At 37.7% G+C, this 57671-nt stretch carries 58 protein-coding genes (1 of these 58 only partly in view); 37 read left to right on the top strand and 21 right to left on the bottom strand.

Features of this window, described 5'->3' with window-relative positions:
* Positions 1 to 11 precede the first annotated feature (11 nt).
* Positions 12 to 767: a 3-oxoacyl-ACP reductase gene (locus H9655_RS10505; protein ID WP_191813693.1), complete on the top strand. Its 756-nt coding sequence runs from the start codon at positions 12 to 14 to the stop codon at positions 765 to 767.
* Between the two features lie 212 nt (positions 768 to 979).
* Here H9655_RS10505 and H9655_RS10500 read toward each other — a convergent pair whose 3' ends face one another.
* The 3 genes from H9655_RS10500 to H9655_RS10490 all read right to left on the bottom strand — a co-directional run bounded on the left by H9655_RS10500 (position 980) and on the right by H9655_RS10490 (position 3566).
* Complete coding sequence (locus H9655_RS10500; protein ID WP_191813691.1) at positions 980 to 1732, bottom strand: IclR family transcriptional regulator; 753 nt, start codon at positions 1730 to 1732, stop codon at positions 980 to 982.
* 198 nt (positions 1733 to 1930) lie between these two features.
* Positions 1931 to 2926, bottom strand: a complete 996-nt coding sequence (locus H9655_RS10495) for a polysaccharide biosynthesis protein (protein ID WP_191813689.1) — start codon at positions 2924 to 2926, stop codon at positions 1931 to 1933.
* 40 nt (positions 2927 to 2966) lie between these two features.
* Positions 2967 to 3566 carry a glycosyltransferase family 2 protein gene (locus H9655_RS10490; RefSeq protein ID WP_191813687.1) on the bottom strand — a complete coding sequence of 200 codons (600 nt, stop codon included), beginning with the start codon at positions 3564 to 3566 and terminating at the stop codon, positions 2967 to 2969.
* A gap of 218 nt (positions 3567 to 3784) precedes the next feature.
* On the opposite strand from H9655_RS10490, the gene H9655_RS10485 reads away from it, so the two are divergent.
* Complete coding sequence (locus H9655_RS10485) at positions 3785 to 4036, top strand: hypothetical protein (RefSeq protein WP_225230559.1); 252 nt, start codon at positions 3785 to 3787, stop codon at positions 4034 to 4036.
* 336 nt (positions 4037 to 4372) lie between these two features.
* On the opposite strand, the gene H9655_RS10480 is transcribed toward H9655_RS10485, so the two are convergent.
* Entirely contained in the window at positions 4373 to 4717 is a 345-nt protein-coding gene (locus tag H9655_RS10480; RefSeq protein WP_191813683.1) for a DUF6176 family protein, read from the bottom strand.
* 92 nt (positions 4718 to 4809) lie between these two features.
* Between H9655_RS10480 and phaZ the strand changes: the two genes are divergently transcribed.
* The gene (gene phaZ, locus H9655_RS10475; protein ID WP_191813681.1) at positions 4810 to 5682 is read left to right on the top strand and encodes an intracellular short-chain-length polyhydroxyalkanoate depolymerase; all 873 of its coding nucleotides are present in this window, start codon (positions 4810 to 4812) and stop codon (positions 5680 to 5682) included.
* A gap of 51 nt (positions 5683 to 5733) precedes the next feature.
* Here phaZ and H9655_RS10470 read toward each other — a convergent pair whose 3' ends face one another.
* The 5 genes from H9655_RS10470 to H9655_RS10450 all read right to left on the bottom strand — a co-directional run bounded on the left by H9655_RS10470 (position 5734) and on the right by H9655_RS10450 (position 11110).
* The gene (locus H9655_RS10470; protein WP_191813679.1) at positions 5734 to 7086 is read right to left on the bottom strand and encodes an MFS transporter; all 1353 of its coding nucleotides are present in this window, start codon (positions 7084 to 7086) and stop codon (positions 5734 to 5736) included.
* A gap of 119 nt (positions 7087 to 7205) precedes the next feature.
* Positions 7206 to 8417, bottom strand: coding sequence for an FAD-dependent monooxygenase (locus H9655_RS10465; RefSeq protein WP_191813677.1), 1212 nt, complete (start codon positions 8415 to 8417; stop codon positions 7206 to 7208).
* Between the two features lie 121 nt (positions 8418 to 8538).
* Positions 8539 to 9648 carry a cupin domain-containing protein gene (locus tag H9655_RS10460; RefSeq protein WP_191813675.1) on the bottom strand — a complete coding sequence of 370 codons (1110 nt, stop codon included), beginning with the start codon at positions 9646 to 9648 and terminating at the stop codon, positions 8539 to 8541.
* A 20-nt stretch (positions 9649 to 9668) separates the two neighbouring features.
* The gene (locus H9655_RS10455; protein WP_191813673.1) at positions 9669 to 10166 is read right to left on the bottom strand and encodes a DinB family protein; all 498 of its coding nucleotides are present in this window, start codon (positions 10164 to 10166) and stop codon (positions 9669 to 9671) included.
* 2 nt (positions 10167 to 10168) lie between these two features.
* The gene (locus H9655_RS10450; RefSeq protein ID WP_191813671.1) at positions 10169 to 11110 is read right to left on the bottom strand and encodes a fumarylacetoacetate hydrolase family protein; all 942 of its coding nucleotides are present in this window, start codon (positions 11108 to 11110) and stop codon (positions 10169 to 10171) included.
* 325 nt (positions 11111 to 11435) lie between these two features.
* On the opposite strand from H9655_RS10450, the gene H9655_RS10445 reads away from it, so the two are divergent.
* The 10 genes from H9655_RS10445 to H9655_RS10400 all read left to right on the top strand — a co-directional run bounded on the left by H9655_RS10445 (position 11436) and on the right by H9655_RS10400 (position 19739).
* Positions 11436 to 12185 carry an IclR family transcriptional regulator gene (locus tag H9655_RS10445; RefSeq protein ID WP_191813668.1) on the top strand — a complete coding sequence of 250 codons (750 nt, stop codon included), beginning with the start codon at positions 11436 to 11438 and terminating at the stop codon, positions 12183 to 12185.
* Between the two features lie 311 nt (positions 12186 to 12496).
* On the top strand, positions 12497 to 12922 hold the full coding sequence (locus H9655_RS10440) for a hypothetical protein (RefSeq protein WP_191813666.1): 426 nt from the start codon (positions 12497 to 12499) through the stop codon (positions 12920 to 12922).
* Between the two features lie 149 nt (positions 12923 to 13071).
* Complete coding sequence (locus H9655_RS10435) at positions 13072 to 13473, top strand: hypothetical protein (RefSeq protein ID WP_191813663.1); 402 nt, start codon at positions 13072 to 13074, stop codon at positions 13471 to 13473.
* Positions 13474 to 13976: 503 nt separating this feature from the next.
* Entirely contained in the window at positions 13977 to 14471 is a 495-nt protein-coding gene (locus H9655_RS10430; protein WP_191813661.1) for a DUF1648 domain-containing protein, read from the top strand.
* A 153-nt stretch (positions 14472 to 14624) separates the two neighbouring features.
* Positions 14625 to 14891 (top strand): Parvovirus coat protein VP1-like protein, encoded by a 267-nt coding sequence (locus H9655_RS10425; protein WP_318245471.1) that lies wholly within the window; start codon positions 14625 to 14627, stop codon positions 14889 to 14891.
* Between the two features lie 99 nt (positions 14892 to 14990).
* Positions 14991 to 16019, top strand: a complete 1029-nt coding sequence (locus H9655_RS10420; RefSeq protein ID WP_191813659.1) for a DUF3231 family protein — start codon at positions 14991 to 14993, stop codon at positions 16017 to 16019.
* A gap of 132 nt (positions 16020 to 16151) precedes the next feature.
* Entirely contained in the window at positions 16152 to 17375 is a 1224-nt protein-coding gene (locus H9655_RS10415; protein ID WP_191813657.1) for an MFS transporter, read from the top strand.
* Between the two features lie 23 nt (positions 17376 to 17398).
* Positions 17399 to 18337, top strand: coding sequence for a glucosaminidase domain-containing protein (locus H9655_RS10410; RefSeq protein ID WP_191813655.1), 939 nt, complete (start codon positions 17399 to 17401; stop codon positions 18335 to 18337).
* A 19-nt stretch (positions 18338 to 18356) separates the two neighbouring features.
* Positions 18357 to 19040 carry an HAD family hydrolase gene (locus H9655_RS10405; RefSeq protein ID WP_191813653.1) on the top strand — a complete coding sequence of 228 codons (684 nt, stop codon included), beginning with the start codon at positions 18357 to 18359 and terminating at the stop codon, positions 19038 to 19040.
* A 138-nt stretch (positions 19041 to 19178) separates the two neighbouring features.
* The gene (locus H9655_RS10400; RefSeq protein WP_191813651.1) at positions 19179 to 19739 is read left to right on the top strand and encodes a GNAT family N-acetyltransferase; all 561 of its coding nucleotides are present in this window, start codon (positions 19179 to 19181) and stop codon (positions 19737 to 19739) included.
* A 204-nt stretch (positions 19740 to 19943) separates the two neighbouring features.
* On the opposite strand, the gene ade is transcribed toward H9655_RS10400, so the two are convergent.
* On the bottom strand, positions 19944 to 21713 hold the full coding sequence (ade, locus tag H9655_RS10395; RefSeq protein ID WP_225230581.1) for an adenine deaminase: 1770 nt from the start codon (positions 21711 to 21713) through the stop codon (positions 19944 to 19946).
* A gap of 257 nt (positions 21714 to 21970) precedes the next feature.
* Between ade and H9655_RS10390 the strand changes: the two genes are divergently transcribed.
* Positions 21971 to 22540 (top strand): nucleotidyltransferase family protein, encoded by a 570-nt coding sequence (locus tag H9655_RS10390; protein WP_191813647.1) that lies wholly within the window; start codon positions 21971 to 21973, stop codon positions 22538 to 22540.
* Between the two features lie 37 nt (positions 22541 to 22577).
* Here H9655_RS10390 and H9655_RS10385 read toward each other — a convergent pair whose 3' ends face one another.
* From H9655_RS10385 to H9655_RS10370, 4 genes are all read right to left on the bottom strand, one after another.
* Positions 22578 to 23174, bottom strand: a complete 597-nt coding sequence (locus H9655_RS10385) for an ABC transporter permease (protein WP_404826087.1) — start codon at positions 23172 to 23174, stop codon at positions 22578 to 22580.
* Between the two features lie 102 nt (positions 23175 to 23276).
* The gene (locus H9655_RS10380) at positions 23277 to 24125 is read right to left on the bottom strand and encodes an ABC transporter ATP-binding protein (protein WP_191813645.1); all 849 of its coding nucleotides are present in this window, start codon (positions 24123 to 24125) and stop codon (positions 23277 to 23279) included.
* 95 nt (positions 24126 to 24220) lie between these two features.
* On the bottom strand, positions 24221 to 25408 hold the full coding sequence (locus H9655_RS10375; protein WP_191813642.1) for a LytTR family transcriptional regulator DNA-binding domain-containing protein: 1188 nt from the start codon (positions 25406 to 25408) through the stop codon (positions 24221 to 24223).
* Positions 25409 to 25927: 519 nt separating this feature from the next.
* On the bottom strand, positions 25928 to 27490 hold the full coding sequence (locus H9655_RS10370; RefSeq protein ID WP_191813640.1) for a Vga family ABC-F type ribosomal protection protein: 1563 nt from the start codon (positions 27488 to 27490) through the stop codon (positions 25928 to 25930).
* A 496-nt stretch (positions 27491 to 27986) separates the two neighbouring features.
* Here H9655_RS10370 and H9655_RS10365 point away from each other — a divergent pair, with 496 nt between their 5' ends.
* Positions 27987 to 28445: a chemotaxis protein CheX gene (locus H9655_RS10365; protein ID WP_191813638.1), complete on the top strand. Its 459-nt coding sequence runs from the start codon at positions 27987 to 27989 to the stop codon at positions 28443 to 28445.
* Here H9655_RS10365 and H9655_RS10360 read toward each other — a convergent pair whose 3' ends face one another.
* Together H9655_RS10360 and H9655_RS10355 are read right to left on the bottom strand one after the other, a co-directional pair.
* Positions 28446 to 28793, bottom strand: coding sequence for a hypothetical protein (locus H9655_RS10360; RefSeq protein WP_191813636.1), 348 nt, complete (start codon positions 28791 to 28793; stop codon positions 28446 to 28448).
* A 142-nt stretch (positions 28794 to 28935) separates the two neighbouring features.
* Positions 28936 to 29985: a lactonase family protein gene (locus tag H9655_RS10355; protein WP_191813634.1), complete on the bottom strand. Its 1050-nt coding sequence runs from the start codon at positions 29983 to 29985 to the stop codon at positions 28936 to 28938.
* A gap of 272 nt (positions 29986 to 30257) precedes the next feature.
* On the opposite strand from H9655_RS10355, the gene H9655_RS10350 reads away from it, so the two are divergent.
* The 6 genes from H9655_RS10350 to H9655_RS10325 all read left to right on the top strand — a co-directional run bounded on the left by H9655_RS10350 (position 30258) and on the right by H9655_RS10325 (position 35437).
* Entirely contained in the window at positions 30258 to 30770 is a 513-nt protein-coding gene (locus H9655_RS10350) for a YbaK/EbsC family protein (RefSeq protein WP_191813632.1), read from the top strand.
* A gap of 311 nt (positions 30771 to 31081) precedes the next feature.
* On the top strand, positions 31082 to 32245 hold the full coding sequence (locus H9655_RS10345) for a beta-ketoacyl-[acyl-carrier-protein] synthase family protein (protein WP_191813630.1): 1164 nt from the start codon (positions 31082 to 31084) through the stop codon (positions 32243 to 32245).
* A 1-nt stretch (position 32246) separates the two neighbouring features.
* The gene (locus tag H9655_RS10340; RefSeq protein ID WP_191813628.1) at positions 32247 to 33971 is read left to right on the top strand and encodes an ATP-binding protein; all 1725 of its coding nucleotides are present in this window, start codon (positions 32247 to 32249) and stop codon (positions 33969 to 33971) included.
* A 123-nt stretch (positions 33972 to 34094) separates the two neighbouring features.
* The gene (locus H9655_RS10335) at positions 34095 to 34682 is read left to right on the top strand and encodes a TetR family transcriptional regulator (RefSeq protein WP_191814010.1); all 588 of its coding nucleotides are present in this window, start codon (positions 34095 to 34097) and stop codon (positions 34680 to 34682) included.
* Positions 34683 to 34763: 81 nt separating this feature from the next.
* The gene (locus tag H9655_RS10330; RefSeq protein ID WP_191813626.1) at positions 34764 to 35123 is read left to right on the top strand and encodes a DMT family transporter; all 360 of its coding nucleotides are present in this window, start codon (positions 34764 to 34766) and stop codon (positions 35121 to 35123) included.
* Positions 35123 to 35437 carry a DMT family transporter gene (locus tag H9655_RS10325; RefSeq protein WP_191814008.1) on the top strand — a complete coding sequence of 105 codons (315 nt, stop codon included), beginning with the start codon at positions 35123 to 35125 and terminating at the stop codon, positions 35435 to 35437. Before H9655_RS10330 ends, H9655_RS10325 begins: the two co-directional genes overlap by 1 nt.
* 189 nt (positions 35438 to 35626) lie before the next feature.
* Here H9655_RS10325 and cydS read toward each other — a convergent pair whose 3' ends face one another.
* The 3 genes from cydS to H9655_RS10315 are packed head-to-tail and all read right to left on the bottom strand — an operon-like array spanning position 35627 to position 38132.
* Positions 35627 to 35746, bottom strand: a complete 120-nt coding sequence (gene cydS / locus H9655_RS22885) for a cytochrome bd oxidase small subunit CydS (protein WP_404826086.1) — start codon at positions 35744 to 35746, stop codon at positions 35627 to 35629.
* Positions 35747 to 35764: 18 nt separating this feature from the next.
* Positions 35765 to 36790, bottom strand: coding sequence for a cytochrome d ubiquinol oxidase subunit II (locus H9655_RS10320; RefSeq protein ID WP_191813624.1), 1026 nt, complete (start codon positions 36788 to 36790; stop codon positions 35765 to 35767).
* The gene (locus tag H9655_RS10315; protein ID WP_191813622.1) at positions 36780 to 38132 is read right to left on the bottom strand and encodes a cytochrome ubiquinol oxidase subunit I; all 1353 of its coding nucleotides are present in this window, start codon (positions 38130 to 38132) and stop codon (positions 36780 to 36782) included. The genes H9655_RS10320 and H9655_RS10315 overlap by 11 nt, the downstream gene beginning before the upstream one ends.
* A gap of 332 nt (positions 38133 to 38464) precedes the next feature.
* Here H9655_RS10315 and H9655_RS10310 point away from each other — a divergent pair, with 332 nt between their 5' ends.
* From H9655_RS10310 to H9655_RS10300, 3 genes are all read left to right on the top strand, one after another.
* A complete protein-coding gene (locus H9655_RS10310; RefSeq protein WP_191813620.1) occupies positions 38465 to 39343 on the top strand; it encodes a YitT family protein in 879 nt (292 codons plus the stop codon).
* 307 nt (positions 39344 to 39650) lie between these two features.
* Complete coding sequence (fdhF, locus tag H9655_RS10305; protein WP_191813618.1) at positions 39651 to 42605, top strand: formate dehydrogenase subunit alpha; 2955 nt, start codon at positions 39651 to 39653, stop codon at positions 42603 to 42605.
* A complete protein-coding gene (locus H9655_RS10300; protein ID WP_191813616.1) occupies positions 42598 to 43200 on the top strand; it encodes a DUF1641 domain-containing protein in 603 nt (200 codons plus the stop codon). The genes fdhF and H9655_RS10300 overlap by 8 nt, the downstream gene beginning before the upstream one ends.
* Positions 43201 to 43385: 185 nt before the next feature.
* On the opposite strand, the gene H9655_RS10295 is transcribed toward H9655_RS10300, so the two are convergent.
* Positions 43386 to 43700, bottom strand: coding sequence for a winged helix-turn-helix transcriptional regulator (locus H9655_RS10295; RefSeq protein ID WP_191813614.1), 315 nt, complete (start codon positions 43698 to 43700; stop codon positions 43386 to 43388).
* Positions 43701 to 43840: 140 nt separating this feature from the next.
* Between H9655_RS10295 and H9655_RS10290 the strand changes: the two genes are divergently transcribed.
* The 5 genes from H9655_RS10290 to H9655_RS10270 are packed head-to-tail and all read left to right on the top strand — an operon-like array spanning position 43841 to position 48235.
* The gene (locus H9655_RS10290; RefSeq protein ID WP_191813611.1) at positions 43841 to 44695 is read left to right on the top strand and encodes a VOC family protein; all 855 of its coding nucleotides are present in this window, start codon (positions 43841 to 43843) and stop codon (positions 44693 to 44695) included.
* A 13-nt stretch (positions 44696 to 44708) separates the two neighbouring features.
* Positions 44709 to 45800: an FAD-dependent monooxygenase gene (locus H9655_RS10285; RefSeq protein WP_191813609.1), complete on the top strand. Its 1092-nt coding sequence runs from the start codon at positions 44709 to 44711 to the stop codon at positions 45798 to 45800.
* A gap of 19 nt (positions 45801 to 45819) precedes the next feature.
* The gene (locus H9655_RS10280; RefSeq protein WP_191813607.1) at positions 45820 to 46575 is read left to right on the top strand and encodes a GTP cyclohydrolase II; all 756 of its coding nucleotides are present in this window, start codon (positions 45820 to 45822) and stop codon (positions 46573 to 46575) included.
* Positions 46568 to 47656, top strand: coding sequence for a bifunctional diaminohydroxyphosphoribosylaminopyrimidine deaminase/5-amino-6-(5-phosphoribosylamino)uracil reductase RibD (ribD, locus tag H9655_RS10275; protein ID WP_191813605.1), 1089 nt, complete (start codon positions 46568 to 46570; stop codon positions 47654 to 47656). Before H9655_RS10280 ends, ribD begins: the two co-directional genes overlap by 8 nt.
* A 12-nt stretch (positions 47657 to 47668) precedes the next feature.
* Entirely contained in the window at positions 47669 to 48235 is a 567-nt protein-coding gene (locus tag H9655_RS10270) for a 5' nucleotidase, NT5C type (RefSeq protein ID WP_191813603.1), read from the top strand.
* A 399-nt stretch (positions 48236 to 48634) separates the two neighbouring features.
* Here H9655_RS10270 and H9655_RS10265 read toward each other — a convergent pair whose 3' ends face one another.
* Positions 48635 to 49078 carry a hypothetical protein gene (locus tag H9655_RS10265; RefSeq protein ID WP_191813601.1) on the bottom strand — a complete coding sequence of 148 codons (444 nt, stop codon included), beginning with the start codon at positions 49076 to 49078 and terminating at the stop codon, positions 48635 to 48637.
* 101 nt (positions 49079 to 49179) lie between these two features.
* Between H9655_RS10265 and H9655_RS10260 the strand changes: the two genes are divergently transcribed.
* The 8 genes from H9655_RS10260 to H9655_RS10225 all read left to right on the top strand — a co-directional run.
* Positions 49180 to 50484: a D-serine ammonia-lyase gene (locus tag H9655_RS10260; RefSeq protein ID WP_318245470.1), complete on the top strand. Its 1305-nt coding sequence runs from the start codon at positions 49180 to 49182 to the stop codon at positions 50482 to 50484.
* On the top strand, positions 50484 to 51683 hold the full coding sequence (locus H9655_RS10255) for an alanyl-tRNA editing protein (RefSeq protein WP_191813599.1): 1200 nt from the start codon (positions 50484 to 50486) through the stop codon (positions 51681 to 51683). The genes H9655_RS10260 and H9655_RS10255 overlap by 1 nt, the downstream gene beginning before the upstream one ends.
* Positions 51684 to 51858: 175 nt before the next feature.
* Complete coding sequence (locus tag H9655_RS10250) at positions 51859 to 52176, top strand: DUF3870 domain-containing protein (protein WP_191813597.1); 318 nt, start codon at positions 51859 to 51861, stop codon at positions 52174 to 52176.
* Positions 52177 to 52330: 154 nt separating this feature from the next.
* On the top strand, positions 52331 to 53155 hold the full coding sequence (locus tag H9655_RS10245) for a M55 family metallopeptidase (RefSeq protein WP_191813595.1): 825 nt from the start codon (positions 52331 to 52333) through the stop codon (positions 53153 to 53155).
* A 12-nt stretch (positions 53156 to 53167) separates the two neighbouring features.
* The gene (locus tag H9655_RS10240; RefSeq protein ID WP_191813593.1) at positions 53168 to 54100 is read left to right on the top strand and encodes an ABC transporter permease; all 933 of its coding nucleotides are present in this window, start codon (positions 53168 to 53170) and stop codon (positions 54098 to 54100) included.
* Complete coding sequence (locus H9655_RS10235; RefSeq protein ID WP_318245469.1) at positions 54100 to 55053, top strand: ABC transporter permease; 954 nt, start codon at positions 54100 to 54102, stop codon at positions 55051 to 55053. The genes H9655_RS10240 and H9655_RS10235 overlap by 1 nt, the downstream gene beginning before the upstream one ends.
* A 5-nt stretch (positions 55054 to 55058) precedes the next feature.
* Complete coding sequence (locus tag H9655_RS10230; protein ID WP_191813591.1) at positions 55059 to 56057, top strand: ABC transporter ATP-binding protein; 999 nt, start codon at positions 55059 to 55061, stop codon at positions 56055 to 56057.
* Between the two features lie 70 nt (positions 56058 to 56127).
* Positions 56128 to 57671, top strand: partial view of a peptide ABC transporter substrate-binding protein gene (locus H9655_RS10225; RefSeq protein WP_191813589.1) — the 5' portion only. 85 nt of this gene lie beyond the right edge of the window; the window shows 1544 of its 1629 coding nt (coding positions 1-1544); its start codon is at positions 56128 to 56130; its stop codon lies beyond the right edge, outside the window.

The following is a 57671-nucleotide window of genomic DNA, read 5'->3' as shown; positions in this document are numbered from 1 at the left end:
GAGGGAATAGCGTGAGAGAAGAAGTTGTGTTAGTAACAGGCGCAAGTCGTGGATTAGGAGCTGCAATTGCTAAGAAGTTCGGTAAGGAAGGCTATAAAGTAGTCGTTAATTATTATAGTAGTAAAGAAAAAGCTGATGCCGTAGTTGAAGAAATCGGGCATGATCGTGCATTGGCCATCCAAGCAGATGTCAGAAATCAAGAAGCAGTAAAAGCGATGGTGGCAAACGCTATTGCTCATTTTGGTCGCTTGGATATCGTTGTAAATAATGCATTAGTTCAATTTAAATTTGATCCTGTGGCACAGGCAAAAGTAGAAGAATTATCTTGGACTAGCTATCAAACCCAGTTTGAAGGTGCGATAAAAGCAAGCTTACATGTTGTACAAGCTGCTTTCCCAGCTTTAAAGGATTCACAGCAAGCCCGTGTGATTGGTATTGGCACGAATCTTTACCAGAATCCCGTCGTTGCCTATCATGAATATACAACAGCGAAAGCGGCATTAATTGGCTTTACACGCAATATGGCCAAAGAGCTTGGACAATATGACATTAATGTGAATATGGTTTCTGGTGGATTATTAGAAACAACGGATGCAAGTGCTGTTACTACCCCTGAAGTATTTGCGATTGTTGCTGATAACGCTGCTATCCGCCGTGTGACAAAACCAGAAGATGTAGCAGAAGCCGTTGTTTTCTTAGCCTCTCCAGGTGCTAGAGCGATTACGGGACAAAATCTAGTAGTCGATCATGGATTGACGATGAACTAAGATAAAAAAGGTCGTCATCTTTGTATGGCGGCCTTTTTCAATCATTAGATTCAGTTTGCGGGTCTATAATTGAGTAAGGCGTTTATATAGATGGGCGTATAAAAGCAAATGTGTGAGCTAAAATCCAATTTATTCGCAGAAGATGATAAAATGATTATTACTTCTAATTATCTCAACTACATCTAATTGATTGAACGCTCAATCAGGATTGTTCAAATTTTCCCCTGTTTATATCGATAGCCAAACATAGAAGATGCTTGTAGATGAAACGCCAGCAGTTGCTTGCTCATCGGATCCGTTACTTCATTTGGCATGTTATCGTTAAATCCAACCACTGTCACTGCACCGAGTAATTGATTCTGGTAGTCTAGCAAAGGGACGGAAGCAGACGAAATCGATGGAATTAAAGGTTCGGTTGCGAAGGAGATTTTCGATTGTTGAATCATTTGCCATTCTTCGTTATCGATTGATTGCTCGTTTCCTAGCCATTCTTTTGTCAGTGCAGGGTTTAAGAAACTTAAGAAAATCTTCCCCGCAGCAGATGTTGGTGGCAAGCTTCCGCCAAGTTGTGTACCAATATGAAGTGGTTCATTGGAATGACAAATCTTTGTCGTAATCGGACCGTTGTTTGTCCATAATGAAAACGAAACGGTGCAGGAAGTTAGCGAAGAAAGTTCCTGCATATAAGGAGTAATCGCATCGGCAATATCACGACTACCAAAGGCAGCTGTACCATATTGAATCAATTTGTTGCCAAGATAATACAGGTTTGTTCCTTTTTCACGATAGAGCATATTCAATTGTGTAAGTGTATTTAAATATTTATATAAATTACTTTTTGTAATACCGGTTTCTTCTTGAATGGTCGAGAATTTCATCGGGGTATCTTTTTGATAGATTAATTCGATGATAGAAATGCCAATTTGCAAGGATTGAATCGTCGTACTGCTTTTTTGTATCTCCATGTATGTAACTCCTCATTATGCTAGTCATGTTGAATCCTAATTTATCAGAAACCACATCAAACAACAACCTACCTTTAAAGGGTTGGTAGGATATTCCTATAAATTTAGTATATTTAAGAATAGTTAGTGAGTTGGCGACTATTAACTTAGTCAGAGAAGGTGCACAACTCACGAAAAATAGGAAGCGGTCAAACAAAATTACTTTAACCTTTTCCATTTTTGTAGCTCTTTTTGAACATAGGATAATGATTGTAGTTTTTCTTTTAGTTCAGCTACAGAGAGACGATACGTATTATTGGAGTGATATTCTTCTACAGAGTTTGTATCAGTTTCTATTCTTGTATCTCGAGGAATGCGATAGAAGCCTTCAAGATCAATGGCTTTTGCTGCTTCTTCTTTTGTTAGTAGCACTTCATAGAGCTTTTCTCCTGGGCGTGTGCCAATTAATTCTAAAGGAAGATTAACGTGAAAAAGTTCTTTAATCGCTTGTGCTAAATCTGTAATATAGGCTGCAGGTGATTTTTGTACCATAATATCCCCATTACAAGCCTTCTCAAAAGCGTACAATACAAGTTCGACTGCCTCATCTAAACTCATCATAAAACGGGTCATTAAAGGATGCGTAACAGTTAGCGGCTTTCCGGCCTTTACTTGTTCTATAAGTAGCGGGATGATTGATCCCCGTGATGCCATGACATTTCCGTATCTTGTGCCACATATAATGGTACCACGTGCATTAGCTTGTCTCGATTTAGCGATAAATGTTTTTTCCATTAAAGCTTTAGACATTCCCATTGCATTAATTGGATAGGCTGCTTTGTCTGTTGATAGACAGACAATTTTCTTCACCCCTGCCTGTATGCCTGCACTTAATACATGATCGGTGCCAAGTATATTCGTTTTCACTGCTTCAAGTGGATGTGACTCACATGAGGGTACTTGTTTTAAGGCTGCTGCGTGGAAAATATAATCAACCCCGTCTACAGCTGGTATTAAAGTACTCATATCCCGAACATCGCCGAGGATAAAGGAGATTCTTGCATCGCCGTACTGTTTTTGCATATCGTCTTGTTTTTTTTCATCACGAGAAAAGATGCGTATTTCTTTTATTTCACTATGCAAAAACCGTTCTAACACGACATGGCCAAACGAGCCGGTTCCACCTGTAATTAATAGCGTTTTATTATTAAACATAAGTATGGAACGCACCTTTCTGTTATTTACCAAAATGGCCTTACTTTAATCCAAAATAGTATAAATAATATTCAGAGTTTACTCGTGGGTAGTTATACCAATAAGCGATAATCCCTGTTATGTGCACAGAAGGGTTTTGGACTAAGAGTGCTTGATGAAAATCACAGTCTCCCGCCATATCCGGTCTTTCTGAAAATCTCGCCTCGCCCACACAGCTTCTCCTCATAATTCTAAATTGCCCACACCATTCACGATAATTGTCTTCCGTTGCTTGAAAGAGCTGACCATCCTTTGTCATCATGCTGTAATAATAAATGTCGTACTCACCATCTATTTTCGCGAGTACTTCGCGAATGGTTGGTAAATAAATATCATCGCTATCAATAATGGCAATATAATCTCCAGTTGCGGCTTCGATACAACGATTATATGAATAGCTAGCGCCACGATTTTCCCCATTTTCTAAGATTTTTAGTTGAGGGTATTGTTGTTGATATTCTTTTAACATCGCTAATGTTTGATCGGTTGAGCCGTCGTCACAAACAATGATTTCATCGGCATATTCTTTTGGAATGCTGTCTAGCATCAAACGAACCCATTGTTCACCGTTATAAACTGGGGATAAAAAGCTGAATCTCATGATTTTTCCTCACTTTATTAAGCATGATTTTTGCGGCAGGTGTTATATCGATTAGTGTATGCGCCTAATAAAAAGTGGTGAATTTGAAAAGAAAATATTTACAGTAAATTACTTTTAGTGTAGTATTACACTAAAAAAGGGGCGAGGGGATGTTTATGGTGAGTTTACCGTTATGGTTTTGGTTATTGTATTACCTCTCTTTGTTTATTTCATTTTTGATGGCGTTAAGAATGTTATGGAGGAAACGAAGTAGAAAAACAGCATTGTTTGTCATCTTTTTTGTTCTAACAATCCCTTTTATTTCTATTTTCAATGCTATTGGTCGCGGTGAAGAAATGAATGAAGGGGAGTTTTTCCTTCATGAGCTTGCTGATGGTGCACTATGGGCCTTGTATAGTGTCTTTGGTTATCTTGTTTTGTTGTGGTATTGGTGGAAGGCTATCATATTGTCTGTAAAAAGAAGGGGATGAACGCTGACATGAAGATGTTTTTTCGAGTTTTATTACCCGCAATATGTATGTTTATATTCACATGGATATGTTCATTTTTTCCGTTTAGCAAAATTTTATTATTAGGGATTTATGTCCTGTTTCCGCTAGCCTTTATTATCCAAGGTATCATTTGCGCCCGCTTAAAAAAGCAGATGATCATAGGCTTTATCTTTTCATCTGCTGCGATAATGATGTCGGTTTCATATTGGTTTGAGGTAGGTAGTATGGTGAATGCTGTTATAGTTTATACCATATTAGGGTTCATTTCATTCCTCTTATATGGACGGAAGATGAAAAGTGCTTAGTCTATTTAAGCTACTTCATATTTGCTCTGATTTTCTCTGGGATCATAACGACTTCTGTATTTAAATTAACCGGTTGGTAGGTTTCATCTATACACTCTTGCCAATATTGGAGATGTTTTTTATCTACCCAGTGAGTCGATTCAGTCACTTCAACTCCGCCTCTACCTTGTACAGAATACCAGTAAAGATATTCATCTTCGTTTTGTACTTCACGAAAAATCGTTTCAATATACATTTTTTCTCCTTCAAGTGTGAGGAGTACTTCTTCCATATGATGATTGAGGAATTGTAACCATTCATCTACAGCTTTTGTTTTCCCTTTTTTTACTTTAAAGCGTGTGAGTTCAATGTTCATAGAATCTCTCCTTTTATTAGAATTTTAACATAAAAAGGAATAAAGAGAGCTGAGATCGAATAGTATGAGAGGCTTGAAGGAGAAAAGTGGGGGTGTTTGAAGTGGAATGCATGTTAAGTAATGGTGAAGTGTATGATTATCTGAAAAAGGATGGGGGAGAGAAAGTTCTTCTTCTCGTTCATGGCAATTATGCCTCAGCGAATCATTGGGACGTATTTTTAGAGAAAATACCTTCAAAGTATACGGTCTATGCCCCGGATTTAAGAGGTTATGGCCTATCTACTTACAATCAACCAATAGAGGATTTTAAGACATTCGCTTATGATTTGAAATTATTTTGTGATCATTTTTCTTTAAATAAAATAACAATCATCGGTTGGTCAAATGGGGGTGGTATTGCGATGCAATTTGCAGCCATGTATCCAAATCTTGTTGAAAAAATGGTTTTGCTCGCCTCCATGCCAGCCGGTGGTTATCCAGCCTATGATGAAAACAATCAGCGCTATCAAACAAGAGAGACAATAGAAAAAGATCCAATGTTAAATCGGTTGGTAGAAGCACAGAAGATGAAAGAGTTGCCATTTTTCACCGAAGCGATGGAACAGTTGATGTTTGTTAAAGGCAGGCAGGTATTAGGGGAACGGTTTGAAAGATATATAGAAGCAGCCATACAACAAAGGAATATCATGGATGTTGCTCATGCAGCTAATGTGTTTAATATAACTGATATTGATAATGAAATAGCTGCAGGAACAGGAGAAATAAACAATATTAAAGCAGAGACTTTTCTAATGTGGGGAAATAAGGATGTCTTAACGACAAGGGAAATGACGACTACATTATTACAGGATTTAAAGCAGTCTGGCGTTAATGTCATTTTTAGAGAATTAGATGCAGGCCATGCGTTTGTCATAGAAGAAGTGGATGAAGTGATAAGGGAATTAGAAAGCTTTTTCCATAGATAACTAGGAAAATGAAAAGAGCCAAAATAGATGGCTCTTTTTTTTACATCTCAATTAATTAGCAACTTTCATCGTTTCATCCTCTTTTACCAAAGCAGCTTCAGGCTTATAGGCCCGTTTAATCGGCACGAGAGCTAAGGCAATTGCAGCAATCAACCCTGGAATCGCAAATGCGATAAAGTTCATATGAATAGGGAGAGCAGCTGTTAATAAGAATCCGCCGAGCAGTGGCCCAAGCATGCCGCCGAATCTCCCAATTCCTGAAGCCATTCCTAATGCTGTGGACCGGATATTCGGAGGATAATATTGAGAGACATAAGCTTGTACAAGGTTTTGGGCACCGATTGTACTAGCACCAGCTATAGCAACGAGTATATAAATGAATAATTCACTGCCGCCAAATCCAAGTAATGTTAAGCTTACTGCACCAAGGGCATATAATGGAACGAGCATTTTCTTTGAACCGTATTTATCACAAAGCCAGCCAATAATGAGTGTACCAACAATGGCTCCACCTTGTAGTGTAATAAGGAAGGCAAGGCTGGAATTTAAGGCATAGCCTGCTTCAATCATTAAATTCGGTAACCAAGTATTTAGGCCATAAACCATTAATAAGCACATGAAAAAGGCAATCCAGAACATGACGGTACTTAGACCGCGGTTATTTTTGAAAAGTCCGACAACAGGGACTTTGTTTTCCTCTTGGACTTGTAGGAAGAATTCTGTGCTTTCATCCATTTTTTGTGCAGGGTTCACTTTACGCAACACAGATAATAGCTCTTGTTTCTTATTTTTCTTAATTAAATGGGCTGAAGATTCAGGTAAAAATTTGTATATAAAAGGTAACAGTAATAAAGGTAGGCCAGCAAACCAGAAAATCGATTCCCAACCGAGTTTAGGCATAACGAAGATTCCTAGAATCGGTGCAAGCATCCCACCAAAAGAGTATCCACATAATACAATGGAGACAGCCATACTTTTCATTTTTGTAGGCGCATAGTCTGTCAATAAGGCAATAACGTTAGGCATAATTCCACCTAAACCTAAACCAGCAATGAAACGATAAACAGAGAAGGTTGTAGGTGAAGAGGCAAATCCACAAAGAAACGTAAATAAGCTAAAAAGAATGAGTGAAATGGCAATCACATTTTTTCTTCCCATTTTATCCGCGAGAATACCAAAAAAGATGGCACCAAACATCATCCCTAATAATCCATAACTACTCATGGCTCCAGCTTGGACAGAACTTAATCCCCATTCTTCAATTAAAACTGGTACGGCTGTACCATAAACAACCAAATCATAGCCATCAAAGAGAATAATAAGGAAGCTCCAGGCAAGTAAGCCAAAATGAAACCGATTAAACTTACTATTATTAATCACTTCCGCTGTGTTTATTTTGTTCATTGGTTACCCCCATTAATTAGAAGTTGCAATCGCTTACACATATATGAAAAGAGAGAAGAAAGGATCAAGCCTTTCTTCTCCAGATGAGACCATTAATGATGACTTTATGGAGAACGGTCTTAAGCTTCAATTAGTTTTGCATTTTTATTATAGCCATGGAATTGATCGACAAATTCAAAGTCATTTGATTGTCTTTTTCCTAAAATAATGTTTCTAAGTAAAATACCTTCGTTTGTTGTATTGTGAATAATTTCACCCCATGTCCGTGCAGAACCTTGGACATAGGCTGTTCGCGGTTGTCTTTCTTTTTGGAACGCTGCAAATGCTGCAGGGATATCTTCACCATGTTCACTGAGCATATCTGACATGTATGCAGCATCTTCAAGCGCTTGGCAAGCACCTTGAGCAAGATATTGTAGCATTGGGTGAGCGGCATCCCCAGTTAGCGTAATGTGACCTTGCGTCCAGTTTTCAATTGGTAAGCGATCGAACATTGGCCAACGTTTTTGACGAGAGATAAATGAAATTGCGTTTTGCACTAATTCACATGAACCAGCGAACACAGCGTCCATTTCTTCCGGAGTGCCCCAATCTTCTGTCTTTTCAATTTCAGGACGGTAGTTTTTACTTTTGAATACAACGACTTGGTTATAAAGTTCACCACGACGAACTGGATATTGTACTAAGTGAAGATCTGGTCCAATCCACATATAGACGTCATCCATAGCTCCAATAGAGGTTTTCACTTCTTCAATCGGGATGGCCCCACGATAAGCAACATATCCGGAACATACAGGTTGGTCATCAGAGAACATTTTCCGAACATTAGACCATAGACCATCTGCACCGATTACTGCGATTCCTTTATGAACATCACCGTTTTCTGCTTTAACAGTTATCCCTTGATCGTTTTCTTCTGTTGTCGTAATTCTTTGGTTTGTCGCAAGTTCAATATATGGGTTTTCCTGACAAGCTTCGAGAAGCACACGATGTAGATCAGAGCGGTGTAATACAATATAAGGAGCACCGTATCTTTTCTGATAAACCTCGCCTAAATCAAGTGCAGATAATTCTTTACCTGAGAAAGCATCCATAAGGACAAGACGTTTAGGGAAAACAGCAATTTCATTGATTTTATCCATTACTCCTAAGCGTTGCAAGACATTAGTTGCATTGGCTGCTAGTTGGATACCGGCCCCGACTTCTCCAAATTCAGGAGCTTGTTCTAGTACTTTTACATATTGTTGGTTTTCAGCTACGCCCAGTGCAGTAGCTAATCCGCCAATTCCTCCGCCGATTACGATAAATGGATTCTGTGCTGTGTTTGCCATTATATTATCCTCCTTTTGTTTTACAAAAAATAAATATTCTGTTTTATAAGCGTTTTCATTTACTGTTATATTTCGAATCTTTTAAGAACAACCGGGCCGAAACCCGGTTGTTCTTGTGCAGTTAACGGAAAGCTTTAAATTCACCTGTGATTTTTTGTTCTCCGTTGTTTTCTTCAAGCTTTTGTGACTTTTCTAAGTCAAATCGCTCCATAATTGGAAGGTCGTTGACTGAGAAAAGATAGCTATCTTCAGCAGGTACATGTTCGTGCCATGCCCAGTTTGGAATACAGAAGTAATCTCCTTTTTTCCAATCGAAGCGTTCACCATTTATTACTGTATAACCAGAACCTTGATGTACTTGGTAAATGGTAGAATGTGTGTGTCGATGTGCCTTTGTACGGAAGCCTTTTGGTAATAATTGCATCCAGGCACCCATTGTTGGATTAGCTGTTTGTCCATTTGACGGATTGATATATTCAACAGCGTAGCCATCATATGGATCTGGCTCAAATTTAGTTAATCCTTTAATCGCATCTTCAGTACGTTTCCACTTGTAATTTGCGAGTGGTGCAACGCTAGAATAGCGGTCATTAATTGGCCTTACCATTCCACCACTGTATCTTTGTTCAGAGAAGTTATCTGGACGAGTAGGTGTTTCAATCTTATGAGGGAATGGTTCAAAGAATGTACCCCCGATTGAATAGATGGTTGGGATATCAAGGGCATCCATCCAAATCATCGGTTTATCGCCAACATGACCATGTCCATGCCAGAGGTTCTTCGGTGTAATAAGGAAGTCACCTTCTTGCATGAAGATCCGTTCACCTTCAACAATTGTGTAAGCCCCTTCTCCATCAGTGATAAAGCGCAGAGCACTTTGAGAGTGACGGTGTGAAGGTGCTACTTCACCAGGAAGCAGCAACTGCACAGCAGCATACAATGTTTGAGTGGTTGAAGCCCATCCCCATGGTTGTCTATAAGTTAAACCAGGGTTTTGAAAGTATATCGCGCGTCTTTCTCCACCACGATCAGGTGTGAAGATTTCAGCCGCTTCAGATAATTTCTTCTTTAAAAGCTCATCTGACCATAAATATGGAACAGCATGAGGTTTTGGTGTATGGTTCATCAGTGCAGGGATGGCTTCCCATAATGGACCGAGATGATATTCTTGGATTTCTTTCGTAAAGTCCTTTACGTCTTGATCCTCCATATATGCATGTTTTTCAGCCATAATATTTCGCCACCTTAATATTATTTTGCAAGCTTAGACAAGTTACGTTGAATTTGGTTGTAATGACCAGCGGCATGCTCATCGATAAAGTGATCAACAATAAAGAATACAGGTTTATTGCCGAATTTGGCAAAGTTACGATGAGGTGATTCCTGAGCCAATGTGTCAGCAGATAAAACAGATAATTTAGTTTGAACATCTTGTTTGATTAGAGCTAATTTTTTCAATTCGTCTTCAACTATTTGTTGTTCAGTATTTTCTACTGCTGCGAGGCGAGCAGGGTCCTGTAAGCCACGTCCCCATTGGGAACCAGGGGCCTTTACAACTGTATCTATTTCACCTAGCCAATAAGGAAGAGCCTCATTTAAGTGAGTAATAATTTGCATAATGGACCATTCATCTTCTGTTGGATTCCAACGTATGGATTCTTCAGATAATCCTGAAACGGTTTCAATGATTTGATCTAATGATGTTTGAATAGATTCAATAGATTGTTCAATCGTTTTCGTTTCGCTCATAATTATTTTTCCACCTTTGAAACTTTATTTTCGAGAACGCCGACTTTATCTATTTCAATGCGAACGACATCGCCATCTTTCAAGAAAACTTGAGGATCACGAGCGAATCCTACGCCACCAGGAGTTCCTGTTAATACGATGTCACCAGGTTCTAAAGTCATTAAGTTAGATAAGAATTCTACAAGTGTTGGAACATCAAAGACAAAGTTGGCTGTATTCGTTTTTTGTCTTTCTTCGCCATTAACAGTTAAAAGAACACCTAAACCAGATGGATCTTGTAATTCATCAGAAGTGATTAACCAAGGACCCATTGGTGCACTTCCTTCAACTGTTTTACCTTGCAACCATTGAAGCGTACGACGTTGGATATCGCGGTAAGTGACATCATTAGCGATTGTATATCCTGCTACATAATTGAGTGCGTCTTCTTTTGCTACGTTTCTAGCTTTTTTACCTACAACAAAAGCAAATTCGGCTTCATAATCTAATTGTTCAGAAATTGGATAGAAAGGAATATCATCTTGTGGTCCAATAACTGTGTTGGCAAATTTAGCAAACACTACTGGATGAGGCGGTAATTCTCTTCCCATTTCAGCAATATGTTCACGGTAATTATGACCTACACAAATGATTTTTCCGGGTTTTGTTACAGGTGCTTCGATTTTTACATCTTCAAATGCATGTACAAGTGGATGTTTGAACGATTCACGATTATTTAATGCATAATCAACCATTTCCTTTGCGATGGAAAGGCTTTCATTTCCCCCTTGTAGGAAACCTTCCATTTGTGCTGGAATGTATGCTTCAGCAATCAATTCAGAACGTAGTTTACCTTCTGCTTCAAGAAAAGCTTGGTAAGCAAAGTTTAAGTCTACTACTTCATTTCCCTCAGTAACTGCTCCGATACGCGTGTTGTTATTGTAAGTGAAAGTAACTAATTTCATATTCAAACCCCTTTATGAAAAGTTTTTTTGTCTAGGAATGGCCCTTAAATAACATGGGCAAAAAGTAAAAACGCTCTGTGTGGAAGTGTTAGGCATGCGTTTCTTACATTCTATTTGTTTTAAATTCCATTAATAGTGAACAATGTTATCTATTAATGATAAAGTAATAGTATCCTAATTTTCAGATAAACTCAAGTGAATTTATTGTGGTTTTTTAAACTTTTCGAAAAATAACACCTTTCAAAAAGGCGCAAAACATAGATGAAATCTGAAAACATAGTGTTTTTCTGATATACTAAAAAAAATATAAAATAGGGGTTTTTACATGAAAAATCAAAAACAAGCTACGATCCAATCGATCCAAGTTGGCATGAGAATTATTGACCTTTTAGTTGCTAGTGGAGAACCATTGCGGTTATCTGATATACAGGAAAAAACAGGCATTACAAAAAGTAATCTTTATAAATACTTGAACACTTTTACTGACCTCGACATTCTATACAAGGACAAACATAATGGAAATTATCAGCTTGGAAGTAAATTAATTGAATATGGGATGGCAGCCATAGGGCAGGAAGATGTGATTTCACGCGTTCTACCTTATCTGAAGGATTTAAGTCACCAACTAGACAATACATGCCTCTTAACAACGTGGACATATAATGGTCCGATTATCTCGAAAATATGGAACCCAGGACATGCCTATAATATTGGTGCACAGCTCGGTTCACTTTTACCACCTTTATCATCAACTGGGAAAATTTTTGAGAGCTTCCTTGATTCAGTTACAACTAAAGATTGGATTAAGCTTATGGGGAAAGAAGGAAAAGGAAATGCAGTAGAAGAAATCAACCGCGTCAGGCAGGAAGGGATTGCCTTTGCTAATGAGCCCTTGATTCCTACTGTATCTTCTGTGTCTATACCAGTCTTTAATTATAACCAAGAATTATTAAGTGCGATAACAGTAGTTGGATTCTCAGAGTCGATTCCAAAAGATCCCTCTGCAAATAAAAGTCAATCTATTATAAAAGTAGGAAAGGAAATCTCTGCACAATTTGGTTATCGACCTTTATGAAGCAATTGCAACGAAGGAAAAGTTGTGTATCGTGGCTAACAGCGATGTTTTAGGCTATCAGCCACGAAATAGGTCTGAATGAAGCTAATATAGGGCTGGTATGAAATATGAGCTGTGGAAACATGTGAAATGAAGCTAATGAAGGATTGGATTGGGATATGAGAGATGGAAAATTGCGGAACGAAGCTAATAAAGGATTGGATTGAAATATGAGCGATGGAAAATCGCGGAACGAAGCTAATAAAGGATTGGATTGAAATATGAGCTGTGGAAAATCGTGAAACAAAGCAAATAAAGGATCGGAACGAAATATGAGCCATGAAAAACCCGGAAGCGAAGCAAATAAAGAAACGGAACGAAATATCAGCCACGAAAAGCCCCGAAGCGAAGCAAATAAAGAAACGGAACGAAATATGAGCCACGAGAAATCCCGAAACAAAGCAAATAAAGAAACGGATCGAAATATGAGCCATGGAAAATCCCGAAATAAAGCAAATAAAGAAACGGATCGAAAGATGAGCGACGTAAAATCCCGAAACGATGCTAATAAAGAAACGGAACGAAATATGAGCCACGAAAAACCCGGAAGCGAAGCAAATAAAGAAACTGAACGAAATATGAGCCACGAAAAACCCGGAAGCGAAGCAAATAAAGAAACAGATCAAAATATCAGCCACGAAAAACCCAAAAACAAAGCAAATAAAGAAACAAATCAAAATATCAGCCACAAAAATTAAACTCCATCCAATCCCATTGCGGCCACTGTATCTATTATTTTGAAATGAAGACATAGCTATTAATTAAAAATCGTTTCTTGTGATTTTATTGAATATTTAAAAGAGAAGGTCTATAATTTTATATAAATAGTAAAGGTGGTGCTCTAATAGTGAACAACAATAAAGATATGTCCAATCATGTATTTTTTGATATATTAGCAGAGAAAATTAAAAGAGATAGTCATGAGGAGTACAATCAATTTGTTAATTATGTAAGCGCATTAGCTAAGGATAAAGGGTGGAGAGAATTACAAGAAGAGGTTGTGCATTTACAAGCTTTTCTTCCGTATTTAGATGATAAGTTAGCTATCATCGATGATTATGAAGATATTATGAATATGAAAGCAACTTTGCTTGATATGCTCGTAAACGATTTAGATGATGCGTCTGTTTATCTTTTAGTGGAGGCTCTTATGTATAATAAAGAGCTGAATCATTTGCACGCCTTTGTATCTCCAGTTGAATATTGGGTATCAGTAATAAAGGCAAAAGAAAGGCTTCAGGTTGCATAAAGGATTTACAATCAAAAGCGGTTAACAGAGCGGATTGATAAGGTCGATTTATCCCGAGAGGTAGAGGGATTGGCCCTTTGAAGCCTCAGCAACCGACCAAAAATAGGGTAAGTCCTCTCTTTTTTATCAAGAACGGCTTGATTTATGCCGATCTAAAGGCGGCTTTCAATGAAAGAGTACAATTTCTTTTTTGAAAGTGGTCTTTTTCTGTTCTTGGGAAAAGGGTTAAAAGACAATCCACAAAAGCAACGATTCCGCTGCATAACCATAAGCTCATCACTGATAGATTGGTCTGAGCTAAGTTTGTTCATTTTTTGTTCCTTTGCCAGATACTATGTTGAATAAAGTATTAACAAAGAAAGTGCCATCAACACTGATGTCTACCATTACAATGCCCTTGTTTCCTTTTATGGAAAAGAGGGGTAGTGAATCACTGTGGATGAAACTTTTTCATTTTCCGTTCGTAAGGATTGGAAAACAGAACGGAGAGAGGAGTAATAAATATGAATAGACCCGTACTTAAATTGCCTAGGACAAAATCGGAATGGGGATGGGATATACTTGGTCTGGTTGTATTCATTGGGTCGATTATATTCTTAGTTGTTTCTTGGTCATCTATACCTGAACAAGTACCGGGACATTATAATGCTGCCGGAGAAGTTGATAGGTGGGGTTCTAAATATGAATTATTTATATTACCAATAATCGGCGTGTTTCTATGGTTCATGATGCAGATATTTGAAAGGTTTCCTCATATTCATAATTACCCTGCTCGCATCAATGAATCGAATGCAGCGGCGTTTTATTTAACGAGTAGAAAACTGCTAAATGTCACAAAGAATATATGCCTCGTATTTTTTGGTGTTATACTTATTCAATCCATTAGGGTAGCATTAGGGTGGGCGGATACTTTAGGTATTTGGTTTCTACCAGTGTTTTTAATTGCCACGATTGCTCCATCTATATTTGCCTTGATTAAGTTTAGGCGAATTCAATAGTTCAACTTATCCTTTTCGGATAGGTTGTTTTTTTATTTCTGACCAATAAGAACTAAAGGAAATTGATAAAAAGATCATTTTAATAGGTATGGTCACAGGCGAAATGGATTTACTGTTTGTAATATATATAAAAGGATAAGAAGGTGAAAAATAGTGAGCAAGTTTAATAAAAAAGGTTTTTGTTTGCCTGGAGGTTATCGGTATTGCGGTCCAGGTTGTAGCGGTCCGGGCAAGCCTATTAATTATGTGGATTCATGCTGTCAGCAACATGATGCATGCATTGATCGGTATGGCCATTGCTATCAATGTGACCAAATGTTAATTGATTGTGTAAATCGAAAGAAATATACATCCAGGCATGAAGGGGCGACAGCTAGAGTAATTGATGCAGCGATGCGTTTTCGCATATTTTGGGGATAACTTAGATAGCTAGAGGGAAGGGAACGACTATTCCTTCCTCTAGCTATTTTTTATATTAGGGAATATTTAGTAGGAGAATAGCAAAACTTAGACACAAGAATGGTAATTTTTATAAAAGTAGGTGACGGAATGGTCAATCGAAGTAAAATGACATCTACAGAAATAGGTGCACTGTGGATTACTTATCAAAAGAAAACATTGATATTAAGGGTTTTAGAACATTTTATAGAAGTGTCTGATGATAAAAGAGCGAAAAAGCTTATGAAAGGTTTATGGTCTGAGTTAGATCCGAATGTCGATCGTATTGAAAAGATGTTTAAAGATGAAGGTGCTGTCATACCTCAAGGTTTTACTAAAGCCGATGTAAACCTACAAGCGCCTAAACTTTTCGGGGAGGGGTTTGATATTCTCTTGTGTATGATTTTAAAGGAAATCAGCATGGGACTGTATACCCTTCATATAGCAACGTCCTATCGAAATGATATTATTGATTTATATCGTGAGATGACAAATATCACGCAGAAATATTATCAAAAGTTTTTAAATTATGCGGTGGATGAGGGATATTACCCATTACCTAATTTTATTAATGTCCCTACAACGGTCGACTTTGTCTCAGATAAGAATTATATAAAAGGTTATCGTTTATTTGGTGATAAAAGAGAAATTAATACGATTGAGTTTAGTTATTTATATCAGTCAATCCAAACGAATACTATTGGTATGGAGCTCATGACGGGATTCGCCCAAACGGCGGAACATACAGAAGTGAAAGAGTACCTTATTAAAGGGAAAGAGCTTAGCAAGGATATCTTGGAGGGAACATATGACATTTTAATAAAGGATGATATTAGAGTACCGACAATTAAAGGGTTATCGCTTACTAAGTCTAACATTCCACCGTTTTCGGATAAATTAATGGTGTATTTAACTTTTTTATTAAGTAATTTTGGTCTTGGTAGTCAAGGGTTTGGTGCAGGTTTTAGTATAAGAGATGACATCAATGTCAAATTAGGTTTATATGTAAAAGATATCATGTTATTTATTAGAGAAAATATAAAAATTATGATCGAAAATGGATGGTTAGAAGAGCCACCAAGAATGAGTATGAATAATTTAAAAGAATAAATTTTGGTTGGAAAGTCTGTTTCATCATGAAGCACTTTCCTTTTTTTATTTCTGAAATAACGATTGCGATTATTCGGGAATTAGATTAACATCAAATTAGATTATTATCTAATTAATTAAGGGGGGAAGAGAATGATTTCTATATTAAAAGAAGAGAAAGACTATGCGCGCTTATTTTTTGCGGGTGTTCTCAATGGAATAGGTGATCGGTTTAGTCAAGTTGCGTTATTAGCACTGTTATTGCAAGTAACAGGATCTGGTCTTGCTGTTGGTCTTGCTTTAGCGATAAGGGTCATTCCATTTCTGTTCTTTGGCCCATTAGGGGGAATGATGGCAGACCGTTTTTCACGGAGAACCATATTAGTTTGTACAGATTTAGGACGTATTCTGTTTGCTTTGTCGTTTGTGTTTGTAAATGATGCTTCATCTGTCTGGATTGTTTATCTGTCGAGTTTTTTCTTGGCTGCAGGCGAAGCCATCTATGCACCAACGAGGAAGTCTGCGATACCATTGATGGTTAAAGAAAAAAACATGATTAAAGTTAATAGCCTTGAACAAGTAATGGTTGGAGTGGTTCTGATTGGAGGATCGTTTTCAGGTGGAGTGGTCACTTCTTTATTCGGTGCTAATTTCACCTTTTTGGTAAATGGTGTTTCCTTTTTAATTGCTGCTGTTTTGTTATCTAAATTGCGGGTCTTAGATATAGAAACAGGGAAATCAGTGTCCAGAAATAAGGAGAAAGCTTCATTTTTTATAGTTAAGGATATTATTTTTTCTTCCAGTTTATTATGTATCATTTTTCTATCAGAACTGTTAATTCCTCTATTTAATGGCATTGATAATGTGTTATTAAGCGTGTATGCAGTTCAAGAATTTCATTTAGGAGATGTTGGTGTCGGCATATTCTATGGTTCATTAGGAATCGGTTTAATGCTAAGCTTTCCTGTAGCAGAGAAGCTAAAAAATCATTTAATGAGAATCGCTTTAAGTGCGCTTGTTTGCCAAGGATTTTGTCTCATTTTATTAAGCCAGTCACAACAAGTGTGGATGGCAATTGTTTTTTTAATAATGGCCGCGTTTTTCTCTGGATTAGGCAACACCTGCTTTGATACGATGCTAATGAGAGAGACACCTAAAGAAAAGAGTGGACTTATATTTGGTCTATTTACAACGATTTCTAATACAATGATAGGTATCTCGATGTTTTTAGCTGGGCTTGCCACGGTATGGATGCCTAATCGCTTGCTTGGATTATTAGGTGGGATGGGTTTTATTCTTTCTAGTATTCTCCTATTTTCAATTTATTATTTCATCCAAAACAAGAAGAAGGAAAATAGGCCTGGCAATATAATATAGAGTTTAAGAAAGAGGTGTTTATTTTGAACTTTATTGAGACCATCGTTCCGTTTGCACAGAAAATAGCTAAACAATATCACATATTGCCGTCACTCGTGATCGCACAAGCGATGCATGAATCTAATCATGGGAAAAGTAAATTGGCCATAGAAGGTAAGAATTTGTTCGGTATAAAAGGGGAGTATAACGGACAGTCGGTAAAGATGCTGACGAAGGAATTTATTGATGGACAAATGGTTACGACGGAAGCGGTATTTAGAAAGTATCCTTCATGGGAGGAATCAATTGAGGACTTAGCTAAGCTTTATAAGAATGGTGTATCTTGGGATCGAAATAAATACCTTGCTATTATAGAAGAAAAGGATTATAAAAAAGCTGCAGAGCAGGTACAGTTATCAGGTTACGCAACAGATCCTGATTATAGCAAAAAAATCATTCGTACCATTGAGACCTATCAATTACTACAATATGATACCAACCCTAAATATCATTTATCAACAGATAAAAAAGGTTATGTAACAGTGGAAGAGGCAAAGAAAGAAATTAGGGAAAAGTCCCTGCTAAAGGCAGGAAGTTATTATATTTTTAAAAATGTAGGAGAAATACTCAATCTATCAAAAGTGGAAGGTATGCCAGGGGCTTGGGTGAATCTCAATCAATTAGAGGAAGTGGCGTTTAGCTATACAGTCAAATCTGGCGATACGCTTTCGAAAATAGCAGCTATGCATGATACAAGTATCAGTAGCTTGCAAAAAATCAATCATATTCCTAATCCTCACTTGATTACGATTGGACAAATAATCAAGACAGGGGAAAAACATTACTATTACACCGTTCAGCAAGGTGATACAGTCACAACTATCGTAAAGAGATTTAAACTAACGGCGCAACAGTTACAAGAATGGAACCATTTGAAAGATATCAATGTGATTTCAGTTGGACAAAAGTTACGAGTGAAATAATCGGAGGTGCAATCAAGTAATGGTGAGAGCAGTGATGTTTGATTTAGACGGAACTCTTCATAATCGAGAGGCATCTATTTTATCGTTTATTGAGAATCAGCAAGAGAGACTCTTTCCACATTTAGATAAGACATTATATGCAGAGGGGTTCATTGATTTAGATCAAGGCGGCTATGTTTGGAAAGATAAAGTGTATCAACAGATGATAGAAGAGTTTTCTATATTAAACTTTTCTTGGCAAGAATTACTGCAGGATTATTTAACTCATTTTCCTTTACACGCCGAACTGTATCCTCAGGCAATCACAGGGCTTAAAAGGTTGAAAAAAAAGGGCATGAAAATGGCAATCATTTCGAATGGGTACAGTAAGTTTCAGCGAGAAGTAATTAAGTCATTGCAGATAGAAACATTTTTTGATGAAATCGTTATTTCAGAAGAGGTTGGTGTAAAGAAACCACATCCTTATATCTTTGAACATACTCTTTCAAGACTTGGCGTATCAGCAGATGAGACAATATATGTAGGAGACCATTTCAAAAATGATATCGTTGCTGCTGTTGGAGTGGGGATATATACGATATGGAAACAGCCCCGCCCTGCCTTTACGACAATAGGGGAAGAGCATGTTTCCGATTTATCAGCAGCATTTGCAGCTATTATGAAAAAGGTAAATACTGAATGGTGTCAGGACCAAATCTTGTAGATGGATGCGGTCTTTTTATTTTAGCCAGATTGGTTTCGGCAAAGGGATATTTTTAAACGTTTTGCGAGAGAGAAGGAGAAAAGCCAAAAAAATTGAATGTGAGTAGTATCAAGATTCATTTAAAAAAGGGGGTACCTAATGTTATATCATCAAAACGAAAATAAAATCGAGACGAACCAATTAATGCTTCGTCTGTTGAATGAGGCCGATATACCAGAGGTTGTTAAACTATGTAACAATTATAATCTTTATAAAAGTACTTTAAATCTCCCCTATCCCTATTCAACTGAACATGCTCTGATTTGGATGAAAAATCATCTTAGTCATTTCAATCAAGATAAGCGGTTTGAGTTGGCAATAACGGATAAAATGACTGGCAAGTTATACGGCGCAATTGCACTCTCGCATCATCAACAGTTCAATCATGGAGAACTTGCTTATTGGATTGGAGAAGAATATTGGGGGAATGGCTATGCTACAGAGGCTGCTAAAGCATTAATTGAGTTTGCCTTTAGCGCAAAAAATTACAATAAAGTGTTTGCACGCTCATTCGAATCAAATCCAGCTTCAATGAGAGTGATTGAAAAGACCGGTATGAAGAAAGAAGGCGTGTTGAAACAACATGTAAGAAAAGACGGAAAATATATAGATCTCGTATGTTATGGCATTCTTAAACAAGAAGCTGAAGTTTTAAGTTGAATGGAATATGTAGATTTGTATGTGGGAAAAGTCCCTTACTATTTATAAAAATCAATGGAGGGTTCAATAAGAACAAAAGAAAAGGCAACCTTAAGAAGTATTGGTAAATGCATAAAATGCGAATAATAATACCAAAGGCGTTCTAAAAAAGGCAAAAAATAAATAACCCGAAACGAGTTTCGGGTTATTCTCATCTATATGAGGTTATTTCTCTACAGATACAGAGATATGGTTAAAGGTGTTGACATCAAAGAGGCCAAGGTCTGTTAGTTTTAGTGATGGAATAACAGGTAGTGCAAGGAAGCTTAATGTTAAGAATGGATTAAATGTATGGTTAGCTCCGATTTTAACCAATGCTTGATTGATTTCCACTAGCATCTTATTCACTTTCTCATATGGTTCATGTGACATGAGACCGGCGATTGGCAAGTTTAATTGAGCAAGCACCTTTCCTTTATCGACAACTACAAGTCCTCCTTGCATGTCACGGATTGCATTGGCAGCGACTGCCATATCCTTATCCGTTGTACCCGCAAGAATTACGTTATGGGAATCATGGGCTACCGTTGTAGCGATGGCGCCCGATTGTAGTCCGAGCCCTTTTAAGACGCCAAGTCCAATGTTGCCAGTATGATGATGACGTTCCATGACAGCAATTTTTAAATGATCTTTCTCAATAGAGGCGATGAAACGATCGTGTTCATTTTTCTGAACGGCTTCAATCACATGATCAGTCACTATGCTGTTCGGAATTACTTCAATAATATGTGCCTGTTCTCCGACAATGTCTAAATGAAACGATTCTTCAGTAATGAAAGGTAGGTGTACGGTATTAGTGAGATGAGAAAATTCTTTTTGTTCTAATTCTTTAGGAAAAGCAGTTAATTCTCCTTCACTAAAAACGCACTGTCCATTTTTATAAACAGATTGAATCTCAATTTGCTCAAGATCGTCTAATAAAACAAAATCAGCTTTATATCCTGGAGCGATGGCACCTTGTTCCTTAAGCCCGAAGCACTCGGCAGTATTAAGAGAGCCCATTTGAATCGCTGTAATTGGATCCAGCCCTTTCTGAATCGCTTTCCGAATCATATAGTCAATACTACCTTCGCTAATAATATCATCAAGGTGGCGGTCATCTGTAACAAACAGAAATCTCCGTGCATTTTTCTCATTCACAATTGGTAGGATCCGACATAATTCTTTTGCTGCTGTACCTTCGCGAATCATGACATACATCCCTTTTTGCAATCGTTCTTTTGCTTCTTTTGCAGTAGTTGCTTCGTGATCGGTTCGGATCCCAGCTGTCATATATACATCTAATTGTTTGCCTTTTAGCCCTGCCGCGTGACCATCAACTTTTTTTCCTCTTTCGTGAGCTTCGAGAATTTTAGTCAATAAGTCGTGATCACCTTTCATCACACCGGGATAATTCATGACTTCCGCTAAACCAATCACTCTCTCATATTCATAAAAAGGAGATAGGTCGTTTGCGGTTAATGTAGCACCTGCATTTTCAAAAGGTGTTGCTGGTACACAAGAGGGTAGCATAAAATAAGCATCAAATGGAATATCATCAGATGCATGAAGCATAAACTCGATCCCTTTTCCACCAACGACATTAGCAATCTCATGTGGATCACAAATGACAGCTGTAATCCCATGCTGCAAGAGGATTTTTGAAAACTCAACAGGGGTTACCATGGAGGATTCTATATGTACATGTCCATCTATAAAAGAAGGGGCTAAAAAACGGTTTTGAGCGTCAACTGTTTCTATTCCTTTATAGTCACCAATTCCAACAATATATCCATCTGTGATGGCCACATCTCCAGAAATAATTTCACTTGAAAACACATCAACGATTTGCGCATTTTTGATGACAAGGTCTGCAGGTGACTTACCTGAAGCTACTTCAATTCGTTTTTTCATCTTTTCCATTAAGGCTCCTCCTCCAAAAGTGGCTCCGTTCAATTTCGATTTTTTAATATTTATTGTACCATTAAGTAGTTGGTTCACTTATGACATTGTTAATTGTTCTTACAACAATAAGTGAGAAAGCTTAAACTATTTAGGTCATTATACTAGTGTTCTTAAACTAAGAAAAATAAAAGAGAATTTCGACTCTTTATAAAGATGATAGTTAAGGTTGGAACCAAATAATGTAAATACACTCTTATATAAGATATGATGTTAGTTGCTTTTTAATCAATAAAGGTGGTAGTCACTCGATGATTATTTATGAAAAACAGTTGAAAGAAATGTTAGAACAAAATGAGGAAATGATTCGTTTATTATATTGTTTATCGGATTTAGATCTACCCTTTGATTATTATGTAGCTGCGGGATGTGTGGCGAATACCGTGTGGAATCGATTATCTGGCAACGCAATCGATTATGGCATATCAGATGTCGATCTTGTTTACTATGACAAGGAAAACCAATTGAGCGAAAAGGAGTTTCAGCGAATATTAAGTGGTCTGCTCAAGTCGTTTCCGTATCAATTAGATATAAAGAATCAAGCGAATGTCCATTTATGGTACGAGGAAAAATTTGGCTTTGCAATTCCTGCTTATACAAGTGTAAAAGAGGCAATTGCGAGCTGGCCAACAACAGCTACTGCGGTGGGGGTGAAAATGGAGAAAAATAAAAAGATGACTGTATATGCCCCTTATCATTTAGATGACCTGTTTAGCATGAAGGTTGTACCGAATAAAGTAATCGTCACGAAGGAGATATATGAGTGTAAGGCAAGGAAATGGAAAGCGAAATGGCCCCATCTTGTCGTATATGATTGGTGAGGTCGGGGATGGGTAAACATGCCCCGGCCCCGTTACCTTAATCAAATCTACGGTTCTTATAAATGACGATGGTGAGTAGGAAGGAAACGGCTACCCACAAAAATAAAATGAACAAATTCATGAGGATATCAGCCGCCCCTTTACCGTCACTTAAACCAAACCAAATCTGGTTTAATTGTTCATTAGGTAACAACTCGATTATATTGATTAATGTAGCATTCTCAACCATTGGTTTGAACATGGAGCTCATGCCGAATATAACTAATACAGGCATACCGATAATGCTTGTTTCCATGACTGTTCGTGAAAGCAGACCAAGAATCGTTCCTGTTGCAAGGTAAAACACTAAGCCTAATAAAATGCTAAGAGAAAAAAGTAGAAGGGATGGGACTGCGTATCCTGAAAAAATAATTGATCCGATAATAACAAGGATGGTCATCAGTCCAGACAATGCGCTTTTTCCAATCAAGATTTCTAATGTACTGGCAGGAGATAATAACAAGCCCCTCAAAGTATTTTTCTCTTTTTCTTCTGCAACCATCGCAGCTTGGATAAAGGCACCAGCAATAATCAGTGCGAGATTAATTGGATAAGTAGAAAGGACGGTTGTTGCTTCATTCATTCGACCTAACATTGCGGCAAAAACTAATGGAATCGCTAAGGTGAAAAGAATATATGAATTCCTTTGTAAATCTTTCCAATCCTTAATAAATATCGCGTTGACACGTTTAAATGATCATAATAATTTCCTCCCCGTTAATTTTACAAATACATCACCAAGTGTTGGCTCATCTGAATGAATGGATACGATTTCTCCGACTTTCATATAGTTATATATTTCTTTTGCACCTGCTTCATCTTTTTGCACAACCACTTTACGGTTGTCTCGCAATAATAGGGAGATGGAAGAAGTGCTTTGTTGTGTTTTAATATTCTCTGGCGTATCCATTAAGCTGACTTCTCCATTATGTAAGAATGCCACTCGATCACAAATGGTCTCTGCTTCTTGCATATCATGGGTGGTTAAAAATATTGTTGTTCCTTCTTGGTTTAGCTTTTTAAGTCCTTGGTGGATATGCATCGTGTTAACAGGATCCAAGGCGGAAGTAGGCTCATCTAAAAAGAGTAATTCCGGTTGATGAAGCATGGCTCTAGCTAATGTCACTCGTTGCTTCATTCCTTTTGACAGTTTTTGCACGATTTTTTGACTTTCTTCTATTAAATTTACCGTCGCCAGCACTTCAGCGATTCTTTTTTTCTCTACTTCATATAAATCACAATATAATGCGAGATTATCATATATACTAAGCCTTTCGTATAAGCCACTATTATCAGTTAATATACCAATTCTCTTCATATAAGTAGGATCTTTTAGTTTAGCAATTGGCTCTCCGAATACTTTGACTTCTCCAGCGGTTGCATGGAGTTGAGCAGTTAGGATTTTGATTGTTGTTGTTTTACCCGAACCACTCGGTCCTAAGAAACCAATTGTTTCTCCTTTTTTTACTTGAAAACTTACTTTCTTTAAGGCTAGTTGATTTTGAAAAGACTTTTCAAGGTCTCTTACTTCGATGACATTTTCCATTTAATAGGCCCCTTTTCGCGTTTTGCATTTCTTGTCTCCATATTAGCTGTGAAAAGGGATAAATACAGTAATATTAAGGTGAAAAGAGCCTATATTTAGATGAATGGAAGCCATTTAGCGGTGAATGGAGCAAGGAAAGTAGGTGAAAATAGGGTGTCATTCGTTGTTAGGCTCAAGGTGGTAAACAACTTATATGCCCTAATCTCTTTCAACTCATTTAATTTTCCTTTTGATAATGGAATCGAACTCTTTTTTGCGTCATCGAGAATGAGGCTATAACTATTTCTCGTCCAAGTAATGACTTCTCTCACTTTCTGCAAATTAACAATATAAGAACGATGACAGCGGAAGAATCCAAAAGGATGCAGTCTTTCAAATAATGTATTGAGCGTAAGGGCACAAGGAAAACTTTCACCATTTACATGTAAATGGGAAATGCCGTCATTACTCTCAACGTAAACAATTTCAGTCGGATCAAAAAGAATGATTTTGTCATCCACTTTTGCAGGGATTTTTTCAAGACGCAATGGATTGTTCATGTTTTGGATCTTTTCTGAAGAAGGTGAACCGGCTTCTTCGATAGGCAATATCTCTTGTTGCGGCTGTAATTCTTCCTTTTCGATATCTTGGTGACCGTTCTCTTCATCCATGACCTCGATTTTTTTTAGGCCGTGCTCATTTAAACGATACACAATATCCGTCATTGATAGTGCACTTTCGTAATTGTTAGTAATGATTAGTGCCACTTTACCCTGTTTTTTATGGTCTTCTAATACTTTCTGTAGTGTGATTTTACTTTCTATATCAATGTTTTGGTCGGGTTCTTCCAAAATAAGCAAATCTGGTTGATGGAGGATTGCCCTTCCTAAATGCAGCCTTTTCTTTTCAGAAAAAGTAAGTTTACTAATCTTCGTATTGCCCTTGTCTATTAAGTTTATCTTTTGTAATAAAGTATCTATTTCTATATTGACGTCATGTAGGTTCTTATAAAAGGTTAGAAATTCTCGGGGAGTTAACCGGTCGTAGAGGGCATCGTCTAGTAGAGAGAGCCCAATTCTATTAGATAAGCTTTTGAAATGCTTATTTAACTCTGTATCTTCCAATAATATTTGTCCATTTGAAATGTGGTTCTTTCCGATCATCATCATGATGAGATGTTTGCCCACATCGTTATGACATTGGAGTGCGACAATTTCATTTCTATGTAAAGTTAAATCGAATTTAGGGAAAATAATTGTATTTCCGATTGTTTTTTCAAGTTGATTCATCTGCAATAGCTTCATGTCGACACCTCATGGTAGATTAGTATTTTACATTGACTCTACGATTTCCGTTAAAACAAGCATAAACGATTTGAAGAGGAGGGTGATGAATGTCGTATTTCTAAATAGTTAAATATACCTTAATTGGATTTTACAGGATTTTATAACTGATTAAAAGTGGGAATAGTAAAATGATGAGGCTTTATATGAAAAAAGAAGGAGGTTGGGACATAAGTATTCTAGCTAATGATTTATCCGAATGATTAGAAGTCTAGCATCTAATCATTCGGTTTTTTTGAGTGATTTGAAACCTTATATGAAAAGAATAGTGAAATGGAGCGGAAGACACTCGACTCCTGCGGGAAATAGAGGGAAAGCTGAGATCCCACAGGCAATGCCTTAGGAGGCTCAGCCCCTCCCCGCGGTATGACTGTAGCGCAATGGAACGGACTTTTTTTCAAATGATGTTTTAAGATCAATTTGTTATTGTTCTTTTTTTGAGGTTAGCTCATTTAGTTATGTCCCGCCTCGTTCTTTGACTTATTGCCATTTCTTTTTCTGTTGTAGAAGTTGCTGGAATTCCTTTTCTAGCTCCTCTGTTGGCTCGATACTTAATCGTGATAGGACTTCTGTTATTTTTGTTTCGATGAGTAAACGTTCTTCCTCATGATTATCCCTCTTCACCTCTGGTACAAATGATTCATAAGCTTCGTGATTGCCTCTGAATACTTCAATTTGTTTATTTTTAATAATCAGTAACCTGTTTGCTACCTTATTCGTCAGACGGCGATCATGAGAGACGAAGAGGATGGTTCCCTTATATTGCAATAATAGTTCTTCTAATGCTTCTACAGCTTCAATATCGAGAAAATTTGTCGGCTCATCTAGCACTAATGTATTCACTTCACTCACAAGGATTTTGGCTAATGCGACTTTCACTCGTTCGCCGCCACTAAGAAGTGCTACTTTTTTATATACATCGTCTCGGAAAAAGCGTAGCCTCGCAAGTATTGTACGAATAATCGTTTCTTCTTGAATAGAGGTTTCTTTAACATTTTCTATAATCGTTTTATCCTTTTGCAGGATATCTAAGTTTTGACTAAAATAGCCAATTTTTAAAGAAGGAGAGACAGTCAATTCTTGCCCTTGCAAAATCTTTTTAATCAAGGTTGTCTTTCCAGAGCCATTAGGGCCAATAATCGCCCATTTTTCTCCTCCGCGAATTTGAAAAGAGGCGGGTTCGAAAAGCAGGTGATCATCTATTTTTCCTTTTAGGTTTTCCGCTCTAATAATAATTCGGTTCTTCGTATTTTTTTCATTAGGTAAGGTCATTTGTAAAGCCGGGAGATCCTTTATTTTTTCTACTTTCTCAAGCTTTTCCAATCTTGTTTCAATTGATTTAGCCGTTTGTTGCAGCTTTTTTTGTTTTTTAGCAAAGTAAGGCTTTGATCCCGTGATCCGTGCTTCAGAAGAACTTAAATTTTTTGGTTTTTTAGTTGCTCTTTCTGCCTTCTTAGCCTTCAAGGTGAGGGCATTTTCTAATTGTGCTTTTTTCTGTTCATATTGTTCGTAAGCTTGCTGTTTCTCTTTTAATGCTAATTCTTTTTGCTGCTTATATTGCGAGTAATTACCAGAATAAATCTTTATTTTCTCCTCATCAATTTCCCAAATTTTTGTACACACACGATCAAGAAAAGTTCGGTCATGCGAGACTAGAATAAGAGCACCTTGCCAATGCTTAAGAATCTTTTCTAACCATTCAATATGTGAAGTATCCAGATGAGTCGTTGGTTCATCTGCAAGTAATATTTCCGGGTTTTTAGCTAGTGCTTCTTTTATATATTGTTGCGTTGTTTCTCCACCACTTTTGTATTGATCATCGTGTTTTAATTGTGGTAATAATTCCATTGTGCCGTTGCGGGTGATTTGACCATCTTCGGCAGCCATTTTTCCTACAAGTGTATCTAAAATTGTCGTCTTTCCCGTTCCGTTCCGACCGATTAAACCAATACGATCGTTTTGGTGTACAGTTAGTCTCTCGGCAGTAGCTAATAGCCGGTCACCTACAGTGATTTTCAAGTCAGTGGCTTCTAATAATAGCATATGGATCTTCTCCTCTCGTTTTAGGGAGACAGATTCTCGAAAAAAAATGCCCCCTATTTCTTCAGAATAGGAGGCATAAAGGTACACAAAAAAAGTGGGAGAAATCCCGCGGGTAACCTTATGAAGTGCAATCCTATTCTGAAAACATTGTTTGAAAGCATAGCAAAATAAAGCGTTCCTTTACTCATTACCTTCAATTGTTTGTTTTCGATAAATAGGATTCTTACTTCATTGACTTAGAGTCACCCTTTCGCATTTAATAATATTATCATACTTAAATGGATAGAAATTGTCAAAGTTCTGTGTTTTAATGTTTGTTGAAAAGGGAATAAAATAAGTTAGATTTTATTGATCCATTCATGTCTTAATTTAAAATAGTTATTTTCACTCATGCACTTTCGGTTTTATCTTGTCTTTTTTAATGGAAAATATAGCAAAAAAACCAGGTGTAATATACTATGATACTATCAACTATTTTGATGTGGGGTGACCGGCAATGGAAAAGGTCTTACAGGATAAAGAAAAAATGAACCTTTTATTAAAAGGTGTCCAGACTTCAATTGGACAGCTAATTCCCATGAATCATGAATTAGTGAGCAGGTCTGAGCTAGAAGGTTCATTCCTTGTTCGATATGGGGTATTCATCGGTTTCTCAGGGGACATATCCGGTAAATTGTTCATTGGTGGTGATCGTTCACTTTTTTCGTTGCTGGGAGAATCTATGTTTGGAGTGGAATTAGAAGGTGAAATGTTAACATCTTTCAGTGGAGAACTAGGGAATATGATTGCTGGTGGTTCAGTATCAGCCATTGAAGGGAAGGGAATAGAAGTAGATATTACCTCCCCGACAATATTGGATGGTCATAGCTTTATATCAGGGTATACGAAAGGATATATTCTTACATATAACTTACCAGATCATGTGGAACTTTTTGTCCATGTTTTAATTGATTAACTATTGTTGATACGATAAGTATTCATATTCATCTAATGGAGTGGCTTTAATGACTTCCTGCTCGTCGTTTCTATAAACCTCGAATTGTTGATATTTTTCAACAATGACATCATCTTTATAAACCGTGTCCACTAATTGCAGTTCTAACGTAGGGACTAACCCATCAAGTTCCGTTTCATCAACGGTTTGACTTACTTCTTCGTTGTCATTATTCTCATTAATAACCGGAAAATAGGGATACTTACTTTCTCTTTCGTTCTCATGGTGGAGGATTGAATTAGGGGATTCGGCTAAGGAAACAAAGCAAATAATGATGGCTACTCCAACTAGATAAACAACTTTATTCATCATTTCTCCTCCTTAAATAGTCTCCTATCTTAGCTTATGCATGTCCTATTAATGATAGAACGTTAATAAAGTCATTGCCTATTTATAGAGGGCATAACAAAAAAAGGGCTATTCATTAGTAGAATGCCCCTTTTTATTGCACTTATAGGTGCTGAGGTAAAAACTTCACACAAACTGGTTCAGGGACAGAAACATTTTGTTGCAATAATTGAAGGTACCCTGATTCAGTGTCTCGTTTAAATAGTGTTAGATTATTTGATCGTTCATTGGCTGCAATTAAGTATTCTTCTGTTGGGTCTAATACAAAGTCACGTGGCCAATCTCCATATGTCGATGCATGAGCAACAAAGGTTAAATGCAAACGGTCTTCTGTAACTGCAAATATCGCAATTGAATTATGGCCTCTGTTACCAGCGTATAAAAATTTGCCGTCTTGAGAAAGGTGGATGGCGCTGCCTTGGTTGTTTGCTGAAAAATCCTCGGGTATCGTCTTATAATAAGAAGCTTCTTTCAATTCTCCTTTCTCGGCGTCATATTGAAGTGTAATGATTTCTGAGCTAAGTTCAGTCATGCAGTAGGCCCATTTCCCATTGGGATGAAAGGTGATATGTCTTGGCCCAGAGCCTGGCTGTGTGGCTAAAGTAAAATGGGTGGTGAGTTGATCCCCATCTCTATGATATAGAATGATTTCATCTGCTCCTAAATCGACGGCGACGACATACTTCTCATCCGGTGTGAGTCCAGCAAAATGAGTATGTGGTTTTTCTTGGCGCTCATGTGGTCCCGAACCATGAATTTCTTTTGTAGTTAGAAGGTTTTTAATTTCCCCGTTTTGTAGTCCATAATAGTCAACCGTTCCTTTATGATAATTGGCACTCAATAAGTATTGACTCTTTTGATCTAAACTTACATGACAAGGCGAGGCACCTGGTGAAAGATGTTTATTTAATAAAGTGAGCCCATGATGTCTGTTGTTTAACTCATAAGCGGCGACACCGCCTAAATCTCCTTCTTTCATTACAGCGTATAGATGTGATTGATTCGAACTGACCGTTAAATAAGTTGGGTTTTCAAGTTTTGCAGCAAGTTCGATATTTTTAATTTGATTATCCTCTAATTGGAATGAGTAAATGCCTTGGCTATCCTTTTTCGTATAGGTACCAACATAGCCCGTGTAAGTAGTTGGTGTCATAAGTATTCCTCCATCATTTTATGTATAGCCTTACTGTATCATATTTGCACATGAGATTGAAAAGCAGACATAAGGAAAAAATGTTGTTGGAAAGGGAAGGATCGAGTTAAATGTATGGGAAGGGGAAAGTAGAAAAAAGTAATAGATTGTATCCCAAACAACCTGATTTTAAGATTTGTATGTTTTTTGAATTTTTAACAAATACATTTGCTTTTACTTGTTAAAGAATGTTATCCTTTTACATTATATTGACAGGAGGCCGCGGAAGAATTATGTCACTTGAAAGTGTTAAAGCTCACTTAGAAAAATACGGTAGAGATAAAGATATATTGGAGTTTGATACGCCGAGTGCAACTGTTGATCAAGCTGCCGAAGCAATTGGTGTTATTCCAGCGAAAATTGCTAAAACTCTCTCTTTTAGAGGTGAGGGAGAAAAAGCTCTACTAGTTGTTGCTGCAGGTGATGCAAGAATAGATAATAAGAAATTTCGTCATACATTTGGAATGAAAGCGAGAATGCTCTCAGCTGAAGAAGTGCTTGACCATACAGGGCATATGGTAGGCGGTGTCTGTCCATTTGGATTGGCAAAAGAAATGAATATCTTTCTTGATGCATCCCTAAAGCGTTTTGAAATGGTGTATCCAGCATGTGGTAGCATAAACTCAGCAATTGAACTAACTTGTGAGGAATTATATCAATATGCAGGGGCAAAACAATGGGTAGATGTAACAAAAGATTGGCATGGCGAGGCTCGAGAACAAACTGCGGCTACAACGGAAAATTGATTGTATATGATGTAATGGGAGACGGAGAGGTACTTGCCTAACAAAGGTTGGTACCTTTTTTTATGTAGAAAAGAATTCAAATGATGAAGTGATGCCTCCATTGGAGAATCTTAACAATTCGCAAAGTTAATAAGGTGAAAAATAGTTTTATTTCTTTTTTTTAGATGAAAAGACCTAAATTTACTTCGTGTTCTTATGTTACTATAGTACTATTCGTGTTGTGTGAACGGGTTTAGTCATGAATGAAACGTATCTTATTTTCTAGATTAATAGTAAGATAAAGGTGTATATATGCAAAAGGGGTTGCATTTATGGGAGTTGTTGTCACTGGAATGGGATTGATTGGCCCAAACATTACATCAATCAAAGATTTTTCAAATATATTAAAAGATAAAAAAACGATATTAAATAGAGAAGAATTTAAAGGTGAGCACATTTTTACTGGCAGAGTAAAAGGGGATGAAATGAGCTACCCGTATTTAAATGCGCATAAATTACCAAAGTCAGCGCAAATGCTCCTACATGCAACAGATCGGGCAATAGAAATGGCGCAGATTCAACCGAGAGATTATGCAACTGCTATCATTGTTGGCTCTTCTGGTGGTGTAATAACAGAGGTTTTTAACCATTCAATAAAGTTACACAAAGGGAAAAGGATGAGTCCGTATGCCATTGGGAATATGAATGGCCATACATTGGCGAACTGTTTAAGTACTTTCTTGCAAATTGAAGGTCCAACCTTTTCTTTAGCAAATAGTTGTACATCTAGTTTAGACGCCATTCATATGGCTAAAATCCTTCTGCAGGCAAATGAGGTAGATGTGTGTATTGTCGGTGGGGTAGACTCTACCATTAACGATTTAGTATTGTCTGGTTTTCTGCCACTGAAAATTATGCAAACGGGAGAGACATTCATGGGTCCCTTTTCAACAGGCGAGGGTTTTGCTATGTCTGAAGGTGCAGGGGTATTAGTATTGGAATCAGAGGAAGTTGCGGTTAAACGAGAAAAAGAGATAATAGGGTATTTAACGGAATCTAGTATGTTCCAATCCGCTTATTCCTCTTACATTGCTGATCCAGAAGGTCGGGCAATGGTTAAGGCTGTAGAAAGAACGATTAAGAAAGGGATGCCGACTTATATTAATAGTCAGGCGTTAGGATCCCAATTAAACGATGATATTGAGGCAATGGTTTATGGAGAGTTTTTTGTAGATAAAGGCGTGCCGATTACTTCTATAAAGGGGAATGTTGGTCATGCGATGGGAGCATCGGGCATGTTTCAAGTAATGGCCGGTTTAATTAGTATACAGGATCAGTTTATTCCGCCAACCGTCAGAGTAGATGTTGGTAAGTATGAGCAGCTTCCGGTTGTTGATGAAGTGATGCATTGCCCAGTGGAACAAGTACTTGTTACTTCACAAGGCTATGGTGGAAACAATCATGCTGCCCTTTTCTCTAAGGTAAGGATGACATAAGATGGAGTTTGTTTTATTATTAACTGTTTCTTTCATCCCCTTATTTATTTCTGTATCGATCTTATTCTATTCTAAAACCTCCTTAACAAAAGCTTTGTCCATTTTCCTCTTACTATTGTCGTTTTGGCAAATGGATATTGCCTTTCTTTATGCTGAACAGTTTCTGTCTTTACAAGTGATTGATTTGTTGTTCCGGATTTTAAGGATGGGTCCGATTTTCATTATGCCAACGATGTATTATTTTTCTTACTATTTAGTAAAAGAAAATCCTTTTTTGCATCGATTTGGGATAATGTTTAATAAATCGGGCATGTGTTTAGTTATGATGATTAGTATCATTACGTATTTGATAAACTTTACTTCACTTGGAGTCGAATCTTACAGATTTGTTGAAGCGGGGGACATTTCACCTGCCCATTGGATTCCAATTTATGGTCCTTTGAATTTTACGTTTATCATTAATGTTTTACTTGTTTTTATTAATTGGTTTTTCCTGTTTATTGTCACATTACATTTAAAAGGTGTTTATTATAGAAGCTTTTACTTACAATTAGTCATAGCAGCAATGATTATTTTTATTAATGGTGTTATTAGTGGTTTTTCTTTTGCTCCGCTTTATTTCTCTAGTTTTAACTCAATCATTGCAGCCTTAATTTTATTTTTAGGTTTTTTTCAAATGCAATCGCAAAGAATTCGCAATATCAATATTGAGTTAATTAAACAGAGTGAGCTATTAGAAGAAATCATGGATATTAATCCTAATTATTTGCTTGTTACGGGTAGTGATCAGCGAATTGTGAAGGTGAATCGCTCCTTTTGTCAATTATTTAATGAGAGAGAACATACTTTATTAGGGAAAAAAATATCTACACTTATACACTTTTTGCCAATGATTGCATATGGGTTTGAACAACCTTACCGCTATACAGATTATAAAGGAAAAAATTATTATATTCAGTGGGGAATGAAGCAGCTATATCAAAATTCTGGGCAATCGTTCACCATCTTTTTTGGTAATGATGTAACAGAGCAGAAGAAGAATGAGCAGTTGCTTCTTTCATCAGAGAAAATGAAAGTCATTGGTGAAATGGCTGCGGGTGTAGCGCATGAAATAAGAAATCCATTAACAACGATTCGTGGTTTCATACAATTGTTAAGAGAAAGAAACCCTGACTCGACCTATGAGAGAATTCTTATTGAAGAAATTGATCGGATTAATCAAGTATTAAAAGAATTACTAATTTTAGGGAAGCCTGAAGCTAAATCTGATGAACTAGCTTCTGTTGAACCATTTGATGCAGTTGATGAAGTGAAGAATATTAACCTTCTATTCAATGCCATGGCGACAGAGGAAGGGAAGAAAATCCAACTTACTAACAAATTAATGCAAAAGCAAAATATAATGATGGATAAATCTCATTTCAAACAAGTTATGATTAATATTATTAAAAATAGTTTGGAAGCCATTCGTGAAGGTGGTAAGGTTAAAATTGTTTTAGATGAGCACAAAGAGTATATCCGTATCCGCGTCATGGATAATGGAGAAGGAATCTCTAAAGAAAGATTAGCTAGGATTGGCGAACCGTATTTCACAAGTAAAGAAAAAGGAAACGGCATTGGCTTAACGATTTGTTTTAAAATAATGAGCGAAAATAAAGGGAAAATGTTTGTAAAAAGTAAAGAAAGATATGGAACAGTTGTAACAATGCTCTATAAAGCAAACTAAAAAATCCGAGGGCAAATGGAGGTGGTTGAATATCCTTTGTCTTCGGTTAGAAGCTTTTTGAAATTGACATTTCCATAAAATCACTTTAAAATGAATGATATTCAGTCATATTTAAGGAGTTTGATAATGGATAAAAAAGAGCGTATTGTACATGCAGCAATTGAAGTTTTTCAAGAAAAGGGTATAGAAAAAACTAAAATTGCAGATATTGTCAAACTAGCAGGTATTGCTCAAGGGACATATTATTTGTATTTCCCATCGAAACTTTCTGTTATGCCGGCAATTGCAGAAGTGATGGTAGAAAAATTAATTGCCAGAGTACATCATGAAGTAAATAGTGAAGCGATATTTGTTGATCGATTAAAGCAACTGGTGGATAGCATCTTTTTATATACGAGTGAGTATCGAGAAGTGCTTGCTTTAGTATATGCTGGCCTTGCTTCTAGCGAACATATTCGTCAATGGGAGACGGTTTACCAACCATTTTACGAGTGGATTAGTCATTTTTTGCAGACGGCTAAAGAAGAAGGAGTCGTACGTTCCAATCTTAACATAGAAAGTACAGCAAAGATTTTGATTGGATTAGTGGAATCGGCAGCGGAGCAAATTTACTTGTATGATCACACAGATGAAGACAAAGCAAAGCAACAAAAAGAAGAAGTGCTAACCTTTTTAAAATGCGGTTTAGGATATCAACCTTCTGCTAATTAACTTATGATTTTTGGAATCTAAAAAAATCTCAACAGTGGTGGGTTTTTGATTAAAAAATGACTGAAATTCAGTCAGTTGGAGATGAGAAAGATGAATCAATCTTGGGTTTATGTTATTTTAACGTGTTTATTTGAACTAGTTTGGGTTTTTGGCTTTAATACAGCGTATCTTTGGTGGCATTGGGTCCTTGTAGTCGCTGTGATTTTATTAGATTTTCACTGTTTATCAAAAGCATGTGAGAATCTACCAACTGGCACCGTTTATGCTATTTTTGCCGGAGTTGGTACTGTAGGGACGTCTTTAATGGATGTTTTTCTCTTCAATGGAGAAATGGGGTTAGCGAAAATAGTCTTTATTTTATTCATTTTAGTTGGTGTTATCGGTTTGAAGCTAGCTGATAATCAAATAGAAGAACATAGTAGGGAGGATCAAGTAGCATGATGGGCTGGATTCTTGTGCTTTTAGCAGCAATAAGTGAAATTACTGGTGTCATTGGGTTAAAAAAATATAGTGAACAAAAAACAATTCGGAATGCTGTCATATATATGGGCGGATTTGGAATATCCTTTGCGCTACTGTATGCCTCCTTTCAATATTTACAAGTGAGTATTGCTTATACGGTATGGATTGGGATTGGTACAGCAGGGGCTGTTTTACTTAGTATGTTCCTATTCGGAGAACCAAAAAGTAAAAAACGTATCATCAGCGTATTGTTTATCATTGTCGGCGTCATTGGTTTGAAGGCGACTTCATAATATCGGTGCAAGGAGGAGGAAAGGGATTTGGGGATTATAACCCTTTGGGTGCGCATATAAAAATGCGCACCCAAAGGAGTAATGACTGTGCGGGGGAAATTCTATAAGCAACTTTTCCCCTTCTTTCTCCTTTATTTTACTAACCAATGTAAGTGAAGCCAGAGTGAAATAATTAGATCCATTGTATGTCTACAAACGATTATCTTTATGGTTAACCACTGATCGATCATATAAAGCAACGCGAAAGCCGATGATAATGGATAGTAAGATAACAATAAACGGCGCATAAAAAATAATAAATGAACTCATCTAAAATGATCTCCCTTCTTAAACATGACTATCATTTCGCCCTTCTACATACTCCTTATTAAATAAGAAAAGCCGCAATAAAAGATAGAGCGATGGTAGTAGCAAACCTAAACCGGCTATAAAGGCAATGATTAAAGCGATTGCCATAGCTTCATTTGTGAAACTATCAAATATTGATAAATGGGGATACAGTAGATACGGATAATGTGAAATACCATAAGCAAAGAAGGCAAGGTAATATTGTCCGCATAATAAAGTGAATGCAAGTCCATAATTTTTTCTCTTATATATGAGGATAAACGTCCCTATGAAAAATAGTACAGACAATGCAAACATCCACCATAAATCAAAAAGTCGTTCAAAATGCTCTGGGTTGTGGAACTTTAACTCAACGATGATCCCAATTGCTGTAATGAGGGAGGGGATGGCCCATATTAATGCATATTTCCTCAATAAAGTAGTTGCCTCTTCGTCCTTGGCATAATGGGCATACCATGTTAAGAAAACAGCTGAGATATAAAGAACTGCTGTGATACTGAGTACAACAATGCTCCAGGTTAGTGGGCTTGTGAACAGGGAGGCTATATCCAACACAGGTCCATTTTGTTCGATTGAAATAAAGCCGCCTTCAGAGATGGTAAAGACAATCGAAAGCGAGGCTGGTATCAATAAGCCAGATAATCCATAAACGTATGTATACCTCTTAGGCATACGTTTTCCATATGTTGAAAAAGCATAATAAGAACCACGAATCGCTAATAAAATGGTGGCTAAGCTAATCGGCACTAACAGAGTGGTCCCATAATAATAAGCTGTTTGTGGAAAAAACCCAACGATACCGACAAAGAAAAAGACGAGAAATACATTGGTGACTTCCCATACCGGGGATAAGTAACGTTGAATAATTTTATTTAAAATATGTTGATTGCCTCTATATAAGCTGTAGGCATTAAAAAATCCTGCGCCAAAATCAATAGAGGCAACAATCACGTAACCGAACAAAAACAGCCAAAGTACAAAAATACCGATTATCTCAAGAGTCAAAAGTGTCACCGCCTTTTTCTATTTTTCGATCAGCTAATTCTTGTTCAACCGTGTTTCTTTTGAACATACTTGTGAGTACGTAAATACTTCCTGCACCGAGCAAGAGATATAAACAGGCAAACAGAACAAGCATCCAGCCTACATGTTCATTGCTCGTTGCCGCTTCAGCTGTTCGCATTAATCCATGGAGAATCCAAGGCTGTCTACCTACTTCTGTGAACCACCACCCCACTTCAATGGCGATCATTGAAAGTGGTCCGGAAAGCACCATTGTCCATAAAAACCATTTGGCATGGATAAAGGACCAATTCCTCATCAGCCCAATAATATACAGTAGGGCAATGAAAATAAGGAGCATACCTAAAGTCACCATAATATCGAATAAATAATGAATATATAAAGGTGGCGTAACATCTTCATCAAACTGATCCAAACCGATGACTTCGGCAAATGGATTGCTGTGTGCAAGTATACTTAAAGCGTAAGGAATACGAATCGCATACTTAATCTCTTCACCATCTAATACACCATACAGAATAAGAGGCGCATTTTCTTCTGTTTCAAAATGCCACTCGGCAGCGGCAAGCTTCTCCGGTTGATATTCTGCTAAATATTTTCCAGCGAAATCACCTAAAAGGGCGGTGGTGATGGAGAAAACGAGTGCGAGTTTTAAAGTTAGATAAAGTGCTTTTTTATGATAGAGATGGGTTGAACCTCTAAGCATACGATAAGCAGCAATACTAGCAAGTATAAACGCTGAAGTCATATATGCCGTACTTAAAACATGTGCCACCTTTGTCGGCATAGCTGGATTAAACATGGCTAGCAATGGAGAAATATTAACAAGCTGTCCATCGACAATATCAAACCCTTGTGGTGAATTCATAAAGGCATTGACCACAGTAATAAACACTGCCGAAAATGAAGCACCTAAAGCAACAGGGATTAGCAATAGTAAATGTTTTTTTTGATTTTCAAATCGATCCCATGTATATAAGTAAATACCAAGAAAGATCGCCTCAAAGAAGAAAGCAAATACTTCCATAAATAATGGAAGAGCAATAATATGTCCTACTAGTTCCATAAAGCGTGGCCAAAGAAGAGAAAGCTGCAAGCCGATGGCAGTTCCTGTTACAACGCCAACTGCTACGGTAATGACGAATCCTCTTGCCCAGCGACGAGCCAGTAATATGTAATGATCATCTTGCTTTTTAATTCCGATCCATTGGGCAATCATAATCATTAGTGGGATTCCTACACCAATAGTTGCGTAAATGATATGGAAAGTTAATGTTAACTCTGTCAAAGCACGGCTAAATAAAACACTTTGTTCACTAGCCAATTGAATCCCTTCTTTCGTTATTTTCTTTTATATTTAGTGGAATAAGCGCCCTAGGATGGATAAGCCGAGAATAAAGGCGATTGAAAAGGCTAAGAAAATAAGCTTTGTCTCCTGTTTTTTATACATTTTTGTCTCCTCCTTTATTTCAAACTAAGTTTGCCCATAATATGGGATATTATTAAGAATCAGACAGAAACTTTGTTATAAAGGATGAGAATAATTAAGTTATAATAGAAGTAACTGTTTTTAGGGGTAAATTTTTCGTTAGAAAGGGATGATAGGGAATTTATTCTATCTATGTATCAATTTGAAAAAGTAAAGAGGAGATTATGATGGAAACAAAGAGTAAAAAGAAAAGTAAACAAAATATATTAAAAATGGTGATGAGATGTCTGATTGTCATTATAGGTGGTTTTATCGCTGCTTATGGACTAGAGGCGGTCTTGATTCCTAATAATGTATCAGATGGAGGCGTTACGGGTATCAGTATTGTAGGTTCGCAACTATTTGATATCCCATTAGGTGTTTTAATCGCAATTCTTAATATACCTTTTGTTTGGTTAGGTTATAAACAAATTGGTAAAACATTTGCCATTTATTCAATTATTGGTATTGCTTCTTTAGCTGCAGGTACAAGCCTTATGCATCATATACCAGTCATTATTCAAGGTGATACACTCCTTGTCACAGTTGTAGGTGGGATTATTCTTGGTTTTGGTATGGGGTTAGCTTTACGTAATGGTGGGGCACTTGATGGCATCGACATGCTTGCTGTGCTACTTTCACGAAAACTCCCATTCGGAACAAGTGATTTAATTCTATTCCTGAATTTATTTGTCTTTATTATTGTTTCTACTGTATTTGGTCTGCAGGGCGCGTTCTTATCTGCGATTGCTTATTTTATTGCAAGTAAAGTGATACATATTGTTGAAGAAGGTTTAAGTGGTTCGAAAACATTTAAGATCATTACAACAGAACCAGTCACTATGGTAGAAACCATTCGCGACCGTCTTGGACGTAGTGCTACGTACAAAGAAGCGTATGGCGGTTATTCGCATGAAAAGTTCATCGAAATTACTTGTGTCATTAACCGTTTAGAGGAAAGCAAAATGAAAGAAATCATTTCGGAAATTGATGAAGAGGCATTCGTCACCGTTTACGATGTAGCAGAAGTTAAAGGTGGAAGTTTTAGGAAAACGAACATTCACTAATTCATTTTTTTTACTCATCCTTAACCAAACTTGACCGTTTGGGGGGATGAGTTTTTTCGTTTTAGAAATAAAAGAAATTTCAGTGAAAAAGTACCCTACATAAATGAGAATTCTTAATATGAACGGATCTTCTATATAGAGTATGACAATTTATATCGTATTTAAGTATTGATTAAGAGAAGGCTAGTTGATTATAACGCTTTTAATTAACGGAAAATTATAAAAACATTACGCTGTTTATGCAGGGAATGAAAGGGTAAAAGGGAAAATAGTAGATAGGTAAATAAAGGATTAAGGGGGGCTCATCGTGACAGAGAAGTTTGAGGTCACAGTTAATGGCGAAGCAACCAGTGTGAGTAATCAGAAGTCGGTCATGCAACTATTAAATACAGAGAATATAGACATACCATCACTTTGTTATCTTCCTAGTTTAGGAGCTATTGAAACTTGCGACACTTGTATTGTGAAAGTAAATGGCGAATATGTTCGTTCGTGCTCTACGACCATACGGCCAAATGATGAAATTGAAACAGTAGGTGAGGATATCCATGAAGCACAGATCATCGCTATGGATCGGATTCTGGGTAATCATGAATTATATTGCACAGTTTGTGACTTTAACAACGGTAATTGCGAAATACATAATACCGTCAAAGAAATGAAGATTTCTCATCAAGAGACTGATCATACACCAAAAGATGCAGAGGTACAAAGAAATGCGTTTTATCGCTATGATCCTGATCAATGTATCCTTTGCGGTAGATGTGTCGAAGCATGTCAAAACTTACAAGTGAATGAAACGTTAACAATTGATTGGGACTTAAAACGACCACGAGTAATCTGGGACAAGGATTCACCGATTGAAGAATCATCATGTGTAAACTGTGGTCATTGTTCAACTGTTTGCCCTTGTAATGCCATGATGGAAGTAGGGATGGAAGGAGAAGCCGGATTCTTAACCGGTGTGAAACAACAATCTCTTCGTCCGATGATTGAACTAACGAAGAATATTGAAACAGGTTATGATTCCCTTTTAACCATTTCAGATATTGAAGCAACTATGCGAGAAGAAAGAATCAAAAAGACTAAGACAGTCTGTACATATTGTGGTGTTGGCTGTTCGTTTGATGTGTGGACAAAAGGAAGGCAAATATTAAAAGTAGAACCACAGGAAGAAGCACCAGCAAATGGTGTGTCAACTTGTGTGAAAGGCAAATTCGGGTGGGATTTTGTTAATAGTGAAGAACGATTGACCAAGCCATTAATAAGAGATGAAGAAGGTTTCAGAGAAGTGGAATGGGAGGAAGCGCTTACTTTTATTCGCTCAAAAATGACTGATATAAAAACGAATCATGGTCCTGATTCATTAGCTTTTGTTTCCTCTTCTAAATGTACAAATGAAGAGTCCTATTTAATGCAAAAGTTAGCGAGAGCTGTCATCGGGACAAATAATGTGGATAATTGTTCACGTTATTGCCAATCTCCAGCAACAAAAGGACTTTGGAGAACAGTAGGTTACGGAGGCGATTCCGGTAGTATTAGTGATATTGCCCAAGCCGAGTTGATCATTTCTATTGGCTCCAATACAGCAGAATCCCATCCTGTTTTGGCGACAAGAGTAAAACGAGCGCAAAAATTAAACGGTCAAAAAGTGATTGTGGCTGATATTCGGAAGCATGAATTAGCTGAACGAGCAGACCTTTTCGTTCAACCTGCTCCGGGCAGCGACCTCGTTTGGCTTTCAGCAGTCACAAAATATATAGTCGATCAAGGCTGGCATGATGAAGCGTTCTTAGCTGCGCACGTCAATGATGTAGAAGTTTTCTTCGAAAGTTTAACGCCTTATACATTATCATATGCTTCTGAAGTGACGCACTTATCAGAAGAAGAGCTCATCTCAATCGCTGAACGAATCCATGAAGCAAAAACAACATCTATCCTTTGGGCGATGGGTGTGACACAACATGGTGGAGGCAGTGACACAAGTACAGCTATCTCTAATTTGCTCCTTGTAACAGGGAATTATATGAAACCAGGTGCAGGTGCTTATCCACTTAGAGGTCATAATAATGTGCAAGGAACAAGTGATTTTGGCAGTATGCCAGATCGTTTCCCTGGTTATCAATTTGTAACCGATGAAAATGTAAGACAACGTTTTGAGAAGCATTGGGGTGTAGACCTCCCTAGTGAGCCGGGGTTAAATAATCAAGAGATGGTTGAAGCCATCCATGAAGGGAAATTAAAGGCTTTATATATAAAAGGCGAAGATATGGGTATTGTTGATACGAATATAAATCATGTACAAGCAGCTTTTGAAAAACTAGATTTATTTATTGTGCAAGATATCTTTTTCTCTAAAACATGCCAATATGCGGATGTTGTCTTACCAGCAAGCCCTAGTTTGGAGAAAGAAGGAACATTTACCAATACTGAAAGAAGAATTCAACGGTTATATAGAGTAATGGAACCGTTAGGTGATTCTAAGCCAGATTGGGAAATTATTATGGCTATTGCTAATCAACTAGGTGGAAATTGGAACTATAAACATCCAAGTGAGATTATGGATGAAGTCGCCTCCCTTACCCCGTTAATGGCTGGAGTCAATTATGATCGTTTAGAAGGCTATAAAAGTTTACAATGGCCAGTAGCAGCAGATGGCAAAGATACTCCTCTTTTGTTCACAGATGGATTTCCACTTCCAGGTGGGAAAGCTATTCTCCATCCAGTGAAATGGACACAACCGCTCGCTTTCACGGGAGAATATGATATTCATGTCAACAATGGTCGACTGCTAGAACATTTTCATGAAGGCAATATGACTTACAAGTCTAAATCAATTTCCGGTAAAACACCTAATGTCTTTCTGGAGGTGTCCGACCAATTGGCAGCAGAAAGAGGGATCAAAGATGGCACGAAGGTCAGGTTAACTTCTCCATATGGCAGTGTGAAAGTAAGCTGTCTCGTCACTGATCGAGTTAAAGGTAAGCAAGTTTATCTACCAATGAATACATCTGGAGAAGGCGCTATTAACTATTTAACTAGTTCGCATACAGATAAAGATACAGATACACCTGCATATAAAGAGATCTCAGCAAAGCTTGAGGTGATAGAAGAAGATGGCGAATCTCCACTACCACGAAAGAATCATCGTTTCGGCACACCTCAGCCGCAAGTAGGTGTGAATGTTGAAGGGAAATGGCGGAGAAGTGACTATATTTTCCCTGGAGATCTTGTGAGAGAGAGGAGGAGGAACCATGGCTAAAGCAACAACAGTCATTCGTAAAATAGATGTGTCGCCTGAAGAGCAGAGGAAGAAGGAATTAAAGGAATTAGAAGATAGTATTGTAAATAACCGCCAAGCAATCATTGATTCTATTCATTTAATACAAAGAATCCACGAAAAAGGCATCCTTCATATCGTTGAAAGTATGCTTGGGCAGAGTGACAAAATTCTCGACCGTGTCGTCTTATCACTGGATCATCCTGAAGTGACAGGATCAATTAAAAATGCGTTTCTTCTTCTTGAAGTCTTGGGAAAAATGGATTTAAAGGAATGGGAACCGATGATTGATAAAGTAAATACTGCACTCACCCGCATGGTAGAAGTTCAACAATCAGATAAGGAAAAAAAGGAGGGTACCATGCTATCTATGCTAAGGGACACAGAGGTGAGGGAAGGGATGAGTATTTTACTTGCTTTTGTGAAGGGACTTGGTTCAAAAAGTGAGGGTAAGGAAGAGAAAGAGGTAGAGAAAGGCAAACAAAATTCCGAGAGCCGCAAGTTTAATAAGAATTGGCTCTTGTTTATAGGTGGAGCAGCAGTGATGTCTATCCCGTTATTTATAAAAAGAAAATAAAAAAATTAAATTCCGGCCGATGCGCCGGGATTTTTTTGGAGAAAATAGTGATGATGCCTCTGCTAAGAATAAAATGACCACAAGATGACTCAAAAACCACCTATGTGGGCAAAAGGCATTGCCCACATAAGTGATTTCCGATGAAAAGACCCCTATAGATACGCTATATGGGGATTTTGTCATTCTTATTCAGCTGGCAACCATTCTTGCGACCACTTCTCTATTTCGCGTAAAACGGGCTCTAAGGCCATTCCTTGGTCTGTTAGCGAATACTCTATTCTTACGGGCGTTTCTGGGTACACCTCTCGTTTAACAATACCTTGTTGTTCAAGGTCCTTTAATCTTTCGGACAAAACTCTACCGCTAATGCCCATCGAAGACTCTAATGTACAAAAGCGTTTAGGTCCTGTTAATAGTTGGTAGATTACTAGACCAGTCCAACGCTGGCTCATGATACTCATGGCTTTTTCGAATCGAGGACATATCAGTGCTTGATTCAAAATGGTCACCCCTATTCGATGATTTCCTTATATTATTACAATACATGATTATTGTACTTGACACAAGTAGTTAACAAAAATATAATTACTTACATAAAGTAACTAGCATAACGAAAAGAAAGGTAAAGGGGTCGATGCAAATGAATACGTTTCATGCAGAGCCAAATATTTACGCACAAAAAATAGATCTTAAAGTAACAGATTTACAAACATCACTAAAATTCTATCAAGATATATTAGGTTTCCAAGTATTGCATCAAAGCAAGCATGAAGTGTCTTTATCAGCTGATGGGAATCAAACTTTAGTGCAATTACATGCGCCAGAAGGTTTGCAGAAAAAAGAGCTGAGAAGAACAGGGTTATATCATTTTGCTATCTTGCTTCCAACGAGAAATGATTTAGCCAAGATCATTCGCCACTTTATTAAAGTGAATTATCCTTTACAAGGGGCGTCAGATCATGATGTGAGTGAAGCCCTTTATTTAGCTGACCCAGACGGAAATGGCATTGAAATTTACGCTGATCGCCCAAAAACGTCTTGGGACTGGAGGGGCGAAGAAGTTGTAATGGGCACCAATGCCTTAGATGTTCAAAGTATTATGAGTGAATGGGACGGTAATGAGTGGAGTGGTATGCCGAAAGAAACAATTATGGGGCATATTCATTTACATGTAAATAATATAGAAGAAGCAAAGACTTTTTACTGTGATGGTTTAGGGTTTGAAGTAGTTACTCATTATGGTAATCAAGCATTGTTTATTTCTACTGGGAAGTACCATCATCATATTGGCTTAAATATTTGGAACGGAACCATGGCTGTAGCACCTTCAGCCAATAGTGTTGGGATGGCTTTCTATACGCTCGTTTTCCCGAAAAATAAGCTTGAACAGGCTGTTGAAAGACTGCAAGCGATGAATATTGAGGTCGTGAAGCAAGCGGACAGTTATATGGTGAGTGACCCTGCTGGAAATAATATTAAGTTAGTCGTTGAATAGAAAGGTGAACCTTATGGATGTTAACTACGATGTATGTATTGTTGGTGCCGGGCCTGGCGGCGCATTATTAGGATATTTATTAGCGAAAAATGGCATCAATGTCATCGTGCTAGAACGTAATGAAAATATGGATAAAGAATTCAGAGGAGAACATTTAAATCACTTAGGTGAAAATGTACTGAAAAAGTATCAATTGTTTGACCAAGTCAAACAATTAGGTATATTGCCGATGGAAGGTATAGAGTACTGGCGAAACGGGAGAATTCTTAGGACGGTTTCTCCGGCACCGGATGAAAGACATGTTGGCATTCATGTACCGCAAAAGCATTTATTATCCGTCTTATTAAAAGAATCTTTACAGTTCTCCACCTATCGACTATTAACAGGCACAAGGGCTACTGAATTGATAATGTCAGATGGGAAAGTTAAAGGGGTCAGAGCGAAAAGGAAAAATGGAGAAGAAATAACGATTCACTCCTCCATTGTTATTGGTTCAGATGGTAGGCATTCAACGATCAGAAAGCTTGCTAAAATTCCCTTTGAAAAAATTGAACATGATTATGATTTACTTTGGGCAAAATTCCCCGCACCAAAAAACTGGCAACCCGTTATACGACAAGGCTTAGTAATGGATCATCAATTAGCGCTTTTTACACAAACGAATTCTTTCATTCAAGTGGGATGGAATATAGATAAAGGTGCTTTTGCAGAAATTAGGAAACAACCAGTGGAAACATATGTAGAAAAGTTAATTCAGGCATTTCCAGATTTACAACAATCTGTGTTAAAGTATATTCAATCGTGGCAGGATTTTATTTTACTAAATGTACAAAGTTGTCGTTGCCAAACTTGGGTCAAGGATGGCTTAGTATTAATGGGAGACGCAGCTCATACGATGAGTCCCACAGGTGCATTTGGCTTGAATAGTGCCTTGATTGATGCAGAAACATTATATCCAACGATAGTTAAAGCTTTAGCGGCAAACGATACAAGTGCAGCATGCTTAAATGAGTTTGAAAGATATAGAAGAACGGATATTGAATCACTACAATTAGAGCAACAAAAGATGGAGGCCTCATACAGAGAGCAGTTTGTCTCTGCCTGAGTCTTAGGGGGGAAAATAGATGAACCAAATTAATCTAGAAACAAGAGCAATTGAAATATTAGAAAAAAAGATTCAGAGAATTGATCGAGGTGATCGTTCTGTTTATTTAGTAGGACCGATACGCTTACCTGTAAACCTAGATGGAGAAACTGTGCATTTCAAATGGTATTGCTGGTTAGACAGTGCTGAAATGATGGAAGATACTAGCAAGGTAGTTGCTCACTTATCTTCTGCTAACCTTGCTGATTCACAGCAATCGAGTGTCCTTGTATACGGTGATTTTGAGGAAAGTGAAGATGCCTTGGTCCGTTTTCACTCGATTTGTCATACCGGAGATATTTTTGGTAGCAAACGGTGTGATTGCGGATATCAACTCAAACAATCTATGAAAATGATGGTGGCAAATGGTTCGGGAGCATTGTTTTACTTAGCTAATCATGAGGGAAGAGGAATAGGTTTATTTAGTAAGGCAATGGCTTATGTGCTGCAGGAAAATGGTTATGATACCGTCGAGGCAAATGAAGAGCTTGGCTTTGTGGATGACTCTCGTAAATATGATGAAGCAATTGCTGTATTACAACAATTGAGGAAGAAGCCTATTACATTAATCACGAATAATCCTAAAAAGCTAGATGCACTAACAGATGCAGGAGCCTTATTAGTTGGCCGTACACCGCTATGGGGGGATATCTCTGATTTTAATGAAAAGTATTTGCAGACAAAGGTATTAAAATCCGGGCATCTTCAGGCAGAAGAGGTGTCGAGAGATGAGTAATGATCAGTTTTACATGGAGTTAGCACTGCAAAATGCCAAAGCGATGAAGGGGCAAACAGATCCGAATCCGCTTGTAGGTGCCGTGATTGTTAATAACCAGCGGATTGTGGGTATCGGCGCACATATGAAAGCAGGCGAACCACATGCAGAAATTCATGCGCTCAATATGGCAGGCGATCAAGCAAGAGGAGCGACGATTTATGTCACTCTGGAACCTTGCTCTCATCATGGCCGAACGGGTCCATGCGCGGAGGCGCTTGTTCAAGCGGGGATTAAAAAATGTGTCATTGCTTCATTAGACCCCAACCCGATTGTAAGTGGGAATGGAGTAAAAATATTAGAAAAAGCAGGTATCGAAGTAGTAATTGGCGTTTGTGAACAAGCGGCTAGAGAGATAAATGAGGTATTTAATCATTATATAACTGCTGAGCGTCCATTTATTACATTGAAGTCAGGTGTTTCATTGGATGGTAAAATTGCGACCCATACTGCTAGTAGTAAATGGATTACATCAGAAGAAGCAAGATTAGATGTACACCAGTTAAGAAGTAGCAATCAAGCGATTTTAGTTGGGATTGGAACGGTGTTACATGATGACCCAGCTTTAACGGCTAGAATACAAAATGGTAGAAATCCTATTAGACTTGTGTTAGATTCATCTTTACGTATCCCTATGGAAAGTCAGCTTGTTAATGATGGGTTAGCGCCAACATGGATTTTTACTGGTAATCACTATGATCATGAGAAGAAAGCACAGTTAGAAGAAAAGGGTATTCGTCTTTTCCATACATCAACAGAAAAAGTCAGCATCGTTGAAGTAATGACTATGTTAAAAGAAGAGCAGATTGCTTCTGTTCTAATTGAAGGTGGCGGAAATGTCAGTGCGTCCTTTTTAGAGGCTGGTTATATTGATAAAGTAGTCATTTATTTAGCGCCTAAGTTAGTTGGCGGAAAAGAGGCCCCAACCTTTTTAGAAGGTAATGGTGTAACTCTTATGAGTGATGCGATAGAATTAGAGCATGTAACGGTGACTCCTATTGGCAAAGACTTTAAGTTTGTTGGATATCCTACTAACAAATAAAGGACTGAAATGATGAGGTTTGGTTTTGATATTGATGATACTTTAATCGATTTAAGAGGACATGCATTAAGTATTTATAATCGGAAATTAAAGAAGGCCGTTGAACCGTCTGCACTTCAACAATTAAATACGCTTGAAATCCATTCATTATATGATTTGACTGATGACGAAGGTTTCAAAATGTGGAATCAACATCAAGAGGAAATCTTTTTTACGAATTGTAAGGCTTTTCCTGGTGCACTAGAACTTTTACAGAAACTGGCGGCAATGGGGCATGAAATCTTTTATATTACAGCAAGAGGTGCGGATTATTGCCAGCAAACGAAGGTTTGGATGAAGCAATTCGGTTTTCCAATTGAAGAAGGTCATTTTTTCTGTGGAATGAAGGATCACGAAAAAGTGAATATTATTAAAGACCTTCAGCTAGATTATTATGTCGACGATAAACCACAAATATTGCAAACACTTAAAGAGACAAAGGTTACATGTTTGTTAAAGGACCAATCATACAACCAAGCGGCTTGTGATTGGGAAAGAATAAAAGACTGGCAAGTGTACTTAAGAAATATCGACCAATAAAAAACTGACTCAGATTGTCGTATACGTACGACAATATAGAGTCAGTTTTTTTATTAGTATAAGCATCACATGGGAATAAGGAAAGTGGTGGAAACTGATTGCGAAATATGATAGGTGCTTCGTATCATATAAAAATATCTTGATCCGACGCCGAGGCTTCAAGACGTTGGTTTTTTTTGCATTGGCTAAAAAGTGATTGGTTTGATGAAAAAGAGGAGGGGAGTTTTGCGTAATTGGAAAATGAATTAATCGAAATCGTAGTATCACTTTGTGGAACAGATTAGCTCCCTTCATTAATGGGGAGATTCAGTACAGAAAAATCGTTCACAAAAGGGCTGTAACACAAGATATGTACAACTCTTTGTGAATCAATTTTTCCTTGATGCTAGTAAAATACCTTTACTTCACTTTATCTACTAAAGGTTGTTCAGATGATTGAGTCATGGCGATGAATCCATTAACAATTAATATGTATATAGGGTAAAGCATGACACAAATAAGAATGATGGTACTGGTAACTGGGTTAGGTGCTTCGATTGTCATTGAAAACGGTAAGAATAGTGCAGTGATAAGCATCAAGATGGAAAAGAAAGGAATCCATGTTATGCTGGTAAAAAACCTTATTTTTTTATGGTGCAGCCATTTTGTAGTTAAATGAAAAATATAGGCAGTGCCTAATAGAAGAATAATCAAAATAAGTGTATTACTAATAATGATAACCATACTGACATTTATGCCTGTCCATCGACTGATTCTATTAACATTGCTCGAAAGTAGGATGGGGAAATAAGCGATGAGTGCATAAAATAGGCTCAGCAGATTCATTTTTTTAAATGTAGTCATGGGGATTCTTCCTTTCTGGAGTTTTACAATTACACTCGACAAAACCACTAAAGTTCCGCCAAAATAAGGATAAAGCGTAATAATAAGAAGGTGTATAGGATATGATGAATAATCAAATACAACAGTTATTAGCAAATGATCCACTTATTAAAAAGTTAGTAAAATATGAACCATTATTATGGTTGAATCAACAATATGATTCTACGATTCGTGGTTCTTTATCAATTGTCCATGTTGAAGACGCAATAAAACGTTTAGAAAGGTTTGCTCCATATATTGCGAAAGCTTTTCCTGAAACAAGCAAGCAGAAGGGTATCATTGAATCTCCTCTACTCACATTGTTCAATATGAAGGAAAAACATGTAAATGTCAAAGGAGACTTACTGCTAAAGGCAGATAATGAACTTCCTATATCTGGATCTATTAAAGCCAGAGGTGGGATATATGAAGTATTAAAGCATGCAGAACACCTTGCTTTATCTGAAGGGATTCTAAACCTTACTGATGATTATAGCAAATTATTTAATGAGCAGGCATTTTTTTCACAGTATAGTATAGCTGTTGGTTCTACAGGTAATCTTGGTTTAAGTATCGGCATAATGGGTGCCAAACTTGGTTTTCGCGTGTATGTACATATGTCGAGTGAGGCGAAAAAGTGGAAGAAGGATTTGTTGAAGCAAAAAGGTGTACAAGTCATCGAGCATACTTCAGATTTTAGCGCGGCCGTAGCTGAAGGGAGAAGACAAGCAGAGAGCAATCCGACCATGTATTTTATAGATGATGAACATTCTGAGCATCTTTTTCTTGGCTATGCAGTGGCTGCTTTTCGTCTGAAAAAACAGCTAGAAGAAAAGCAAATCAGCATTGGTCAAGATCATCCATTATTTGTCTACTTACCTTGTGGGGTAGGTGGGGGGCCAGGGGGCATTACCTTTGGTTTGAAGCAGGTCTTTGGTGAGCATGTGCATTGCTTCTTTGCTGAACCGACACACGCACCTGCTATGTTATTAGGTTTACGGACAGGCTTGCATGAGAAGATTTCAGTACAGGATATTGGAATCGAGTTGAAAACAGAGGCGGATGGACTTGCTGTTGGGCGCCCCTCTCAATTGGTTGGTCATATGTTAGAAAAAGCGATAAGTGGTGTTTATACTGTTTCGGACCGGGAGTTATATGAAATGATGCATTTTCTAAAGGATGAGGAGGATATGTTCTTGGAGCCTTCAGCCTTAGCGGGGTTTTTAGGTCCGAAAAAAATTCTTGAATCAAAGTACTCTGAACAAGTTGGTATCACTAATATGAGTGAAGCTACTCATCTCGTATGGGGGACAGGTGGTAGTATGGTCCCTGAAGAAATACAACGTCAATACTTACATTTCGCAAAAAAGCTGGGGGGAATAGACTAATGAATTTCACGAAAAAGTTATTTTATGATGATGCTTATATACAAACATTTACAACAAATATTTCGCAGGTAGGTAAAGATACAGAAGGTAGCTACGTCGTGTTAGAAGAAACGGCATTTTATCCAAGCGGTGGTGGGCAACCTGCTGATAAGGGATGGTTAAATGGTGTAGAGGTAATAAATGTTGAAGAAAAAGAGGGTGAGATTAGGCATTATTTGGCGCAGTTGTTAGACAAGGGAGAGAAAGTCGATGGTGAAATAAATTGGCACCGTCGCTTCGATCATATGCAGCAGCATGCGGGTCAGCATATTCTTTCAGCTGCATTTGCTGAAACGTTTCAATTTCAAACGATTAGCTTTCACTTAGGGAAAGAAATTGTTTCAATAGATTTGGATATTGAGGATGTAACGGATGAAGAACTCGAGCGGGTGGAAAATGTTGCGAATCAAATCATTCTTGAAAACAGAGCAATAGAGACAGTGTGGGTAGAGAAAGAAGATCTTTACAAGTATCCACTCCGCAAAGAAACATCGGTCTCTCAGCATATTCGCTTAGTGATTATTCCATCATTTGACTATAATGGCTGTGGCGGTACACATCCTTCTTCGACTGGTGAAGTAAGTGCGATTAAAATTCTCGGAACAGAGAGACATAAAAAGAAAACGCGAATTTACTTTGTTTGTGGTGGAAGGGTATTACAGCAATTGCATGAGAAAAATAATGTTTTGAAGGAAGCAACCAAGTTATTAAGTGCACCTGAGGAAGACGTAGCGCAAACAATTAAGAAGCTTTTATTGGATATGAAAAGCCTACAAAAGCAATTAGAAGGAAATAGAGAACAACTTTTGCAATTTGAAGCACATCAATTAATGACTACAGCAAAGGCAATCGATGACCGCTTGGTTGTTGGTAAGGTTTTTGTTGATCGTTCAATCAGTGAATTGCAATGGATGGCCAAATGGATGACAGCAGAGAAAGATAATAGTCTTATCGTGTTTATTAATGAAACGGAAACGAAGCTACAATGTATTTGTGCGAGTGGAACGCAAGTGGACTTTAGCATGAAGGAAATATGTAGCAAGTTGCTCCAAGAGATAAAAGGTAAAGGTGGCGGTAATCAAACTTTTGCTCAAGGTGGCGGGGAGCGCAGTATAGAGGGAAAAGTCCTGCTAGACAAGGCGCTTTCATATGTTATATAATCTAACATAAATAAGGCGAAATTAAAAAAATATTAAGAAAAATATTGAAAATTGATTGTCAAAGATAGGACGAATGGTTTACAATTCTAAGTAAGGGTCTTATGCATTACAATGAATGTTTATGTTCTTACATAAGCACCTCATGTAATATCCATACTGGCTAGGAGGAAGAATAATGTTTCCGCCAAATACCCTCTATATTATTGGAGAGAGTAAAACCTCTTCTAACAATGCAATTATGCAACAATACAATGGTTTTTTTATTGCCTTTGTGGTTGAGCGAGATTCTGGGAAGATTATTGATGCTGAATGCTCATCAACCATAAGTTTAACATCAGCTTTCATCCAATCTATTTTCGTTGGGCAAAGTTTGTTGGAGTCGGACTTCTTATTAAATGAAATCGAAACGAGATATTTTGGATCATCGCAGAAAGCCATTATGGTTGCATATCGAAATGCACTTATTAAATATAACCAATTAAAAACGAAATAGCTGCTTTTTCTGTTTATCACAGTTAAAATCCAGCGACTAAAGGCTTCTTTCTTTATGCCTTGGTCGTTGGATTTTTTTTAGTTTCTAATGATGAACTTAAGGTATTTGTAAAATATTTTCAATTTTCTAATAAACATAAGCTGGAGGAGACCAAATGAAATTATATGTGTCAGTCGATATGGAAGGAATTACAGGACTTGCTGATCATACTCAAGTAGATTCAGCTAAAAACAACTATGAACGCGGTCGGAGAATTATGACTGATGAGGCGAACTATGTGATCACAGAGGCCTTCAATCAAGGTTTTGAAGAGGTGCTTGTGAATGATAGTCATTCAAAAATGAATAATTTGATGATTGAATACCTCCATCCAGATACAAGTTTGATCACAGGTGATGTGAAGCCCTATTCAATGGTTGAAGGCTTAGATGAATCTTATGCTGGGGCAATTTTTGTCGGATATCATGCCCGCGCTTCCATGAAGGGTGTAATGTCGCATTCTATGTTTTTTAATGTGAGAAATATGTTTATTAATGATGTAGTCGTTGGAGAGTTGGGGTTCAATGCATATGTCGCTGGATACTACGGTGTCCCTGTCATTATGGTGGCTGGTGATGACCAAGCAGCGAAAGAAGCAGAAAGTTTGATTCCTCATATAACGACAGCGGTAGTGAAAGAAACGATTACCCGGTCAGCGGTGAAGTCCCTGACACCAGCAAAGGCGGAGATATTACTAAAAGAAAAGACAGTGCAAGCCATCGAAAATAAAGAAAGGGTAAAACCGCTTGTCCCGCCCGAAAACCCAGTACTTAAAATTGAATTTGCTAATTATGGTCAAGCAGAGTGGGCGGCCTTAATGCCTGGCACTTATTTAGAAGAGGGAACAACCATTGTCCAATTTCAAGCGAAAGACATCTTAGAGGCTTATCGTGCCATGCTTGTCATGACTGAATTAGCTTCGAGAACATCATATTGCTAAGGAGGTGTGTCTATGCTTAAGTACATTGGAAAACGACTCGGGGCGATGGTCATCACCTTATGGGTAATCATCACACTTACATTCTTTCTAATGCATGCTATACCGGGTTCGCCATTTAATAATGAACGTGCGACAAGTGAGGCAGTACAAAGAAACTTAGAAGCATTCTATCATTTAGATGAACCACTATATGTCCAGTATTTTTCTTATATCCAATCTGTCGTTACCTTTGATTTCGGCCCGTCGATTAAAAAGCCGGCGCAATCGGTTAATGATATGCTCGGTCGGGGCTTTCCTGTTTCTTTTGAATTAGGGATGGTGACCCTCATAGTTGCCGTTATATCTGGGATTACCCTCGGTGTGATTGCCGCTCTTAGGCATAATGGCTTTATAGATTACTTAGCCATGACTGTAGCTGTGTTAGGTATTTCCATTCCGAACTTTGTGATGGCAACCATGCTCATTCAGCAACTTGCTGTTAACCTTCCGATTTTCCCTGTTGCAACATGGTCGAGTCCGATGCATATGGTGCTACCGACTTTAGCGCTTGCAACTGGCCCGATGGCAATTATTGCCCGACTTACAAGATCCAGCATGCTAGAAGTGCTAACACAGGATTATATTCGTACAGCAAAAGCGAAAGGTCTGAAACCTGTGACGATTGTTTTCAGGCATGCATTACGGAATGCGCTTTTACCAGTAGTGACGGTGCTAGGTACATTGGCTGCTAGTATTCTTACAGGTACATTTGTGATTGAAAAGATATTTGCCATCCCGGGAATGGGGAAATATTTCGTTGAAAGTATCAATACGCGTGACTATCCAGTCATTATGGGGACTACCGTGTTTTACAGCTCCATATTAATCATCATGTTATTTCTTGTCGACATTGCTTACGGCATATTAGACCCTAGAATTAAGCTTCATAAAAAGGAGGGGAACTGATGGAAACACAAAAGCAAACAAACGATACATATATGCAAGATATTCCAGATGATTGGTTTTCCCCAAAAGAAAAAGATGAAAGAAAAGCTGAAGCGGTTGTCAGACCGAGTCTTTCTTACTGGCAAGATGCATGGAAAAGGTTATTGAAGAATAAATTGGCAATGTCAGGGCTCGTTTTTCTTGTTCTTTTAACCATTATGTCTTTTGTGGGGCCGTTGATTTCCCCTCATAATGGATCGGAACAAATGCTAGCGAATCAAAACTTAGCACCATCTTCAGAATTTTGGTTCGGGACAGATGAACTGGGTAGAGATGTTTTTACTCGTGTGTGGGAAGGAGCCCAAGTTTCCTTATTTGTTGGTCTTGCTGCAGCACTTATTGACTTTGCCATCGGTGTTGCTTATGGCGGCATCGCTGGATATAAGGGTGGACGCACAGACAATGTAATGATGCGGATTGTTGAAGTATTATACGGTCTTCCTTATTTGTTAGTCGTGATTTTGATTAGTGTGGTCATGGGACCAGGATTATTCACCATCATTTTTGCCCTATCGATAACAGGTTGGGTAGGAATGGCAAGAATTGTTCGTGGGCAAGTGCTTCAGGTGAAAAACTATGAATTTGTGATGGCATCGAAAACCTTTGGTACGAAAACAGGGAGAATCATTCGCAAAAACTTACTTCCGAATACAATGGGGCCGATAATCGTTCAGATGACTTTAACAGTTCCATCAGCTATTTTTGCTGAAGCCTTTCTTAGTTTCTTAGGCTTAGGGATTCAACCCCCACTAGCTAGTTGGGGTTCGATGGCTAATGATGCACTCACTTCCATATTAACTGGAGATTGGTGGAGACTGTTCTTCCCAGCGCTATTTATTAGTTTAACGATGTTTTCATTTAATGTGCTAGGTGATGGTTTGCAAGACGCTTTGGATCCTAAGTTAAGGAGGTAACAAACATGGAGAAAATACTTGAAGTGGAAGATCTGCATGTCACGTTTAAGACGTATGGCGGAGAAGTAAAAGCGGTAAGAGGTGTTACCTTCGACTTAAATAAAGGAGAAACATTAGCCATTGTTGGTGAATCAGGTTGTGGGAAAAGTGTGACCTCACAAAGTATTATGAGGCTCATCCCTTCACCACCAGGAAAGATTGCGTCTGGTGCGATTCGGTTTAAAAATAAAGACCTCGTGAATATCTCGGAAAAAGAAATGAGAACTGTACGCGGAAAGGATATTTCAATGATTTTCCAAGATCCGATGACGGCATTAAACCCGACATTAACTGTAGGAAAGCAACTAATAGAAGGAATTATACAACATGATGGCTCAACGAAAGAAAAGGCGAGAAAACGAGCACTGGATATGTTGAACCTCGTCGGTATTCCTGATGCAGAAATGCGTATGAAGAACTACCCTCATGAATTTAGTGGGGGGATGAGACAACGGCTGATGATTGCCATTGCCCTAGTATGCGAGCCGGAAATTCTTATTGCTGATGAACCAACAACAGCTTTGGATGTAACAATCCAAGCACAAATACTCGATTTATTTAAAGAAATACAAAAGAAGACGGATGTATCTATTATTTTGATTACACATGATTTAGGTGTTGTCGCCCAAGTAGCTGACCGCATTGCCGTGATGTATGCTGGTAAAATTGTTGAGGAAGGCACAAGGAGAGAAATTTTTTATCAGCCCCAGCATCCTTATACGAAAGGGTTGTTGCAATCTGTGCCGCGACTCGATCTCATTGGTGGGGAGCTGGTTCCTATTTTAGGTTCACCACCCGATTTATTTTCACCACCGGTTGGTTGTCCATTTACAGCAAGATGTGATTTTGCTATGGAAGTATGTGATAAGGTTATTCCGCGTGAAAAGCAACTTTCCAATACACATAAGGTTGATTGTTGGTTGCAAGACGAAAGGGCACAAAAATTAAAAATGATGGTCAAGTAAGCAGTATGAATATTTATCAGCTGAAATGGCTGAAAATATATAATTTTAAAAAGATGAAGGGGGAAATATGATGAAGAAGCTATTCTCACTTGTATTATTACTAGTTTTCACTCTTGTTCTATCTGCTTGTACAGCGAATGAGGAGGCAGGGAAGGAAACAGATGGTGAAACTGGAGGAGGAGAAGAGGCGGCAGAAAAAGTATTGTATATGAATAATGCCCAAGAACCGACTTCTTTTGACCCGCCAATCGGTTTTGATAGTGTCTCTTGGTCGGCATTGAATAACTTGATGGAAGGCTTAACAAGATTAGGAGAAGATCACCAACCAGCTCCAGCAATTGCTGAGAAATGGGATGTTTCTGAGGATGGTAAAGTTTATACATTCCATTTAAGAGACGATGCGAAATGGTCTAATGGCGATGATGTAACAGCGGGCGATTTCGTTTATGCGTGGAAAAGGCTACTAAACCCAGATACTGGTTCGGCTGCCGCGTTTTTAGGTTATTTCATTGAAGGTGGAGAAGCTTTTAATAACGGAGATGGTTCTGCAGATGATGTTCAAGTAAAGGCTGTCGATGAAAAAACATTCGAAGTAACATTAACAAGTCCACAAGCTTACTTCTTGAGCGTTATCACGAATCCGGCGTTCTTCCCGATTAATGAAAAAGTAGCTGAAGAAAATCCAAAATGGTTCGCAGAAGCTGATTCATATGTTTCAAATGGACCTTTCAAATTAACAGAATGGCAACATGATAGCCATTTTGTAATGGAGAAAAATGAAAACTATTGGGATGCAACTAATGTGAAGTTAGACAAAGTTCACTGGGCTATGGTGGATGATGAAACAACAGAATATCAAATGTATAAAACTGGTGAACTTGATACATCAGCTGTTCCAGCGGAGTTGAGCGAAGAATTATTTGCTGATGGTTCTGCACAAATGGTCGAACAGGCTGGAGATTATTTCTACCGTTTTAATGTAACGATGGAACCATTCCAAAATGTGAATATTCGTAAGGCGTTTGTCATGGCAATCAATCAACAAGAGATTGTTGATTACGTCACAAAAAATGGTGAAGAGCCAGCGTATGGATTTGTATCCCCAGGGTTTAAAGATCCATCAGGTAAGGATTTCCGTGAAGCTGGTGGAAATCTGGTAGAAACTAATCTTGAGGAAGCGAAGGCGCTTTTAGCAAAAGGAATGGAAGAAGAAGGATATGATACCCTTCCTGAAGTCACGTTAACTTATAGCACAAGTGAGAATCACAAAAAAATGGCAGAAGCGATCCAACAAATGCTTAAAGAAAACTTAGATGTGAATGTGAAATTGGCGAATATGGAATGGAATGTCTTTTCAGAAGAGCAAACAGCCCTTAAGTTTCAATTCTCTAGAAGTTCTTTCTTAGCTGACTATGCCGATCCCATTAACTTCCTAGAAAATTTCCAAACAGGACATTCTATGAACCGTACAGGTTGGTCTAATGAAGAATATGACAAATTGATTAAAGATGCTAAGAACGAAGCAAATGAAGAAAAGCGTTTTGAAATGATGTATGAAGCAGAGAAAATCCTTTTTGAAGAAATGCCGATTATGCCGATTCATTTCTACAATCA

It is taken from the genome of Cytobacillus stercorigallinarum (assembly GCF_014836495.1).
GTDB classification, from domain to species: Bacteria; Bacillota; Bacilli; order Bacillales; family Cytobacillaceae; genus Cytobacillus; species Cytobacillus stercorigallinarum.
This window is presented reverse-complemented; position numbering and strand designations above follow the sequence as displayed.

Excerpts from the sequence above, each read along its gene's own strand:
- H9655_RS10240 (WP_191813593.1), top strand. The coding sequence starts at position 53,168 with ATGCTTAAGTACATTGGAAAACGACTCGGGGCGATGGTCATCACCTTA.
- H9655_RS10420 (WP_191813659.1), top strand. The coding sequence starts at position 14,991 with ATGGTAATTTTTATAAAAGTAGGTGACGGAATGGTCAATCGAAGTAAA.
- H9655_RS10465 (WP_191813677.1), bottom strand. The coding sequence starts at position 8,417 with ATGGCAAACACAGCACAGAATCCATTTATCGTAATCGGCGGAGGAATT.
- H9655_RS10430 (WP_191813661.1), top strand. The coding sequence starts at position 13,977 with ATGAATAGACCCGTACTTAAATTGCCTAGGACAAAATCGGAATGGGGA.
- H9655_RS10230 (WP_191813591.1), top strand. The coding sequence starts at position 55,059 with ATGGAGAAAATACTTGAAGTGGAAGATCTGCATGTCACGTTTAAGACG.
- H9655_RS10340 (WP_191813628.1), top strand. The coding sequence starts at position 32,247 with ATGGAGTTTGTTTTATTATTAACTGTTTCTTTCATCCCCTTATTTATT.
- H9655_RS10385 (WP_404826087.1), bottom strand. The coding sequence starts at position 23,174 with ATGTTAGGTCGAATGAATGAAGCAACAACCGTCCTTTCTACTTATCCA.
- H9655_RS10245 (WP_191813595.1), top strand. The coding sequence starts at position 52,331 with ATGAAATTATATGTGTCAGTCGATATGGAAGGAATTACAGGACTTGCT.
- H9655_RS10310 (WP_191813620.1), top strand. The coding sequence starts at position 38,465 with ATGGAAACAAAGAGTAAAAAGAAAAGTAAACAAAATATATTAAAAATG.
- H9655_RS10250 (WP_191813597.1), top strand. The coding sequence starts at position 51,859 with ATGTTTCCGCCAAATACCCTCTATATTATTGGAGAGAGTAAAACCTCT.
- H9655_RS10350 (WP_191813632.1), top strand. The coding sequence starts at position 30,258 with ATGTCACTTGAAAGTGTTAAAGCTCACTTAGAAAAATACGGTAGAGAT.
- H9655_RS10455 (WP_191813673.1), bottom strand. The coding sequence starts at position 10,166 with ATGAGCGAAACGAAAACGATTGAACAATCTATTGAATCTATTCAAACA.
- H9655_RS10265 (WP_191813601.1), bottom strand. The coding sequence starts at position 49,078 with ATGACTACATTTAAAAAAATGAATCTGCTGAGCCTATTTTATGCACTC.
- H9655_RS10460 (WP_191813675.1), bottom strand. The coding sequence starts at position 9,648 with ATGGCTGAAAAACATGCATATATGGAGGATCAAGACGTAAAGGACTTT.
- H9655_RS10370 (WP_191813640.1), bottom strand. The coding sequence starts at position 27,490 with ATGCTATTATTAGAAGCCACTGACTTGAAAATCACTGTAGGTGACCGG.
- H9655_RS10405 (WP_191813653.1), top strand. The coding sequence starts at position 18,357 with ATGGTGAGAGCAGTGATGTTTGATTTAGACGGAACTCTTCATAATCGA.
- H9655_RS10235 (WP_318245469.1), top strand. The coding sequence starts at position 54,100 with ATGGAAACACAAAAGCAAACAAACGATACATATATGCAAGATATTCCA.
- H9655_RS10415 (WP_191813657.1), top strand. The coding sequence starts at position 16,152 with ATGATTTCTATATTAAAAGAAGAGAAAGACTATGCGCGCTTATTTTTT.
- H9655_RS10500 (WP_191813691.1), bottom strand. The coding sequence starts at position 1,732 with ATGGAGATACAAAAAAGCAGTACGACGATTCAATCCTTGCAAATTGGC.
- H9655_RS10355 (WP_191813634.1), bottom strand. The coding sequence starts at position 29,985 with ATGACACCAACTACTTACACGGGCTATGTTGGTACCTATACGAAAAAG.
- ribD (WP_191813605.1), top strand. The coding sequence starts at position 46,568 with ATGAGTAATGATCAGTTTTACATGGAGTTAGCACTGCAAAATGCCAAA.
- H9655_RS10485 (WP_225230559.1), top strand. The coding sequence starts at position 3,785 with ATGGCGTTAAGAATGTTATGGAGGAAACGAAGTAGAAAAACAGCATTG.
- H9655_RS10290 (WP_191813611.1), top strand. The coding sequence starts at position 43,841 with ATGAATACGTTTCATGCAGAGCCAAATATTTACGCACAAAAAATAGAT.
- H9655_RS10380 (WP_191813645.1), bottom strand. The coding sequence starts at position 24,125 with ATGGAAAATGTCATCGAAGTAAGAGACCTTGAAAAGTCTTTTCAAAAT.
- cydS (WP_404826086.1), bottom strand. The coding sequence starts at position 35,746 with ATGAGTTCATTTATTATTTTTTATGCGCCGTTTATTGTTATCTTACTA.
- H9655_RS10345 (WP_191813630.1), top strand. The coding sequence starts at position 31,082 with ATGGGAGTTGTTGTCACTGGAATGGGATTGATTGGCCCAAACATTACA.
- H9655_RS10480 (WP_191813683.1), bottom strand. The coding sequence starts at position 4,717 with ATGAACATTGAACTCACACGCTTTAAAGTAAAAAAAGGGAAAACAAAA.
- H9655_RS10360 (WP_191813636.1), bottom strand. The coding sequence starts at position 28,793 with ATGAATAAAGTTGTTTATCTAGTTGGAGTAGCCATCATTATTTGCTTT.
- H9655_RS10270 (WP_191813603.1), top strand. The coding sequence starts at position 47,669 with ATGAGGTTTGGTTTTGATATTGATGATACTTTAATCGATTTAAGAGGA.
- H9655_RS10400 (WP_191813651.1), top strand. The coding sequence starts at position 19,179 with ATGTTATATCATCAAAACGAAAATAAAATCGAGACGAACCAATTAATG.
- H9655_RS10280 (WP_191813607.1), top strand. The coding sequence starts at position 45,820 with ATGAACCAAATTAATCTAGAAACAAGAGCAATTGAAATATTAGAAAAA.
- H9655_RS10375 (WP_191813642.1), bottom strand. The coding sequence starts at position 25,408 with ATGAAGCTATTGCAGATGAATCAACTTGAAAAAACAATCGGAAATACA.
- H9655_RS10440 (WP_191813666.1), top strand. The coding sequence starts at position 12,497 with ATGAGCCATGAAAAACCCGGAAGCGAAGCAAATAAAGAAACGGAACGA.
- H9655_RS10495 (WP_191813689.1), bottom strand. The coding sequence starts at position 2,926 with ATGTTTAATAATAAAACGCTATTAATTACAGGTGGAACCGGCTCGTTT.
- H9655_RS10490 (WP_191813687.1), bottom strand. The coding sequence starts at position 3,566 with ATGAGATTCAGCTTTTTATCCCCAGTTTATAACGGTGAACAATGGGTT.
- H9655_RS10300 (WP_191813616.1), top strand. The coding sequence starts at position 42,598 with ATGGCTAAAGCAACAACAGTCATTCGTAAAATAGATGTGTCGCCTGAA.
- H9655_RS10260 (WP_318245470.1), top strand. The coding sequence starts at position 49,180 with ATGATGAATAATCAAATACAACAGTTATTAGCAAATGATCCACTTATT.
- H9655_RS10450 (WP_191813671.1), bottom strand. The coding sequence starts at position 11,110 with ATGAAATTAGTTACTTTCACTTACAATAACAACACGCGTATCGGAGCA.
- H9655_RS10255 (WP_191813599.1), top strand. The coding sequence starts at position 50,484 with ATGAATTTCACGAAAAAGTTATTTTATGATGATGCTTATATACAAACA.
- H9655_RS10390 (WP_191813647.1), top strand. The coding sequence starts at position 21,971 with ATGATTATTTATGAAAAACAGTTGAAAGAAATGTTAGAACAAAATGAG.
- H9655_RS10365 (WP_191813638.1), top strand. The coding sequence starts at position 27,987 with ATGGAAAAGGTCTTACAGGATAAAGAAAAAATGAACCTTTTATTAAAA.
- H9655_RS10325 (WP_191814008.1), top strand. The coding sequence starts at position 35,123 with ATGGGCTGGATTCTTGTGCTTTTAGCAGCAATAAGTGAAATTACTGGT.
- H9655_RS10445 (WP_191813668.1), top strand. The coding sequence starts at position 11,436 with ATGAAAAATCAAAAACAAGCTACGATCCAATCGATCCAAGTTGGCATG.
- H9655_RS10330 (WP_191813626.1), top strand. The coding sequence starts at position 34,764 with ATGAGAAAGATGAATCAATCTTGGGTTTATGTTATTTTAACGTGTTTA.
- H9655_RS10470 (WP_191813679.1), bottom strand. The coding sequence starts at position 7,086 with ATGAACAAAATAAACACAGCGGAAGTGATTAATAATAGTAAGTTTAAT.
- H9655_RS10285 (WP_191813609.1), top strand. The coding sequence starts at position 44,709 with ATGGATGTTAACTACGATGTATGTATTGTTGGTGCCGGGCCTGGCGGC.